General features: G+C 66.2%; 46 protein-coding genes and 5 pseudogenes. 21 read left to right on the forward strand and 30 right to left on the reverse strand.

Features of this window, described 5'->3' with window-relative positions; genetic code table 11:
* Window positions 1-1,071, reverse strand: a 1,071-nt coding sequence (locus tag ACVBEQ_RS07265; protein WP_447156124.1) for a CaiB/BaiF CoA transferase family protein, incomplete at its 3' end; no start/stop codon positions are given.
* Window positions 1,072-1,151: 80 nt separating this feature from the next.
* Window positions 1,152-2,672: an SLC13 family permease gene (locus ACVBEQ_RS07270; protein WP_447156125.1), complete on the reverse strand. Its 1,521-nt coding sequence runs from the start codon at window positions 2,670-2,672 to the stop codon at window positions 1,152-1,154.
* A 275-nt stretch (window positions 2,673-2,947) separates the two neighbouring features.
* Here ACVBEQ_RS07270 and ACVBEQ_RS07275 point away from each other — a divergent pair, with 275 nt between their 5' ends.
* Window positions 2,948-3,544, forward strand: a complete 597-nt coding sequence (locus ACVBEQ_RS07275) for a FadR/GntR family transcriptional regulator (RefSeq protein ID WP_447156126.1) — start codon at window positions 2,948-2,950, stop codon at window positions 3,542-3,544.
* 40 nt (window positions 3,545-3,584) lie between these two features.
* On the opposite strand, the gene ACVBEQ_RS07280 is transcribed toward ACVBEQ_RS07275, so the two are convergent.
* The 5 genes and pseudogenes from ACVBEQ_RS07280 to ACVBEQ_RS07300 all read right to left on the reverse strand — a co-directional run bounded on the left by ACVBEQ_RS07280 (window position 3,585) and on the right by ACVBEQ_RS07300 (window position 7,455).
* Window positions 3,585-4,436, reverse strand: coding sequence for a neutral zinc metallopeptidase (locus tag ACVBEQ_RS07280; protein ID WP_447156127.1), 852 nt, complete (start codon window positions 4,434-4,436; stop codon window positions 3,585-3,587).
* A gap of 284 nt (window positions 4,437-4,720) precedes the next feature.
* Window positions 4,721-5,317, reverse strand: coding sequence for a dihydrofolate reductase family protein (locus ACVBEQ_RS07285; RefSeq protein WP_447156168.1), 597 nt, complete (start codon window positions 5,315-5,317; stop codon window positions 4,721-4,723).
* A gap of 51 nt (window positions 5,318-5,368) precedes the next feature.
* Window positions 5,369-5,992: pseudogene (locus tag ACVBEQ_RS07290) on the reverse strand (Rossmann-fold NAD(P)-binding domain-containing protein); the annotation flags it as partial.
* Between the two features lie 93 nt (window positions 5,993-6,085).
* Entirely contained in the window at window positions 6,086-6,838 is a 753-nt protein-coding gene (locus ACVBEQ_RS07295) for a maleylpyruvate isomerase family mycothiol-dependent enzyme (protein WP_447156128.1), read from the reverse strand.
* Window positions 6,835-7,455 carry a TetR/AcrR family transcriptional regulator gene (locus ACVBEQ_RS07300; protein WP_447156129.1) on the reverse strand — a complete coding sequence of 207 codons (621 nt, stop codon included), beginning with the start codon at window positions 7,453-7,455 and terminating at the stop codon, window positions 6,835-6,837. Before ACVBEQ_RS07300 ends, ACVBEQ_RS07295 begins: the two co-directional genes overlap by 4 nt.
* Window positions 7,456-7,569: 114 nt before the next feature.
* Here ACVBEQ_RS07300 and ACVBEQ_RS07305 point away from each other — a divergent pair, with 114 nt between their 5' ends.
* The 4 genes from ACVBEQ_RS07305 to ACVBEQ_RS07320 are packed head-to-tail and all read left to right on the forward strand — an operon-like array spanning window position 7,570 to window position 11,527.
* Window positions 7,570-9,465 (forward strand): helix-turn-helix domain-containing protein, encoded by a 1,896-nt coding sequence (locus ACVBEQ_RS07305; RefSeq protein ID WP_447156130.1) that lies wholly within the window; start codon window positions 7,570-7,572, stop codon window positions 9,463-9,465.
* A 60-nt stretch (window positions 9,466-9,525) separates the two neighbouring features.
* Window positions 9,526-10,329 carry a mycothiol-dependent nitroreductase Rv2466c family protein gene (locus tag ACVBEQ_RS07310; RefSeq protein WP_447156131.1) on the forward strand — a complete coding sequence of 268 codons (804 nt, stop codon included), beginning with the start codon at window positions 9,526-9,528 and terminating at the stop codon, window positions 10,327-10,329.
* A complete protein-coding gene (locus ACVBEQ_RS07315; protein ID WP_447156132.1) occupies window positions 10,319-11,041 on the forward strand; it encodes a maleylpyruvate isomerase family mycothiol-dependent enzyme in 723 nt (240 codons plus the stop codon). Before ACVBEQ_RS07310 ends, ACVBEQ_RS07315 begins: the two co-directional genes overlap by 11 nt.
* A 39-nt stretch (window positions 11,042-11,080) precedes the next feature.
* The gene (locus tag ACVBEQ_RS07320; protein WP_447156133.1) at window positions 11,081-11,527 is read left to right on the forward strand and encodes a cupin domain-containing protein; all 447 of its coding nucleotides are present in this window, start codon (window positions 11,081-11,083) and stop codon (window positions 11,525-11,527) included.
* A 45-nt stretch (window positions 11,528-11,572) separates the two neighbouring features.
* On the opposite strand, the gene ACVBEQ_RS07325 is transcribed toward ACVBEQ_RS07320, so the two are convergent.
* The 4 genes and pseudogenes from ACVBEQ_RS07325 to ACVBEQ_RS07340 form a co-directional block, all read right to left on the reverse strand.
* Window positions 11,573-12,082, reverse strand: coding sequence for a GNAT family N-acetyltransferase (locus ACVBEQ_RS07325; RefSeq protein WP_447156134.1), 510 nt, complete (start codon window positions 12,080-12,082; stop codon window positions 11,573-11,575).
* A gap of 150 nt (window positions 12,083-12,232) precedes the next feature.
* Window positions 12,233-12,451 (reverse strand): annotated as a pseudogene (locus tag ACVBEQ_RS07330) (MmcQ/YjbR family DNA-binding protein); the annotation flags it as partial.
* 11 nt (window positions 12,452-12,462) lie between these two features.
* The gene (locus ACVBEQ_RS07335) at window positions 12,463-12,957 is read right to left on the reverse strand and encodes a DUF1801 domain-containing protein (protein ID WP_447156135.1); all 495 of its coding nucleotides are present in this window, start codon (window positions 12,955-12,957) and stop codon (window positions 12,463-12,465) included.
* A 153-nt stretch (window positions 12,958-13,110) separates the two neighbouring features.
* Entirely contained in the window at window positions 13,111-14,190 is a 1,080-nt protein-coding gene (locus tag ACVBEQ_RS07340; protein WP_447156136.1) for an alpha/beta fold hydrolase, read from the reverse strand.
* A 221-nt stretch (window positions 14,191-14,411) separates the two neighbouring features.
* Here ACVBEQ_RS07340 and ACVBEQ_RS07345 point away from each other — a divergent pair, with 221 nt between their 5' ends.
* Window positions 14,412-14,984, forward strand: a complete 573-nt coding sequence (locus ACVBEQ_RS07345; RefSeq protein WP_447156137.1) for a DinB family protein — start codon at window positions 14,412-14,414, stop codon at window positions 14,982-14,984.
* A 242-nt stretch (window positions 14,985-15,226) separates the two neighbouring features.
* Window positions 15,227-15,541 carry a TraR/DksA family transcriptional regulator gene (locus ACVBEQ_RS07350; protein ID WP_447156138.1) on the forward strand — a complete coding sequence of 105 codons (315 nt, stop codon included), beginning with the start codon at window positions 15,227-15,229 and terminating at the stop codon, window positions 15,539-15,541.
* Between the two features lie 409 nt (window positions 15,542-15,950).
* Here the strand turns inward: ACVBEQ_RS07350 and ACVBEQ_RS07355 are convergent, their stop codons facing one another.
* Window positions 15,951-16,511, reverse strand: coding sequence for an AAA family ATPase (locus ACVBEQ_RS07355; protein WP_447156139.1), 561 nt, complete (start codon window positions 16,509-16,511; stop codon window positions 15,951-15,953).
* A gap of 226 nt (window positions 16,512-16,737) precedes the next feature.
* On the opposite strand from ACVBEQ_RS07355, the gene ACVBEQ_RS07360 reads away from it, so the two are divergent.
* The 3 genes from ACVBEQ_RS07360 to ACVBEQ_RS07370 all read left to right on the forward strand — a co-directional run bounded on the left by ACVBEQ_RS07360 (window position 16,738) and on the right by ACVBEQ_RS07370 (window position 18,752).
* A complete protein-coding gene (locus tag ACVBEQ_RS07360; protein ID WP_447156140.1) occupies window positions 16,738-17,301 on the forward strand; it encodes a dihydrofolate reductase family protein in 564 nt (187 codons plus the stop codon).
* A 153-nt stretch (window positions 17,302-17,454) separates the two neighbouring features.
* A complete protein-coding gene (locus tag ACVBEQ_RS07365) occupies window positions 17,455-17,955 on the forward strand; it encodes an HD domain-containing protein (protein WP_447156141.1) in 501 nt (166 codons plus the stop codon).
* Window positions 17,956-18,326: 371 nt separating this feature from the next.
* Window positions 18,327-18,752 (forward strand): DUF4234 domain-containing protein, encoded by a 426-nt coding sequence (locus ACVBEQ_RS07370; RefSeq protein WP_447156142.1) that lies wholly within the window; start codon window positions 18,327-18,329, stop codon window positions 18,750-18,752.
* Window positions 18,753-19,318: 566 nt separating this feature from the next.
* On the opposite strand, the gene ACVBEQ_RS07375 is transcribed toward ACVBEQ_RS07370, so the two are convergent.
* The 6 genes and pseudogenes from ACVBEQ_RS07375 to ACVBEQ_RS07400 form a co-directional block, all read right to left on the reverse strand.
* Window positions 19,319-19,588, reverse strand: coding sequence for a hypothetical protein (locus ACVBEQ_RS07375; protein WP_447156143.1), 270 nt, complete (start codon window positions 19,586-19,588; stop codon window positions 19,319-19,321).
* Between the two features lie 503 nt (window positions 19,589-20,091).
* Window positions 20,092-20,706 (reverse strand): annotated as a pseudogene (locus ACVBEQ_RS07380) (NAD(P)/FAD-dependent oxidoreductase); the annotation flags it as partial.
* 279 nt (window positions 20,707-20,985) lie between these two features.
* Window positions 20,986-21,882, reverse strand: coding sequence for an IS3 family transposase (locus tag ACVBEQ_RS07385; protein ID WP_447156144.1), 897 nt, complete (start codon window positions 21,880-21,882; stop codon window positions 20,986-20,988).
* Entirely contained in the window at window positions 21,879-22,184 is a 306-nt protein-coding gene (locus tag ACVBEQ_RS07390; RefSeq protein ID WP_447156145.1) for a transposase, read from the reverse strand. Before ACVBEQ_RS07390 ends, ACVBEQ_RS07385 begins: the two co-directional genes overlap by 4 nt.
* Before the next feature lie 66 nt (window positions 22,185-22,250).
* Window positions 22,251-22,403 (reverse strand): annotated as a pseudogene (locus ACVBEQ_RS07395) (FAD-dependent oxidoreductase); the annotation flags it as partial.
* 251 nt (window positions 22,404-22,654) lie between these two features.
* Window positions 22,655-23,199 (reverse strand): annotated as a pseudogene (locus tag ACVBEQ_RS07400) (SDR family NAD(P)-dependent oxidoreductase); the annotation flags it as partial.
* 336 nt (window positions 23,200-23,535) lie between these two features.
* Between ACVBEQ_RS07400 and ACVBEQ_RS07405 the strand changes: the two are divergent.
* The 4 genes from ACVBEQ_RS07405 (at window position 23,536) to ACVBEQ_RS07420 (ending at window position 27,062) form a co-directional block, all read left to right on the forward strand.
* Window positions 23,536-24,759 carry an IS110 family RNA-guided transposase gene (locus ACVBEQ_RS07405; protein WP_447152790.1) on the forward strand — a complete coding sequence of 408 codons (1,224 nt, stop codon included), beginning with the start codon at window positions 23,536-23,538 and terminating at the stop codon, window positions 24,757-24,759.
* Between the two features lie 87 nt (window positions 24,760-24,846).
* Entirely contained in the window at window positions 24,847-25,725 is an 879-nt protein-coding gene (locus ACVBEQ_RS07410; RefSeq protein WP_447156146.1) for a helix-turn-helix transcriptional regulator, read from the forward strand.
* A 131-nt stretch (window positions 25,726-25,856) separates the two neighbouring features.
* The gene (locus tag ACVBEQ_RS07415; protein WP_447156147.1) at window positions 25,857-26,090 is read left to right on the forward strand and encodes a hypothetical protein; all 234 of its coding nucleotides are present in this window, start codon (window positions 25,857-25,859) and stop codon (window positions 26,088-26,090) included.
* A gap of 354 nt (window positions 26,091-26,444) precedes the next feature.
* Window positions 26,445-27,062: a hypothetical protein gene (locus ACVBEQ_RS07420; protein WP_447156148.1), complete on the forward strand. Its 618-nt coding sequence runs from the start codon at window positions 26,445-26,447 to the stop codon at window positions 27,060-27,062.
* 78 nt (window positions 27,063-27,140) lie between these two features.
* Here the strand turns inward: ACVBEQ_RS07420 and ACVBEQ_RS07425 are convergent, their stop codons facing one another.
* Complete coding sequence (locus ACVBEQ_RS07425; RefSeq protein WP_447156149.1) at window positions 27,141-27,710, reverse strand: cupin domain-containing protein; 570 nt, start codon at window positions 27,708-27,710, stop codon at window positions 27,141-27,143.
* Here ACVBEQ_RS07425 and ACVBEQ_RS07430 point away from each other — a divergent pair.
* Together ACVBEQ_RS07430 and ACVBEQ_RS07435 are read left to right on the forward strand one after the other, a co-directional pair.
* Window positions 27,673-28,596 carry a class I SAM-dependent methyltransferase gene (locus ACVBEQ_RS07430; protein ID WP_447156150.1) on the forward strand — a complete coding sequence of 308 codons (924 nt, stop codon included), beginning with the start codon at window positions 27,673-27,675 and terminating at the stop codon, window positions 28,594-28,596. The two genes, ACVBEQ_RS07425 and ACVBEQ_RS07430, sit on opposite strands and share 38 nt — an antisense overlap.
* Before the next feature lie 23 nt (window positions 28,597-28,619).
* Entirely contained in the window at window positions 28,620-29,549 is a 930-nt protein-coding gene (locus ACVBEQ_RS07435; RefSeq protein ID WP_447156151.1) for an NAD(P)/FAD-dependent oxidoreductase, read from the forward strand.
* 50 nt (window positions 29,550-29,599) lie between these two features.
* On the opposite strand, the gene ACVBEQ_RS07440 is transcribed toward ACVBEQ_RS07435, so the two are convergent.
* The 3 genes from ACVBEQ_RS07440 to ACVBEQ_RS07450 form a co-directional block, all read right to left on the reverse strand.
* Window positions 29,600-30,646, reverse strand: a complete 1,047-nt coding sequence (locus tag ACVBEQ_RS07440; protein ID WP_447156152.1) for a hypothetical protein — start codon at window positions 30,644-30,646, stop codon at window positions 29,600-29,602.
* 352 nt (window positions 30,647-30,998) lie between these two features.
* Complete coding sequence (locus ACVBEQ_RS07445; protein ID WP_447156153.1) at window positions 30,999-33,992, reverse strand: DEAD/DEAH box helicase; 2,994 nt, start codon at window positions 33,990-33,992, stop codon at window positions 30,999-31,001.
* 292 nt (window positions 33,993-34,284) lie between these two features.
* Entirely contained in the window at window positions 34,285-34,593 is a 309-nt protein-coding gene (locus ACVBEQ_RS07450) for a hypothetical protein (RefSeq protein WP_447156154.1), read from the reverse strand.
* A 433-nt stretch (window positions 34,594-35,026) separates the two neighbouring features.
* On the opposite strand from ACVBEQ_RS07450, the gene ACVBEQ_RS07455 reads away from it, so the two are divergent.
* The 4 genes from ACVBEQ_RS07455 (at window position 35,027) to ACVBEQ_RS07470 (ending at window position 38,423) form a co-directional block, all read left to right on the forward strand.
* On the forward strand, window positions 35,027-35,362 hold the full coding sequence (locus ACVBEQ_RS07455) for a phosphatase RsbU N-terminal domain-containing protein (RefSeq protein WP_447156155.1): 336 nt from the start codon (window positions 35,027-35,029) through the stop codon (window positions 35,360-35,362).
* A 669-nt stretch (window positions 35,363-36,031) separates the two neighbouring features.
* On the forward strand, window positions 36,032-36,277 hold the full coding sequence (locus tag ACVBEQ_RS07460; RefSeq protein WP_447156156.1) for a hypothetical protein: 246 nt from the start codon (window positions 36,032-36,034) through the stop codon (window positions 36,275-36,277).
* 449 nt (window positions 36,278-36,726) lie between these two features.
* Complete coding sequence (locus ACVBEQ_RS07465) at window positions 36,727-37,341, forward strand: hypothetical protein (RefSeq protein WP_447156157.1); 615 nt, start codon at window positions 36,727-36,729, stop codon at window positions 37,339-37,341.
* 119 nt (window positions 37,342-37,460) lie between these two features.
* Entirely contained in the window at window positions 37,461-38,423 is a 963-nt protein-coding gene (locus ACVBEQ_RS07470; RefSeq protein ID WP_447156158.1) for a Gfo/Idh/MocA family protein, read from the forward strand.
* A gap of 22 nt (window positions 38,424-38,445) precedes the next feature.
* Here ACVBEQ_RS07470 and ACVBEQ_RS07475 read toward each other — a convergent pair whose 3' ends face one another.
* From ACVBEQ_RS07475 to ACVBEQ_RS07510, 8 genes are all read right to left on the reverse strand, one after another.
* Window positions 38,446-38,709 carry a hypothetical protein gene (locus tag ACVBEQ_RS07475; protein WP_447156159.1) on the reverse strand — a complete coding sequence of 88 codons (264 nt, stop codon included), beginning with the start codon at window positions 38,707-38,709 and terminating at the stop codon, window positions 38,446-38,448.
* A gap of 55 nt (window positions 38,710-38,764) precedes the next feature.
* Window positions 38,765-39,133 carry an LLM class flavin-dependent oxidoreductase gene (locus tag ACVBEQ_RS07480; RefSeq protein WP_447156160.1) on the reverse strand — a complete coding sequence of 123 codons (369 nt, stop codon included), beginning with the start codon at window positions 39,131-39,133 and terminating at the stop codon, window positions 38,765-38,767.
* On the reverse strand, window positions 39,067-39,402 hold the full coding sequence (locus ACVBEQ_RS07485) for a hypothetical protein (RefSeq protein ID WP_447156161.1): 336 nt from the start codon (window positions 39,400-39,402) through the stop codon (window positions 39,067-39,069). Before ACVBEQ_RS07485 ends, ACVBEQ_RS07480 begins: the two co-directional genes overlap by 67 nt.
* A gap of 9 nt (window positions 39,403-39,411) precedes the next feature.
* On the reverse strand, window positions 39,412-39,639 hold the full coding sequence (locus ACVBEQ_RS07490) for a hypothetical protein (protein WP_447156162.1): 228 nt from the start codon (window positions 39,637-39,639) through the stop codon (window positions 39,412-39,414).
* 219 nt (window positions 39,640-39,858) lie between these two features.
* Window positions 39,859-40,557, reverse strand: a complete 699-nt coding sequence (locus tag ACVBEQ_RS07495; protein ID WP_447156163.1) for a DedA family protein — start codon at window positions 40,555-40,557, stop codon at window positions 39,859-39,861.
* A 1,158-nt stretch (window positions 40,558-41,715) separates the two neighbouring features.
* The gene (locus ACVBEQ_RS07500) at window positions 41,716-41,850 is read right to left on the reverse strand and encodes a hypothetical protein (RefSeq protein ID WP_447156164.1); all 135 of its coding nucleotides are present in this window, start codon (window positions 41,848-41,850) and stop codon (window positions 41,716-41,718) included.
* 102 nt (window positions 41,851-41,952) lie between these two features.
* On the reverse strand, window positions 41,953-42,237 hold the full coding sequence (locus ACVBEQ_RS07505; protein ID WP_447156165.1) for a hypothetical protein: 285 nt from the start codon (window positions 42,235-42,237) through the stop codon (window positions 41,953-41,955).
* Window positions 42,238-42,241: 4 nt separating this feature from the next.
* Complete coding sequence (locus ACVBEQ_RS07510) at window positions 42,242-42,469, reverse strand: hypothetical protein (protein WP_447156166.1); 228 nt, start codon at window positions 42,467-42,469, stop codon at window positions 42,242-42,244.
* A 212-nt stretch (window positions 42,470-42,681) separates the two neighbouring features.
* Here ACVBEQ_RS07510 and ACVBEQ_RS07515 point away from each other — a divergent pair, with 212 nt between their 5' ends.
* The gene (locus ACVBEQ_RS07515) at window positions 42,682-42,918 is read left to right on the forward strand and encodes a hypothetical protein (RefSeq protein WP_447156167.1); all 237 of its coding nucleotides are present in this window, start codon (window positions 42,682-42,684) and stop codon (window positions 42,916-42,918) included.
* Window positions 42,919-43,017: the final 99 nt, after the last annotated feature.

Here is a 43,017-nt window from a genome sequence, read left to right on the forward strand (position 1 = left end):
TGTCGTGCCGAGAGTCTCGTGTTCGACGTCGATCAGAAGGTGCTGGGACCTGGTTTGTACCCAGTCGTAGACCTCATCGATGGTCCGCACCTTGCCGGCAGGTATCCCGGCCCCCGCCAGCCGCTTCAACAGCGCCTCGCTATCGGTGTGTGCGAATGCCTTCTCCACCAGCTCGATGACGCGATCCCGGTTGGCAACGCGGTCCGCGTTCGTCGCCAAACCTGATGCGTTGGTGTCGATCTCGAATTCCGCGCAGAACTGACGCCACAACCCCTCACTGCCGACGGCGATCTGTACCGTGCCGTCGGCGCAGCGGAAGAGACCGTAGGGGGCGATCGAAGGGTGGTGGTTGCCCTGGGCGCGGCCGACCTCTCCGGCGACCGTCCACCGGGTGCCCTGAAACGCATGGACCCCGACGATGCTGCCCAGCAGCGACGTGCGGACGAGTTGCCCGCGGCGGGTGGAGGCCCGCTCGACAAGGCCGGCCAGCACGCCGATGACGCCGTACAGGCCCGCGAGCAGGTCACCGATCGGAACTCCGACGCGCTGCGGATCGTCGGGGCCGGATCCGGTCAGCGACATCAATCCCGCCTCGCCCTGGGCGATCTGATCGTAGCCGGCCCGGCCGCCCTCCGGTCCGTCGTGCCCGAATCCGGAGATGGACAGCGTCACCAGGCTCGGGTTGAGCGCGGTGAGTTCGCTGCCACCGAAGCCCAATCTGGCCAGCACACCCGGGCGGAAGTTCTCCACCAGGACGTCGGCCCTGGCGATCAATCTGCGCAGGGTCTGCTTGCCGTGCTCGGACTTCAGATCGAGCGCGATGGATTCCTTGTTGCGGTTGCAGGACAGGAAGTAGCTGGACTCCCGCGACTGCGAAGGATCGTCAGGTGTGATGAACGGTGGTCCCCAGCCGCGTGTGTCGTCGCCGGTCCCGGGGGTTTCCACCTTGATGACCCTGGCTCCCAGGTCACCCAGGATCATCCCGGCGTGCGGTCCGGCGAGTGCCCTGGACAGGTCGATGACAATCAACCCGGCCAACGCGCCGGCTGCCGCGGTGTCCGATCCGCTCATGTGCGGGTCGTCCACATCCGAAGTGCTCAACTCAGATCGACTCATCTCCGATCGACCCGTCTCCGATCGACCCATTGCGATCAGCCCCAGCCCGGCAGAACCAGCAGGCCCCAGCTGACGATGGGCGCGACGATCATGATCGACATACCCCACTGCATGAGCCGCTTGAAGACCATCTCCCGGTCCTTCTCCTCCGCGTTGGCGACGACGAGCGCGCCGTTGGTGGAGAACGGGCTGCAATCCACCACAGAACTCGAGATGGCCAGTGCGGTGATGAGTCCGATCGCTCCGACCTGTCCGGTCATCAGGAACGGGACAGCGAGGGGGATGAGTGCGCCGAGGATGCCGGTGGTGGAAGCGAACGCCGACACGACGGCCCCGATGAGGCAGATCAGGAACGCTGCGAGCAAGGGAACGCCGACGCCTGCGACCTGGTCGCCCAGCCAGGTGACGGTGCCTTGATCCTCGAGCAGCGACACGTAGGTGACGATGCCGCCGATCAGCAGCACGGTGCCCCAACTGATCTTGTCCACGGCACCCTTGGCGGCCTTGGGGAAGATGAGCGTCAGTCCAACGGCGACGCCGAGCGCGGTGAAGCCGACATCGAGATCGAAGACGAACGCCCCCACAGCGAGCCCGACCAGGCCGATCAGGGTCAGGATGCGCTCGGCATTCAACTGATGGTCGTCGTCGACATCGGTGGTGGTCGCGGTGCGAACCTGACCCGTTCCGCCGGTGGAGCCTCGTGTTCCGCCGCCCGAGCCGGATCCGCCCGAGCCGGATCCGCCCGAACCGGATCCGCCCGAACCGGATCCGCCCGACCGGGACCCGGGTCCGCCCCCGAGGCCGGAATGTGCCCCTGCCCGGCCGGTGGACTCGATCGCCGACTGCGGGGTGCCGGTCACCGATGAACGGGTGGCCTCCCTGGCAGCGGAGCCGGTCACCTGATCCATGTAGGCGTTGTTCTCCAACTCGTGCTCCGCAGTGTCCCTGCGGCTCAACAATTCTCGCCCACCGAATGCGAAGAAGACAACCACCGAGATGAGCAGGGCGGCACCGAAACATCCCAGGAACAGGATCAGCGGACTACCGGGCAGATCGCTGTCGGCCACCACGCCGTTGGTGATCGCGCCGAAGATGCCGATCGGCGAGAAGCTGCCGCCGGTGGCACCCATGACCACGAGGATGCCGATCAGCACCGGGTGAATCCTGAAACGTTTGCCGAAGCCGAGTGCCACCGGTGCGACGATGGCGACAGCTGCCGGCGTGATGGCGCCGATGGCAGTGATCGCCGCGCAGACCACGAACATCGCCCACGGGATCAGGGCTACCCGCCCGCCGACGGCCCGAACCGCGGCATGGACGATCCAGTCCACCGTGCCGTTGTTCTTCGCCAACGCGAACAGGTAGGTCACCCCGACGAGGATGACGAAGAGATTGCCGGGAAATCCGGAGAGCACTTCGCTCGGACCAACGTCGTACACCGTGGCGCCAACCACCGCAGCAGCCACCAGGGCCAGTGCGCCCATGTTGACCGAGCGGATGCTGGCTACCACGAAGACCAGCACAAGAACTATCAGTGCTATCACTTCAGCTGACACGACGACTCCCTTGTCGGACGAGCGGACCCTTCAGCGTTCCGGAGTGCAGCGGAACGGTGGCCACGGCGGTGATGAGTGAGTTGTTCGCGGGCCGAAGCGTCCCAAGGTCTGCGAATTGGCCTAGCCTCTCGTCCAGTGGACCACTTGTCAAGAGGTTGTTTCGGCAGAGAAACAGGCCCGTTGCAGGATAGGGGAACCCAGGTGACGCCCGTCCAGAGGCGCCTGCAGTGGCCTAGCCTCTCGACCTTTGAGCCAATCCGACTTACGATGCGGAAATGTCACTAGTCCGGCGCAAGGATGCGGCACCGCGCTTTGCCCGGCCACGGCTGTACCAGCAACTCGCCGTCCACATCACGGACTTCATCGAGGCCCAGGGACTGTCCCCGGGGGACCGGCTGCCGCCGGAACGGGAATTGGCCGTCGAACTCGGAGTCAGCCGAGCGACACTGGCCCAAGCCCTGGTCGCATTGGAGATGCAGGGCAGGGTCGCGGTCCGGCACGGGGACGGGGCGGTTGTCCTGGATCCCGCCGAACGGGTCGCCGCGGTCGTCGCCGCGCTGGTCGGGTACACCGAGGAATCGCTGGAGTCCGCACGACTGCCGGTCATCGCCGGCCTGCTGGCCGCCGCGACCCTGGCACCCATCCACGCGCGCGCAGTGCCCGAACGCATCCTCGACCAGGGCGCACCCATCGACGAGGTGTGGCATGCCGTGCGGGCAGCCGTCGGCGTCAATCCGCTGGTCGATCTGGACATTGCGCTGGAGCAGGCCGGCGCGCCGATCTCATCTCGCGTCACCGACGCGATGCCGGACCTGGTCGCGGCGATCGTGGCCGGCGATACGGCCGGGTCGTCGCTCGTAACGCCGAACTAGATCTCAGCCGGCTCAACGGCTGTGCAGCGGCGGGTTCGGCTCAGCGCTCCCCGAGGCATGACTCGATATCGCCCCGGTATCCGCGCTGGAACCAGGCGTCGCGTTGTTCGGGTGTGCCGTGACTGTCACCGGAGTAGTCGCCCATGGCGCGCGACACCCGGGTCATTTCCTCCAGTTCCCCGGGCCTGACGGCCAGGTAACCGTCCGCCTCCGCTTTGGCGAGGGTAGCTCCGCCGATGCAGTCCGCCTGTAGTTCATAGTCGTCGACCAGCACCGCCGGGGCCTCGCCGTCGTGCTGGAAGCGGGTCTGGGCGGCATGTGCGGTCTCGTGCGCGACGACCATGTAGAACACCGCCGCACCCAAGTAGCTGTACTCGCGGAAGAACTCCATATCCCAAGCCATGTAACCGGTTCCAGTGCCGATGCTCCCGCAGAAGAAGGCGTTGCCGGCCGTGTCGGCGTCATCGCCACAGCGTGGCAGGGCATCGGACGTCGAGTCGAAGAAGCCGTCCCCGTTCAGCAGTTGAGGTTGCCACCACGCCACCGGGTTACCGAAGTCGTCCTCCCAGGTGGCGAACAGGTCCGTCCAATAGGTGTTCACCACCCCGACAGCGGCAGAGACGTTTGCGCGAATCTCGGTGTCCGACGTGGTGGTCGGTGATGTGGGAGGCAGTGACGTCGAGTGACCTGATGGCAGCTCCTGCGTGCTCGGTTGGACCGTGACGGTCCGCGTCTCGGTCACCGTTCCCTGCTCGATGACCGTTCCCGCGCTCTTGGAACCGGCGGTCGTGCTCGGCAGAGTGCCGGATCCGGCGATCATCGGAGCGCAGCCGGCGAGGAGCGCGAACGTGGTCACCATTCCCGCGATAGCCGTCAGGGCGCGTGTTCTCATTGCGAGTCCTCGTCGTGAACCGTTGCCGGCGGGAGTTGGTGATCGCAGCGTTGCCGGGACAGCCGCCGCGCCACGTCTCGGAGGTTCCCGCCGGCGGTCTCCCACCGTCATCGATGCTCGATAGCAGACCGCCGGCCACCCGACGGCGTTGCGAGCACGGCAAGGCGCTGATGAAGGGACGGCCGGGGTCGCCCAGCGTCACGCCGATCAGCGGGTGAGGGTGGTCACGCCCGCCGCGCTCGCCCCCGTTTCGCACACCGGCCCCGTCAGGCAGCACCGGTTGATCAGGCCGGTCCGTAGGCGTGATGCACGACGCCGTTGTCGTACACGTCGTGTGCCTTCAGGACCAACCGGGTGGGCCCGTCGCCCTCGTTCCAGAACCGCTCACCCTTGCCGAGGGCCAGCGGGTAAACGAAGAAGTGCAGCTCGTCCACCAAGCCATCAGACAGTAGCGCCCGCACCAATTGTCCGCTGCCGGAGATGTAGATGACGCCATCCCGCTCACGCTTGAGGCGGCGGATCGCGGCGGGATCGTATGCGCCCAGGGCCGTGGTGTTCGCCCATTCCTCGCCCAGTGGTCGCGCGCCGACGACGAACTTCTGGGTCTCGTTGAAGAACGGTGCTCCGGGGTCATCCTGGGCAGTACGGTCACGCCAAGCGGGGGCGAACATCTCAAAGGTTCGCCGGCCCAACAGGATGGTCGACGACTGTCCGGTGATCGCGTCGATGGTCTCGCCCATTTTCGGGTCGAAGCCGTACTCGAACGTCCAGCTGGGCTCCTCGAAGACTCCGTCGAGGGTGATGAACTCGTGCGCTGCGATGGTGGCCATGGCGATGTTCCTCTCGGGTTGGTGGTTCCTACCTTTCCCACGAACCGGCATTGCGCGATAGGACACCGAGCCGCCGGATCTTGTGTGTGCGGTGAGACCGGCGAACCCCCCAACCCGGTTCCCGAAACCCTGCAGGTCACCTGGGTCGATCGAGGCGACGGGTAGGTCGAGCACGCGGCCGATCGCTTCGGCAATCCGTCGGGATGGGATGCCATCTTCGGCGACGGCGTGAAGCCGGATGCTGGCCCCACCGCTCTCCGTTGCGGCCTTCGCCAATCCAAGGGCTATCAGCCGAGCGGCATCGGAGCGGTGCACCGCGGCCCAGCGATTGGTCGCGTCCGCTGGGTACCCGGACACGCCCCGCTGGCGGGCAACGCCGGAGATGACCGAGATGAAGCCATGTTCACCCATGCCGTGCACGGTCGGTGCGAACCGAAAGCTCACAACAGGAACGCCGCGGTCGGCGAACTCGAACGCGAGGTTCTCGGCCCCGCCACGGGGCGACTCGGGCCCGTGGAACGGGGATGGGTCGTCCTCCGTGACGAGCCTGCCGGGGGTCAGAGCGGCCACTCCCGAAGCCAACAGGAAGGGGCGGTTGCTGCCCGCCAGCGCGTCACCGATCGTCTGAACTGCCGCCCGTTCGGCTGCGTTGGAAGTCGCAGGTCTGGCGAAGTCATGCTTGTTGGCCAGATGCACGACGGCGTCCGCACTTTCGAAGCAAGCTCTCGGCGATCGGGTTGGCTACTCGCGCCCCTGCGCGATGGAAGGGAAAGTCAATTATTCGATGTTCGCGTGACCGCCCCAGGAAGGCCACTGGCCTCAGAAGGGCACGAACTCGGCGAGGAGCCCCTGTCCGGGCTCCCGCTGGGAAAGGACCCGGCAGAACTCGACGGCGTCCATCTGGATGTCCGGCCCACCGGTGCTCTGGACGTAGCTGCCACCTGCTGGACCGGTGAGGCGCAGCGTGAACGGTTGCCCGTGACGGCCGGCCCATTCGGCGACGACGTCGGCGACAATTCGACCGTCATGAGCGGGGGTCAACGCCAGGGGCCGGCCGACGGCCCGGGAGATGTCGACCCTGTGCATCCACGGATCCCGGACCAGGATGATGTCGAGAAGATAACCAAGTCGCCAGGTCTCGGCAGTGCCGTCGGGGAGCGGTTGCTGCAGCGGGATGTGACGCATCAGTCGCCGGCTGGACCGCCAGCGGGCTGCGGCGGCCCCGGCAACCTTGATCTCAGCGATCAGCGTGGATGTGTCGAGACCCGCGTTGCGCTTCACCTGCAGGGCGGTCAGCGAGTCGATGAAGTCGCGCCCATTCCTGGTCCGGGCGGCGGTCGGCATGTAGGACAGGAACTGCCGCAGGGACGAGAAGGTCTGTGCCATGCCGAGAATGTGACCGGCAACGGCCCGAACATCCCAGTCGGGGCAATCGGTGGTGCGCGACCAGTCGGCCCCGTCAAGGGTGTTGAGCAACTGTTCCACCTGGTCGAATTCTTCGATGGCCAGTGCGGTGCACTCTGGGCGTTCGAGTCGACGGATCGCACCAATCGCGGTCGCGGTGGCGTTCATGTGCGTTTCCTTCCCGGTCTTGCGGGCTGGATGTCAACGGCCTGGATGTGACGGACGAACATGAGGGCGGCGTCGTCGACGAGTCGAGTCCACCGATCGCCGCCCGGTTCGTTGGAGTTCTGCTGGGCGGCCAGCCCGGAGCCGAGCGCGGTGAACAGGTCGATGACCTCGGGCCGGTTCAGGCCGTGGTCGTTGAACCAGTCGCGTGTCAGCTGCATGGCGGTCTGTGAGATGGCATATGACTCGGCTGATGGCTCGAATCCGGGAATGGTGCGCTGGAACAGCAATTGATGCCGGACGGGGTCTGCAACGCAGAAGCTGACGAAGTAGCTCAGAATGACCTTGATGCCGTCCAACAGATCGGCGGGGACGTGCATCGGCCGTCCTTCGAGGAATTGCCGGCACCCTTGCGCGAACATTGCGTCGTAGATCGCGTTCTTGGACTCGAAGTAGGAGTACATCGACGGCGCTTTCAACCCGATCTGCTGGGCAAGATCCCGCATTGACAACGAAGAAAGACCGCCGGCCGCGCACAGTCCCCACGCCGCCTCGAGAATCTCCGCCCTCGTTGCCGAGCGACGTTCGGCACGTCGATCCCTGTTCGGAGTGCCTAACATCGTTCGATGTTAGGCCGCCGAATTCACCTGCGTCAAGACTTTCGCGCGTGTTCGTGCAGGGCTACCCAGATGTTCCCGATTGCCGCGGCCCCGCCAGGTGGTCACACTCCGAGCGTGACCAGCGCGTGGGAGGACGATCCGGGCGTGGCCCGGCTGCTGGCAGCGGCCGCCGTGGCGGGCCCACGCTTTCGGCTCGTTGTGATGGCCAAGGTTCTCGGGCTGGATCCGGGTGACTGTGTGGTCGCGGTGGACCGGGCGGTCCGCGCGGGCGTGCTGGTCATCGCGCCCGACGCCGGCGAGGGTTGGTACGCGGATGAGGGCGCTCGCCGCGTCGCCGAAGGGAGTCTCACGTTGGCGGAACGCGTCGGTCTCCACCGGCGGTTCGCCGAGGTGCTGGAGTCCGAACCGGGTCCCGATCACGGGCAGATCGCGCAGCACCTTACGGCAGCTTCCGCGGCCACCTTGGATCCGGTGGATCGAGCTCGGCTCCAAATCCGTTTGGCCGGCAACAGTCTGGCCGCCGGGGAACTCTTGACTGCCCGTGCCGCGGTGCGGGCCGCGGTCGCTGTGGCCCGCCGCTCTGGCTCGGCGCAGCTGTTGGCGGACGCGGCGTCGACCCTGGAGCCCCTGGGTGAGTCCTCATGGGATGGGGATGTCTACCAGTGGTGTGCGGAGGCGCTCGCGGCCGCCGGGCTCGATGACCACACCCGGGTCCGGTTGCTGGCCCGGCAGGCACAGGCGGCGGTGTACTGCGGCCACTGGACCGAGGCGCTCGAGTTGAGCGACGAGGCCCTCCGCGGCGCCGAAGTTCTCGGTGATCGGTCCTTGGTCATCGATGCGCTCACCGCCCGTCAGTTGGCGACGAGCGGGCCGGACGACATCGAGGAGCTGGTACGGCTTGCTGATCGGATGGCGGATCTCGGCACGTCGACGGGTCGCGCGGACGTTGAGATGTGGGGGTGCCTCTGGCGCATTGACGCCCTCGGGTTCGTGGGCGATTTGACGGCGATCGAGGCTGAGACGACCCGGCTGGCGAGCTGCGTCGGACGCATCGACGACAGCTCTAGCCGCTGGCATCTGCTAGGGGCGCAAGCTGCGTTGGCGTTGGCCCGGGCGGAGTTCGCGCGAGCCGAGCGTCTCCAGGGTGAGGCGGTCGAGCTCCTGGAGCAGATTGGTCATCCGGCCGTGCACGGCGCTTCGGTGTCGTTTCAGGTGTGGCTTGGCCACCATGTCGGACACTCCGAGGAGATCCTCGAGCCCGAGGTCTGGGAGTTCGGCACCGACCCGCGCTGGGCGCTGGGTGCACGCCTGTTCCGTGCATTCGTGTTGGTGGACTGCGGCCGCACCGAGGAGGCGGCCGTCCAGTACCAGCGATGCGGTGCTCCACAAGGCTGGGACATTGCGCGCTGGGGAGTGCTGCCGGTGTGGGCGATAGCGGCCAGGGTGGCCGCCGCACTGGGTGCGGACAACGACGCCAGGTATCTCTGCGGCCGGTTGGAGCCCCATCGCGGGCGGTACGTCGTGGGTGGCGGTGGTGCAACGCGTTACCTGGGGCCTGTCGAGCTGACCCTGGGGGCCTGTGCCAGTGCGCTCGGCGACTGGACCGCCGCACGACAGGACCTGCGCCGAGCCGGCACCTTGTGCCGCGAGGCCGGTATGCCGGGCCTTCGGGTGGAAGCCGACTGCCTGCTCGCCGAGGCGCTTGACGCGTCGGGAGACCCGGTCGCCGCCAGGGCCGTTGCGAGGGAGGCGATATCGATCGCCCGCACGCTGGGGATGCCCCCCTGGACCAGGCGGCTGGAGCAGTTCGCGGTCCCGAACCCGCTCAGCCCCCGAGAGCGGCAGATCGCCGCGCTGGTGGCAGATGGCCTCAGCAACCGGGAGATCGCGGCGCGCCTGGTCATCTCTGAACGCACCGCGCAGAACCACGTGCAGCACATCCTGGGCAAACTCGGTTTCGGAAACCGGGCGCTGATCGCCGCCTGGATTGAGCGGAACCGATCCCGATGAGCAGCCGGATGAGTAATTCGAACGATGTGTCTGCTGCCCCTCGACCGCTTTGCTTCCATTGTGGAACGACTCGACTCACCGAACGGCGGGCCTGACCGGGCGCTGTGGGAGTCCGTGGTGACCGCATACCGGAAGAAGGTCGACGGTGATGCGCCGCCGCCCGGTTCGAACCAGCGCACGGAGGCCGCCCGGGCGAGGCTCGCGATCGACCGCGGTGCGAGCACAGTCGTCGACCTGTATGTCGACCCGATCTGCCCGTACACATGGGTCGCCGCCTGCTGGTTACGCGAGGTCGGCCGGCTGCGGCCGGTAGAAGTGCGACACCACGTCATGAGCCTGCACCTCCTGAACGCCGGTGGGGTGCTCGAGAAGCGCTACGCCGGGATGGTCGGTCCTTCTCGCGTGGCGATGGCAGTGGCGCAGCACCACGGTCGTGACGCACTGCGCGCCTGGCATCGCGAGTTCGGTCACAGGATCTTCGACCACTGGAGATACCCGTCGCCCAGGGAGTATCGGGCCGCCACATGTGACGCGCTGGCCGCGACGGGCCTGCCGACCGACCTGGCACACGTCGCGAGGTCGGACGCGTATGACGACGCGCTACGCCGCAGCACCGACGAGGCGATCCTCCCGGTCGGACTCGACGTCGGCACACCGGTCGTTCATGTCAACGGAGTTGCCTTCTTCGGCCCGATCCTTAACGCGGTTCCCCTCGGGGCGGTAGCCCTCCGGCTCTTCGACGGCATTCGGCTGCTGGCCGAGAGCCCCGATTTCTACGAGTTGAAGCGCACCCGGACCGGTCCCCCCGATGTCTGGTACCCGCCGGACGATGTCGTCGACGAAGGGCGCACCCATGAACCATGACCTGCTGTGGACGGCGATCGATACGCAGCGGCTCCGCACCACCGACCTGCTCGGGGAGCTGACACCAGGGGAGTGGGACACTTCCTCGCTGTGCGACGGTTGGACCGTCCGAGACGTGGCCGCACATCTGACCCTGCAACAGATGACCATCGGCTCGGCACTCCTGACTGCTCTGCGGCATCCCGGCAGCCTCAACCACATCATCAACGCATCGGCACGCCGCCGGGCCGAGCAGCCGTCCGACCAGCTCATCGCCCAGATCCGCGGCATGGTCGGCTCTCGCCGGCACAACGTCGGTGTCACGCCCCTGGAGACGCTCATCGACATCGTCGTGCACGGCCAGGACGTCGCTGTCCCGCTCGGACGAAACCTCGCCGTGGACCCGTGGGCCGCCGCGACGACTGCTGACCGGCTGTGGTGGAGCCGATCCACCCGGATCGGCCGCCTGAAAGCGAGGGTGTTCGCGGACCTGGACCACCACGGTCTTCGGTTCGTCGCCACGGACGCGGACTGGTCGGCCGGGGACGGGGAGGAAGTCCGGGGCCCGTTGCTGTCCATCGTGCTCGTGCTCGCCGGCCGCCCGGTCGGTGCGGAACACCTGGAAGGTTCAGGCGTTTCCATTCTCTGCCAACGACTTTCATCGAGCTCCAACACCCTCAACAGCGCAGTGGCAAGGAACCATCATCCATCTTCCGACGACCCGGGCATCTGAAGCACCCAACCCAGACATCGACAACCTGATGGAGGAGCCATGAGCACCATTCACGTCCGACCTGGAGAGGGCCGGCACTTTCCGATGATCGACGGCGACCACATCGCGAAGGCCTCCGTACACGACGCAGGCGGGGCCTTCGAGGTCTTCGAGGTGATCGCGCCCGCCGCACCGATGGCGCCACCGCATGTCTCGCCATGGACCGGCGTGCTGTTCCTGATCCAGGGCCGGATCACCGCACTCGTCGACAACACGTCGTACGACGTGGAGCCCGGTGGGCTGGTCGTATTCCCGGCCGGGACCCCGAGCACCTTCGGAGTCATCGGTGAGTCTGCCCGGTTCGTGGCGATCACCTCCGGCGACGGCGCCGGGCGGTTCTTCGCCGACTTCGCCGGCTCGGTGCCGGTGGACCGGCCGGTCGAGGAGGTGATGCAGGCAATTCTCTCGGTGACCAAGCGCCACGGCGTTGCGCTCGCGAGCACGTGAGCAGCACCGGTCATTTCGCCGCGTGTGGCGATCGGGGTAACTGGACTATCGCCTGTGCTGACCGCCGCGGACCATGCGGATGACCCGCATTCCGCTCTCGACCTGGGCCGCCCCGTCGGCGTCGAAGCCGTGCTTGCGGTAGAAGGCCTGGGCACGCGGGTTGGGGTCGGCCACCCACAGTGCCACCGACTCCCCCGGATCGACGACCGCCTCCAGCAGCGCCGGCCCCGCACCGGTGCCGTGATCGGCGACGTACACGTAGAGCACGTAGAGGTGCCTCGCCCACCCAGCGGCGGGATCCAACGCCGGGCCCGACATGGCGATTCCGATCAACTCGCCGTCCCGCTCGGCGACAGCCACCCGATTGGGTCGATGGCGCTCGTCAGTCAACGCCGCAGTCCAGAACCGCTCCCGAACGGCCAGTAAGCCTGGGTCGTCGAGGTCTGCGTCCGACATGAGTCCCCGGTAAGTCTCCTGCCAGCACCGCACATTCACGCGCGCCATCTGCACGACGTCCTCGATTCGAGCCGGACGGACGGCCAGGGGCGAGCTCATCGCCGAATGGTAGGCCGCCGAACCCGTCTCGCCCCGGCGGTGACAGCAGCCGCCACACGAGATGTCTGCTGCTGTCGTCAATGGGTCGCGCAGCAGTTCTCGAGGAGTTTGATCGGGTCCGCAGAAGGTGGTGGTCGCTGTCAGAGCGGTTCAGCCGGGGCCGTCGGGATGGGCGAGATCGTAGGCACGCGAGAGTTTCTTGGGGACGACCATGCGCCAGGCATCAACGACGAGCTCGCGGACCCCGCTGGGTGCCAGCGCCGCCAGATCGGTGTGGATCCAGTTGCAGCGCAGGTCCGTCGCGGAGGGCAGCTGAAACTTCTGCGGCTCGCCGACGACCAGGGCTGCCCTCTCCTCCTTGGGGAACGCCAAACTCGCGTTCAACGCTTCTTGCCACCCATGCCCGGCACGGACGCGACTTGGTTCATCCACGCCGCGACCTGGGGTGCGTCCAGGTCATCTACGGACGTGAGCTCCACACCTCGTGTCGACTTGCCCATCCCCACCGGCGTCACCGGTGGTACCGGCTCGAGCGCCACGCCATTGACGAACATCAGCTTCACATGGCCCGCGAAGCCGCCACAGCTGAAACACCACCCGTCGCCGACGCCGTAGTACGACATGCCCCACTTCACCGAACGCTGGAGCCCGGGCAGCGTCTTGGCCGCCAGCGCATCGACCGCTTCCGCGATGCCGCGCTGCGGTTGCGGCAGGCTGGCGATATAGGCGAAGACTGGCTTGTCACCGACCGCTGCCTTCGCGGGGCTCGCCCTGCCGGTCATCGCCTCTGGCAGGGTGGTGCCGACGCCAGCTTCTACAGAGGTGCTTCGGGGCGGCTTGTCATGTGCGTTCTTGCCGTGGTGGTCGGAACTCATGGCTTCTCCTGCGTCGGGCGATTGATCCTCTCGCCCCGTAGACCGGCGGAACCACGTGTACTCATCGCTTCCCGCAGGGCGGAGTCACATTTTCTTGTCGAACGGAGTGGGCAAAGGAGTTGATGAGAACGGCGTCATCCGCCGCAGTGGCTCTCAGGGTGGGTCGCTGTCATGGTCGGCCAGGGTTGTTGCCCCGGCGAGCACGTCGTGTTCCAGGATGCGATGGGCCCGCACGGGTTCTTCCAGCAGAGGGCTGTGCGCGGAATTGTCGAAGGTGTAGAAGCCCTTGACCGGTGCCTGCAGCTGATCAAAGTAGTCCCTTGCCAACGAGCTGACACAGGTGTAATCGAACTTGCCTTCCAAGAAGTACACCGGGATCTGCAGCGCGGGAACACTTTTGCGGACGTCAATCCTGATGAATTGATCCCAGAGACCGAAGCTGCGGGAGAATGCCCGCCCGCGCCAGAGGTTGAGCTTCTCCCGCACCGTGTAGCCGCGGAACCGCCAGGATGCCAAGAAGATCCCGGTGATTACTGAGGTCATGTCATGAGTGGTGCCTATCCCGAGCCGGTGCATCGCGGTGTCCCGCAGCTTGAGGTATTCGCCCGACGTCCCGCCGGTCATCGATACCGGTGCAGCCCGAAGTTTTCGCACCATCGCGGTGTCGCCGCGCTCTTGGTAGGTGGCCAGCATGTAGTCGTAGGCCATCTTCTCGGATTCAAGCTGATGCACCATCTGCGCCATTCCGAGGTATGCCTTGTAGCGTTCCGGTGCCCGTGCTGCTGCCTGCAGGGCGATGAAGCTGCCCCAGGAATGACCCAGGAGGTAGATCCGGTCCTGGCGAAACCTATCCCGTAGGTAATCGGTCACTGCGATGGTGTCGGCAATGAACTGTTCGATCGTCATCGTGTCAGGTGCTATGTGAGGGTCGTAGGAAAGGGCGGCACCGCGCTGATCCCACCAGACGAGGGTGAACAGGTCTTCCAGGCCGGTCGGATAGTCCTGGGTGAGGGGGTAATCGGGCATTCCTGGTCCGCCGTGCACCCACAGCAGAATCGGGTTGGCGAAATCCTGACCGCGGATGATCAGGCCCTGCCGAGCGCCGTTGATCAGCACCGAGACCTTCTCCGAGATGCTTTCGGTCAGGGGTCGGCCGTTCGCATCGGTGAACGGCTCTGCGTTTCCACCTTTCCGCCACAGCAGCAACCTGTGCCGGCGCAATGTCGATGCCAACGGTGGTCCCTCCTACCTTCACCCCTCGACCGCACGTTCTTCCGTAGCCTCTGCCGCGGCTGGGTGCGCCGCCAGAGCCGAACGACCCGTGATGGCCTCTCGTTCGCGATGACCGGTCTGACCAGCGCCGCAGGACGCGTTCGGGGTGGTCAGCGAGGCTGAGCCTTTCCTGTTCGGAAACTCGGTCGTCGACCTCGGCGCGGTAGGTCGATACTCCCCGGATGAGCGAACCGGTGAGTCGTTGGTCCAGCGCTGTTTCCGAACCCGAGATGTGGGTCGATCCGGATGACGATCCGCGTGAGAATCAGGCCTCGGGGATTGATGAACGCAGCATCCTGATCGATTACCTGCGCCGTTACCGGCTGACCATGCAGATGAAGTGTGCCGACCTGAACGCCGAGCAGCTCGCGCGCAGATCCGTTCCGCCGTCGACCATGTCGCTGCTCGGAATGGTCCGCCACATGGCGGATGTGGAGCGGAACTGGTTCCGGCGGGTGATGGCGGACGATCATGCCCCGCCCTTGTACTACTCGCCGGAACAGCCGGATGGCGATTGGGCTGGCGCGCGCGCCGATGACGCCCTCGTCACTGAGGCGTTCCAGTCGTGGCGCGACGAGGTCGCGTTCGCGGAGGACTACGTCGACCGGACCGATGACCTCGGGACCCTGGGAACGCATCATGGCGATCCAGTCCCATTGCGGGACGTCCTGGTGCACATGATCGAGGAGTACGCCCGGCATTGTGGTCACGCGGACCTCCTGCGCGAATGCATCGACGGCAGGGTCGGCCAGTAGCAATCGGCCTACCCGGGTCAGGAGGTGGACGCGGTGAGGGCCAGGCGGGCCAGTGCATCCGGGTTGGCGAAGGGAATCATGTGAGCTGCCCGGGGCATGCCTCCTGACGTACGACCCAGGGGCTCGGCCGGGCACTCCCGATGTTGCGGGCTGATGCACGACGGTGCTGAACTGTGGCTGTGACCTCCGGCCGATCGCAACCGCCTGCGGAGTCCGCCGCGGCGGTTCCCGAACCGTTGCTCATGGCTCTTCGGCAGGATCTGACTGCGGAACTCGAAGCAAACCAGGTCGCGTTGGACGATCTCCGGCTGCAACGATCAAGTCGGTTCGACGACGACGAGCACGACCCCGAGGGGTTACCGCTGTCGGGGGAGTATGCGCGTCTCGATGGCCTGCGGCGGGCTACGGAACGCCGCATGGCCGAAGTGAATATGGCACTCACCAACGCCAAGGCCGGCCACTACGGTGTATGCCGTGTCTGCGGCGGCGTCATCCCGGCCGGTCGACTGGAGGTGCGGCCGACGGCCACCGAGTGTGTGACGTGCGCCGCTCGGTGAAAGGCTTGTAGGGGATGCTGCCCGTCTTGGACCAAGGCAAGAGCCCTGTCCTGAACAGCGATCCGGCGCCGACTGCACCGGCACCCACGGGACAGCACAGGATCTCGCCGCGGCAACGACCAGAAGCTCTGCGAGGTAACACAATTCAATTCGTAGGGCAGAACAGAGAGTTACTCAGTGAATGGTAGCCGATCGGGCACGTGCATTCCTGTCCGGACGCCACCTATCCGGCGATCTGGGCCCGCGAGCTGAAGCCCAGTGCGTTCAGCGTCCGGTGATCCGGGCCAGCAGATCAGCTGACTTCGAACGGAATGCGTCCCCGCAACTCCGGCGGAATCACGCTGAGCCGTTCCGTGTGGCTTCGCAGGAAACCCGGCCTCGAGAACCTCCGCCCATCAGTGGAATCGCGTCACGGCACCGGCCCGCGCAGCGCCCGCGTCACCAGCTCCACGGTGCCCTCGACAGCGCCCAGCACACTGGGCACGATCGTCACTCCCGGGCGGCCCGAGACAACGTCCAACAGGTCGTCGTACATCCTTCCCAGGAGGGCCGGGCCGCCTCGCTGACCGACGAGTCGATGGTGGTGGCGGATCCACGGGTCGTCGACGTCGTCGGCGCGACGATCGAATCGTCGGATCGACGCACCCCGATCGTCCAGCAGGAGCACCTCACGGAACTCTGCGCCGTGAGCCGCCGAGAGGTCTGCGAAGGCGGTGATCTCGCTGAGCTTGCCGAGGTACTGGGGCATCACGACGTCGCGGCCGCTGCGCAAATGGCTCGCTGCCATCGCCCGGACGAGCGGCGAGACCACCGGCCAGGTGTCGATCTCCTCGTCCTGCCATCCGCCGACCAACTGATGCACGCGGTCGACGTCGAGGTTCAGGGTGCCCGGATTCCGGTCGGCGTACATCGCGGCCACCGTGGACTTGCCGATGCCCGGTGGCCCGTTGAGATGGACGAGACGCGCCACCGTGCCACGGTAAGGCGGCGCAGCGCGCTTCACACCGGGTTCGCGGTCAGAGGTTCACCGCAACCGGTCATCGCCGCGAGTGGCGGCCCGTTCCTCGGCCCGCGAATCTGATCGCGCGGGCGTGCTGTTGGCTCTGGTGCAAGTACCCCTGCGAAGGCACCGATCAGTTTCGTGACCTGGACCGGTCGGGACCTCTGAGACCGGCTTGAGGAAAGGGCACGGCGCGATGCGGAAGCTTATTTACGGCATGAACCTGACGGTGGACGGCTACATCGCCGCACCCGGCGACGACATCGGGTGGAGCGGCCCCAACGATGAGCTGTTCCAGTGGTGGCTCGAGCAGGAGCAGGCGATCGGCCTGTTGCTGTACGGGCGCAAGCTGTGGGAGGCCATGAGTTCCCACTGGCCGACCGGTGACCAGGACCCCGATGCCACCCCGGCGCAGATCGAGTTCGCGCGGAACTGGCGGGAGACGCCGAAGGTGGTGTTCTCGTCGTCGCCCCTGAAGGTCGACTGGAACACCCGCCTGTTCGCCGGCGACGCGGTCGCTGAGATCACCCGGCTCAAGGCCGAGGACGGCGAGCCGATGAGGGTTGGTGGCGCAACCCTCGCCCGCGCGGCCCTGCGGGCCGGGCTGGTCGACGAGTACACGATCGTGACGCATCCGGTCCTGGTGGGCGGCGGCACGCCGTTCTTCGCCACGTTGGATAGCTGGGTGAACCTGAACCTGGTGGAGACGCGGACCTTTCCCGGCGGGGTGACTCTGGCCAGGTATGACAGGAGCCGTTGAGCGCTCTGCCCACCCGCGGGGCCAGGGGAGCTGGATCGCGCATTCGTCGTCGACCGCGAGTGATTTCAGTTTTCCGGGCGCATATTGGTTTGCGACCCTCAGGACGTGCAACAATCGGTCGACGCCCTTTGGGGGTAAATCAATATGGAATTGATGGCGAAGTCCACGGCGAACCAGCCCGGCCCGATCACCTCGACAGCCGAGCGTGTCGCCCGGTACGCCCACCAGGGTCGGTTCGACCGGATCGGCGCTCCGTATATCGATCATCCGGAACGGGTCTCTCGGCGGCTTACCAGCCGCGGCTACTGCGATGAAGTCGTCGCCGCCGGCTGGCTCCACGGTGTCCTGCAGGACACCAATTGGACAGTCCGATCCCTGCGCGCGGCCGGCATCACGGGTGACACGCTGGCGCTCGTTGAGGTGATGACCCGGCGCCACGGCCAGCGTGACGCGGACTACTACGCGGGACTGGTCGACGCCGGACCTGCGGCGGTCGCGGTCAAACTCGCCGACATCGAAGACAGCGCGGACTCGGATCGTGCTGCCGTGCTCGATCAGGGCGACCGGGAGCGGTTGGCCCGTAGGTACAAGACAGCCCGAAAGCTGCTCTTGGCGCACCAACCGACCGAGTTACCTCTGCACGGCGAAACATGACCACCAAGCTCGGAGCTGGAAGCGTGCCACGGTAGCTACCGCGCGCGTCGTGCCCTCGATTGACCCGGCCGGTCGACTCCGACCGCCACAGCTCGATCACAGCTGGGTACCTGCCCAGGAGGTGAGGCTCGCGTCCATCGCCCGGCCGGGCGGACCGTTTCGCCGCGGAACCCGGGCGCCATTCCACACCTTCCGGGCTCGAATTCTCGTTGGAGGTCGAATTCCGGCACCCGCTGTCCCTTGTGTCAGCCAACTTTTTGCCCGTCAGAGTGATTGTTACCTTTCGGCCCAACGCATTCGAGCAGCCGGGTCATTGTTGCCGGAATCGGCGTTACGGTTTGGTGTCGTCGGCGACAAATGGGGGAACTGACATGACGTCCACTTCTGGCACCTCGAATGACCCGCTCCACCCCGCAGCGCCCAACCCCTGGAACGGGATTTCGCCGGCGGCCCTGGTACCCGCTGATGCTCCAACGCGGCCGGTGCTGCTCGGCGCACAGATGAAGCTGCGCAACCCCCTTCTGGTCTGGTTGGTGTTCCCGGTGATCACTCTGGGGATTTACAGTCTGGTGTGGTACTTCAAGATTCACAACGAGATGTTGCGCTTCGACCCTCGCCAACCGATCAAACCCGCCGGGTCTCTACTGACGGTGATGTTCGGCGGAATCATCATCGTGCCGCCCTTTGTTTCGTACTTCAATACTGGCAACCGAATCGCCACGGCGCAGCGGGCTGCGGGTCTACCGGCAACCTCTAACCCTTGGATAGGATTCGTGCTGATTTCGTCTTCGGCTTGAGCCCGCTGTATTACCAGATGGAATTGAACAAGATCATCAAGCATTATGGCGTGCCGGAACGGACGCCGGTGGCATTGGCCGGCTGATCCGGAACCCCCGGGCTGAATCTGTCCGCCGTCCCGCAGGTCAGCTCGCGCATGAGGCGCACCGACCACACGCAGGTGTGAGAGCGCGGTCGGGTCCTCTGCCCCGGCCACTGGGGCGAACCGCCGGGTGCCAGCAGCTGATGGGCGCTGGGTTCGCCGATGACCAAGCAGTCACCGGCGGTCGTATCGGCGCCGGAGTTGGGGCGAATGCGGCCGGCCCCGCCCACGACAACGCCCAGCAACCACCAGTCGCCGTGCGATGGGCCGGGGCACTTGGTTCGGGTAGGGCCTGCGCAGCAAACTCACTGTTCGTTCCTGGTCGGCTCCACCCGGCTCCGTCCGGCGCCAGAGTGTGCGCGACCATGCGTCGTCAGGACGGCAGAAAGTGGTGGAGGGACGCGCCGCCCGGGACGACGGCCTTAGATCAACAACGAAACCTCGGCCCACATTTTGACGGCGAATCGGGCGTAACGAAGATCCTCAGCCCCCGGGATCCTTGGCCGGGAAGGTCGGATCGGCGCCCAGCAGCCGGGCGGACAGTTGCCCGTTCACGGCGATGAACAGTTCGTACTGCCGATCGTCGTGATTGGTTTGGATCCAAGCCTGAACCTCAGTGAGCGTGGTACCGGTGACCAAGTATTCTTCCGATTCCCAACCGACGTCATCGGGTCGAACACCGGCGGGTAGACCAGTGACGTCCCGGCGCCAGAACACGACGTAGTACTCGATTTGCGTTGCGGCGGTTGGCATCGATCGCGGGTCGACCGGCGCTGCGACTACATCGCCATGGGACGTAGACAAATTGGAGAGCCCCTCCCTCGATGGTTACTGCGCCGTTCTTCATGGTTCCTCCCAGGGCACTGCTGGGCCCTGATGGGCAGAGTGGTATTCGTTCCGCTGGCGGCCATCCGTACAAACTCGTCACCTCGGTCCGCAGATCCAAATGGCGCCCCTGCGGCCGCCGTGATACCGGTAAGCGCCAGCGCGAATCGCGCGCAAAATGATTCGCCCGCAACAGTTCTCCGCCACCACCTGCCCGGCATTTACCGTCTCCTGTCGCAGGACCTGAAGGTTGGACGGATATTCCTAGCACGAGAATCCTCGAGCCCGCTTTGCGTCATTGTGTCGAGGTCGGGTGATCCCGCGCAACGGATTGGTATTGATGCGGACAGGTGGGCACGTTCCGGTTCAGGTGGCCGCCGATCATGACGAAGCGCGCCCCGGCTGCCTGCCCGGTGGGGTTTGAAGGGCATCTAAAAGCGGTCGAGGCGGCAACCCGTCAGTGCTGATTCGACCCTGTTGTGAATCAGCTCCCGCGCGACCAGGCGGCCGACGGCAGGTGCAAGCGTGACCGCGGCGTGCATCACCGCCAGATAGAGACCGGGCATCTCGGCGACCGGGCCGATGATCGGCTCACCGTCCACCGGCATCGGGCGTGCTCCTATTCGGGTGCTGAGCAGGTCGACATTCTCGGCACCACTGAACGTGTGCCGGACGGCGGCAAGGGTCCGTTCGGGGGAGTCTGCAGCGGCGATCAGCCGGTCCGCAGCGACCTGCCGGAGATCGAAGTCGGGGTTGTTGATCACGGTTCGAACGAGACCGGCCGCGGCGCGGAGATGGAACAACGGGCACGGCGATGGTTCGACCGGGATGTCAACACCGAGCGGTTCGGCAAGCGGTGCCGTTGCCACTCCGGCTGTGAGCACCACGGTCCCACCGGCGAGGGTCCCTGCGGTCGTGTCGACTCCGATGACCCGACCCCTGGCATTCCGGCGGATGGCGGTGACCGGGGTGTTCGGATGTACAAGAGCACCATGTGCGCGGGCGCCCGCGACCAGCCGCTTGGTCACGCCCACCGGGTCGACGGCAGCGTCAGAGGGTGCTCACAGGGCCCACTCCGGGGGCTGCCGCAGGTTCGGCTCGAGCCTTGCCACGGTGGCTGCGTCCACGATCTCCTGCCCTGGCCCGGCATTCGGTGTGCCGCCGTCGGGGCCCCAGGTCAGTGAGCCGCACCAGTTCACCGGAAGTCCCGGCAATTCCGCCTGTACTCGGCGGTACTCCTCGATCGCAGTCCTCCGTAGGCCGGCGGCGGATCCGGTACGTACACCGGACGCCCCGTGAGGTTCCCCCGGAATGGTGGACGAGGGTTACGCGGCCCGGTTGACCGCGGTTGACGCTACCTCGTAGTGCACGGGGCTGATCTGGCCGATCGCTGAGTGCCGACGGACCGTGTTGTATCGGTGGACCCAGGCATCGACGGCAGCGATCAGCTCGGTCTTGGTGGTGAAGGTGTGCCGGTAGTAGTACTCGTGCTTGAAGGTCGACCAGAGCGATTCGACGCCGGCGTTGTCCCAGCAGATCCCGGTCGCACCCATCGATCGGAGCAGCCCGTGACCTGCGGCGATGTCCTTGACATGACCGCTGGTGTATTGAGATCCCTTGTCGGAATGCAGGATCGTGCCGGCACAGTGTCCACCACGGGTCGCGACCGCGGCGTTGATGCAATCACCGACCAGTTCGGCTCGCATGTGGTCGGCGACTTTCCATCCGAGAATTCGTTTCGAGTGCTCGTCTTTGACGGCGCAGAAATACAGATCGCCTTCACCGCAGGTGAGATAGGTGATATCCGATGTCCATACTGCGTCGAGGCGGCCCTGGTCGAAGTGGCGGTCAATGAGGTCGGGCGGGAACGACGCGGTCGGGTCGATGATGGTGGTGCGGACCTTGAAGGTGCGCGGGCTGATCCCGGCGATACCGAGTCCGGCCATGATCACCGCGATGGTGTTCTTCGAGACCTTATCGCCGAGTTCCCGCAGGTCAGCGGTGATCCTTGGGGAACCGTAGGTGCCCAGGGAGTCCTTGTGCAGTGAAAGCACCTTCACCTGCCGGTCGCTGCGCAGTTGCGCGGCGGCGCTGGGTGTCTGCACGCCGCGGCGCCGTGCCCGCCAGGCGTGGTACCCGGACTTGGAGACTGGAAGGTTCCTGGCCATGACGGCAACAGAGGTGTTCGCGTATTCCGCGTCCATCAGTTCAAAGCAGGTCACTTTGATTGATTCGCCGCGAAATACGCCGATGCTTTTTTTAGGAACGCGATGTCCTTCTCCTGCTCGGTGACCTGCCGGCGCAGTCGCTGCAGTTCTGCACGTTCGGCACCGGTCAATGGTGCGGTGCCGTTGACGGTGGCGGCCTCGGTCCGGACCCGTTCGTCGCGGACCCATCGGCCCAGCAGTTGCTCGCCCATCCCGAGCTCTCGGGCGACCTCGGCGACGGTGCGACCGGTGTCGATGACCCGGTGCGCTGCCTCGACCTTGTACTCGGTCGTGAAAGACCGACGTGATTTGGACACGGGAACATCCTCCCAGCAGGCCAAACAGGCCCGCTAGATCGATGTCCACTACGCCGGGGGAACCTCACCGATCCAGGCGAACGAGTGCGCCGTCACCCCCGCCCCGGGCCTCACGGCGTCGATGAGGTTCACGACGGCGCCGGCCCGGGCGGCGTGATAGGCCACGGACGCCCCGACGACTCCTGCTCCGACGACCACGAGGTCTGGTGCGGGGCTCACCTGCCAACCCTGTCAAGAACCAGCAGCGTCACCAACTGGTTAAAGGCCAGCAGCTTCCCGCAAGCCGCCCGTGGTGCGCAACGAGTCGGGCGCGGCCAGCGCGGCGGGCCACTTGGCGCTCGTCTCGTCCGGGTTCAGTCGTAAGGCAGGTTTGGAAACGCACACCGACCCGCAACGGCGCGGGCCGGTTGCGCGATTGCGGCTCGGTCGATCCCGAGTCGGACTGTCGTCGCTGATGAACGCTTGCCTGTCAAGGTGACGTTGATGCCCTGGTCGGCGACTTCGGCGGCGAGTGACTCGGTGAGCCCTTCGAGCGCGTACTTGCCGGCGCAATAGAGCCCCCAGCCCGGGAAGGAGGTGAGTCCGAGTATCGAGGAGACGTTGATGATGTGACCGCCGTGCTGTTCGCGGAACCCGGGCAGCACGGCACGCAGGACGTTCCATACTCCAAAGATCTGTAGGTCGAACATCTCTCGCGCCTCGGCGTCGGTGACCTCTTCGACGGCGGCGAGGACGCCATAACCGGCGTTGTTGACGACGACGTCAAGGCCACCGAAACGCCCCTTCGTCGCGGCAACGGCGGCGCGTACCTGCTGCTCGTCGGAGAGATCCACGGCGAGCGGCAGCAGCCGGCTGGTGTCGACTCCGTCGACGCGGTGGTGAGGCGCTCGACCGAGCGGGTGGTGGCAGCGACATTGTCGCCGCGCCGAAGTAGCTGGCTGACCAGGTCGAGGCCGAGACCTCGCGATGCCCCCGTGACGAACCAGGTCGCCGGGCCTGCGGTGGGGTAGGTCATGTTCCTTCTCCTCAAAGTGGTTGACGGGTCGGCTGTTCGAGCCGATAGCTCTACGCTCACACGCGGAGCGGGCCTTTTGGGGCGCATACCTGGCCCGGTGCCTCCTAATGGGAGTACAGCCGACGGTGTGCAAGTCTGCTGTCCGAGCCGCCGGCGCGGTGAACACTTTGCCAAACCCAGGCACGCGATGCCTAGGGCTAGATCGTGTCCCGCGCTGGTTGGTGAGGAGTCTGTAGGGCTGGTGGGATGTCGTGCCGATGTGAGCACTGATCCATTAGGTAGCACCCGGTCTCCTCGTGGCTCGCCGATGTTCCTGCGGCGTGAGGAGGACGCCAGGTGTTGTTCGTGGGTGATGACTGGGCCGAGGACCACCACGACGTCGACCTCGTCGGCGACGACGGCCGCCGGCTGGGTAAGAAGCGGTTCCCGGAGGGTGTGACGGGGCTGGCCGGTTTTCACGCGTTGATCGCTGATCACTTACCGGAGGATGCTGATCCGTCGGACGTGGTGATCGGGATCGAGACCGACCGCGGTCCGTGGGTGCAGGCGTTGATCGCAGCCGGGTACACCGTGTATGCGGTCAACCCGTTGCAGGCAGCCAGGTATCGGGAACGGCACGGCACCTCCGGATCGAAGAGCGACCCGGGCGATGCGCATGTGCTGGCCGAGCTGGTGCGGCTGGACCGGGCGCATCACCGACCCGTGGCCGGTGACAGCGACACCGCCGAACACGTCAAGATCCTGGCCCGCACGCACCAGAGCATGATCTGGTCCCGGCAGCGGCAGGCGAACATGCTGCGCTCGATGCTGCGGGAGTTCTACCCCGCTGCGTTGCTCGCCTTCGGTGACGACCTGACCGGGAGGGACGCACTCGCGGTTCTCGCGGCCGCGCCAAGCCCGGACCAGGGCAAACGGCTGACCACCGCACGGGTGATCACCTTGCTGCGGCGAGCAGGACGGCAACGCAACCATCAGGCCGCGGCGGAGCGGATCGTTGCCGCGTTACACACCGAGCAGCTGACCGCGCGACCCGGCGTGGTCACCGCCTACGCGGCGAGTACCTCGGCGTTGGTCGCGATCCTGTCGGAGCTGTCCCGGCAGGTCGAGGCGCTGGCCGAGCAGGTGGGTGCGGGTTTTGGCCGGCACCCGGACGTTGAGATCTACCTGAGCCAGCCCGGGCTCGGACAGATCCTCGGTGCCCGGGTGCTTGCCGAGTTCGGCGACGACCCCAAGCGTTACGCCGATTCCAGGGCCCGGAAGAACTACTCCGGGATGGCCCCGGTGACCAAGACGTCCGGGAAAAGCCGGGTCGTGCTCGCCCGGCACACCCGAAACCGACGCTTGGCAGATGCGTTGTACCAGCAGGCGTTCAGCGCACTCACCACATCGCCCGGCGCTCGCGCGTACTACGACGCGCACCGAGCCCGCGGCAACACCCACCACCAAGCCCTCCGCGCCCTGGGCAACCGCCTTGTCGGGATCCTCGACGGCTGCCTTCGGCACCACACGAGATACGACGAGCAGATTGCCTGGCGCATCCTGACCGCGGCAGCCGCTTGACAAGTTGCAGCCGTGGGATATCTAGCCCGCAGCTGCCTAGGATTCAGCGACCCAGTCGCGCAGCGAGAGCATCTGGGATCATGAGGAATGCCCTCCCCGCATCAGGAACTCGCCGATTTCTTGCGCCGGACGCGCGCTGCAAGCCATCGGCACCGCCCGGGATTGCCCGCGGATGGCCGGGTTCGACGCGTTCCCGGGCTCAGGCGGGAGGAGGTTGCGCTGCTGGCGGGCGTTTCCACGGATTACTACACCCGGCTGGAGCAGGGCCGCGGTATCGTGCCTTCGGCGCAGGTACTCGACGCGATCGCGCGCGCCCTCGACCTCGACGAGGCCGGCCGCACGCACCTTCATGACCTTGTCGCTGCCGCAGGAGCGCCGCGCGCTCGATCACGTAAGACGGTGCAGCGAGTCCGGCCCGGCCTGCATCAGCTGCTCGACTCTCTTGTTGCGCAACCCGCAATGATTCTCGGGCGCCGCACGGATGTGCTCGCCGCCAACCACCTGGCGCGCGCACTGTTCACCGACTTCGAGCAGATGCGACCACAAGAGCGGAACTACGCCCGCTGGATGCTGCTCTCCGATGAGGCCCGCGCGCTCTTCCTCGACTGGGAACTACAGGCTCGCAATGCCGTCGAGGCGCTTCGGTTGGATGCCGGGCGGACACCGAACGACCCTGAGACACAACAGCTCGTCGGCGAACTCTCGCTCGCGAGCGTCGAATTCCGCCGATGGTGGTCCGAGCACCAGGTTCACCAACGCAGCCACGGCGCCAAGCGGCTGAATCACCCTATCGTCTGCGAGGTCACCGTCGACTTCGAGGCCCTCGTCTTCCCCGCCGATAGCGACCAGACCCTGTACATCTACACCACCGCCGGTGGGTCCCCGTCGCAGCAAGCGCTCAGCCTGCTGGCAAGCTGGACGCGCCCACCCGCCGAGGCCGGGTCGCACCCGATCTCCCGGTCTTGAGCTTGACCCGGATGCACTGTCGTGATGACGTGATCGGCGGGTCGTAGCGCGGAATACCCTTGCCGGGCAGCAGGATCGGACTTCTTCACGGCTCGATCGGCAGTGTCAGGAAGGGCATAACGCGGATGCGAATGTCTCATGAAGTCCCTGTGCGGTCCGCGGTGTTCGACGAGCCGAATCCCGTTTCGCACGCCGGACTGTTCCCGGCGATGGGACTGGCCGCCAAGGCGGGTGTGATCGACCTGACGGACCGGCACCTCACAGTGCCCGGCGGGCCGGGTCACGCGGCTGGTTTGACAGGCCCGGGCAGGCCGGGACGCTACCGGCTGTCCCAGATCTCACTGCCCGCCACCAAGATCAGATAGTCACGGCCAAGATCAACGGCGTTTCGTCGGTCGAATGTGAATGCGACGACTCAGCAGCACCCCATTACGTTCCATGTGGGACTGAATTGTTGACCCTCACGAACAGATGGCGAGCCACATCGTGTCGGGCCCGCCATGCCGTAGCGAGCCAAGCGGCCACGCAAAGTGAATGATGTTGTACAGCGTGGAAGCTGTCACGGCATCGCCGCGCGGCTATGGGGGGACGGAATTGTGACTGATGTCAACGAGGGGCCCGATCCGGCGGGCGATGTCGACGCACCATCCCGGCGAGGTGACGAGCCACTGCCCCGGAGGGCCTCCAACGGCGGCAGGCAAGGGGAGCGGCGCTGGCCGATGGCGGCTGCAGTCGTCAGCGTGGCCGTCCTGCACGAACTGGTGCCGAGTGACTTCCGGATGCTCCCGAGCTTCGTCTATCCGGCTTTCCTCTTCTGCTTCCTGGCCGTCCTGATTGTCGGCGATCCCGGGCGGATCGATCGGGAACGTCCCTGGCTACGAGTGACGACGTTCTTGATGATCGGTCTGATCACCGTTGTGACGGCGGCGTCTGCTGTATTCCTGGTCGTCGGGATCCTCACCAATGCAGCGTTCGATACGGCCGGGCAGCTGCTGGTCATCGGTGCCTGCATCTCGCTGACGAACGTGATCGCGTTTGCCTTGTGGTATTGGGATCTCGATGCAGGTGGGGCTGCGGCTCGGGCTACCGGGTCCACCAAGGTAGGCCCGGCGTTCCTCTTCCCCGAGATGAAACTGCCGGAATACGTTGGAACTGCGTGGTATCCGAAGTTCGCCGACTATCTGGTGCTGTCGTTCAACACGGCACTTGCCTTCAGCCCCACGGATATCTCCGCGATTCGAACATGGGCGAAACTGATGATGATCTCCGAATCCCTTGTGTCGCTGTCCCTTGCAGCGCTCGTCATGGCCCGGGCGATCAACATCCTCGGAACCTGACCGGCCTGAGGACCCTCCGGATTCCGTGCTTGGTCGTGCTTGTTTGTCGGTGCAGGGCTTTCACCAGAAGAAGAAGGGTCACCCGTCGTGCAGGTGCGCCCGTTCCCCGTCGCGGTTGAAGATCGACAGGATTTCCAGGTCTCCGGATCCCGGGACAGCGCCGATCCGGTGCGGCACCATCGTGGAGAACTCCGCGGCCTCACCGGCCTCGACGACGAGGACCCGGCCGCCGAGCTCCAAGCGAGCCCGGCCGGCCAGCACGGTGAACCACTCCCACCCAGGGTGCACCTGGCCTTCAGCCGGCAGGGTCGCCCTGGCGCCAATACGGGTCTTGACCACAACGACACCGGCCGCAGCGCGGTCGCGCGACAGCAGCCAATTGGTCACATGCGCGCGGTGCGCCGGCTGCGGCCGGATGACGACATCCTCGTCCTCCTGGGAACTGACGAGCTCGTCGAGGGTGGTTTCCAGGGCCCGGGCAATCGGCACCAGTTGGTCCAGGGCGATGCGCCGGTCGCCGGTCTCGATGCGGCTGAGCGTCGATGGGCTCAGGAAACAGGCGCCGGCCAGCACATCAAGTGACCATCCGCGGGCCAGTCGAAGAGCGCGGATGCGCTGGCGGATCAAGGTGTCGATATCTTGCTTCATACGCAAGAGACTATGCCGCGAGCGCATTTGTGTCTACGGTGGGGTCATGAGCCACAGCCACCACCGAACGCCAAACCACCAGCACCCCCCACATCATCGACCCGACGGCGGCGGCGGGAGTGGCGGTCTCGATCTCGATGCCGACGTATTCAGCGAAAATCTCGCAGCCGTCATGGATCTCATCGATGTGCCGACGGTGCGCGGCATTGTCGACCTCGGTGCCGGCACGGGTGCGGGCAGCCGACTGCTGCGTAATCGGTACCCCGACGCCACCCTGACCTGCGTCGACAACAACCCCGAGATGCTCAATGTGCTGCGCGAACAGGGCTTCGCAGTGGTTGATTCCGATCTCGACAATGGCTTCCCTGCGCTGATCGCGTCTCCCAGCACAAAGGACGAGGTCGCCACAGCGCCGGTCGACCTGGTGTGGGCATCATCGTCGCTCCACCACCTCGCACACCCCGCCCGGCTGCTGTCGGGGGTGCGCCGATCCCTTGCACCCGACGGGGATCTTGTCGTCGTCGAGCTTGCCGACCTGCCCAGCTTTCTGCGCGATCCGCGTGACGCGTCTCTCGAGCAGCGTTGCCACGCCACCGCTGCAGCCGAGGGGTGGAACTACTATCCCGACTGGACAACGGTTCTCGAGGCAGCTGGGTTCGTCGTCAGTAGGTCCGAGGTGACGACGGTGGCACCCGTGACGTCGGCCGCGCGCGAATACGCCCGGCAGTGGTTCGCACGCTTCGCACAGTTGGAAGCGCTGTCCGAGAACGACCGCGACGCCGTGCAGCACCTGCTGGACCGGCTCTCCGGTGACGTTGAGCTGGAGCCCCGCGCCACCAGGACCGTCTGGTTGGCGACGATCGACCGGGATCCGGAGCAATTGTGAGCCTACAGAACGACGAACCCCGCATGCCCGCCGATACCTACGACGTTGCCGTGATCGGCGGCGGCTCGGCCGGGCTGAGCGCCGCCGTCGCACTCGGCCGGTTTGCGCGATCCGTGGTCGTGATCGACAACTCCGCCCCTCGTAACGCGGTCGCCGGCCATGTCCACAACCTGCTCACCCGTGACGGCACAGATCCGGTCGAGCTCTACCGGCTCGGAAGGATGGAGGTCGAACGCTACGGCGGCCGGCTCGTCACCGGCACCGTGTCGTCAGTACGTGGCTCCGTGGGCGCGTTCATCGTGCAGCTCGACAGCCGGGTGATCCGTGCCGCCCGAATCGTCGTCGCCACCGGCGGCCGGGACGAACTCCCCGACGTGCCCGGCCTCGCCTCGCGGTGGGGCAAAGACGTGGTGCACTGCCCCTTCTGCCACGGCTTCGAGGTGCGCGACCAACGCATCGGCGTTCTCGCCACCGGCCCCATGGCCGTCCACCAGGCCATGATGTTCCGATTGCTGAGTCCGCACGTGACCGTGCTGGCGCACACCGCGCCGCCCCCAGCCGACCAGTGCAAGGACCTTGCTGAGCGCGGAATGACGGTCGTGACCGGGACGGTGGCGGAGGTGCTCAGTCACGATGACCGGCTCACCGGCATCCGCCTCGAGGACGGCAATCACGTGGACCTCGAAGCGCTCGTCGTGGCCACCACGGTGCACACCCGCGCCGACTTCCTGGCCCCTCTCGGGCTGCGCCCCAGCGACTTCGTCGTCAACGGTCATGTGATGGGCACACGCATCGACACCGGGCCCAACGGTTCCACCACCGTGCCGGGTGTGTGGATCGCGGGCAACGCCGGTGAGCCGATGGCTCAGGTCGTCAACGCCGCGGCCGGTGGGTTGGCCGCAGCCTCCGCAATCATCGGCGAGATCGTGTCCGCATCCTCGATGCACCGTTAGCTCAAAGACGTGCTCTGCCCGGCAACGCCGTTCGTCCCGGCACCCCCTGCCTATGAAACCCTGTGCCAGATCAGGTCGGAACCGCTGAAGTCATCGGTGCGGTGCCACCGCTCTGGCCCTGTCGTTGTCTGCGCGAGGACGTCGGTCAGCCACCAGGTCTCGTCGGGGTTCCAGCCGGCCAGCATCGTTGCCGACTTGCCGTGAGCCAGCTGCAGTGCGCGGGTGGCCGTCGTGAGGTAACCGGTCACGGATACATGGACGCCGTCCCAGTCACGGGCAACGGCACTCCAGTCGGGGATGCACCAAGGACCGGGTCGACCAGTCACCCGGGACCAGTCATGGCGACGTTGCTCGGTCACCTCCATCGGGTATGCCTGGACGAGATCGGCCCACGCCTGCGGCCCGCCGATCTCCCACACCCGCGGTGAGTCAATTGTCTGCAATGGCCAGATCAGGGCGTCGCGGAGGCCGAGACTGTCCTCATGCCAGGCCAACTCGATCGAGCCCAGGTCGCCGAGTGGCCGCGCTGTCGTCACCGCGTGAAATGCCGGGGTGGACCACCAGCTGCCGGTGTACTGCAGTTCGGGGGCCCTTGACCCGCCGAACGCGAGGCTCTCTGCCGCTGTGCGCTCGCGCCACTCGAGCAGCCGTTTCGCCGATCCGGTGAGCGCCGGCGGCGCCGGACGGTCCACCGTCCAATGCGTGTAGCGGAGCGCGTTCGGTTCGAGCGGGCTGGACCACCACGCAGTCGCCGACGCGGCAGCTATTGCGGCGGCGAGTGGCCGGAGGGCGGCCTGCACCGGCGGGACCGCGAGGATGGCGTCTTCATCGTGGGGCGGCTGCCAGTACATTGCCTCGCCGATCGACTCCGCAACCGGCTCAACATATGTCGCGGGATCGTCCCAGATCCCATCGAGGTCGGTGGGTACGGCGTCCAGGGCGCCGACCAATGCGTCCAACCGTGCGGCGTCGCCGGGGTTCCACGCAGCGTCCGACCAGGCCGACCAGACCCGCTGGTCGATTCGATGCGCCACCGCGACGCACAGCACGCGTCCCCGTGGGCCCTGCAACAGCTCATCGGCTGTCAGACCACTCATCCTGCGGACGCTACCCGGGCCGACCAAGTGAATTCCTCGTACGGGTTGGCGGCCGGTCGTGCGTGCCACCGCTGCCTCGGCGACCGCACCTCGGGGGCGGGGGAGACAGCAACAGCCAGTTCCATATCGGGGAGGTCAACGAGACCCGTAACCAGCAGGGAGCTTCCATTGGTCACATGGGACTACCGACCGAGCAGGACGGCCAGACCGCCTACCTGCCTGCGTCTTTCGTGCGGGAGTGAACCCAGCCGCCGAAGGCAATCCTGTTGCTGGACGAACTGAATAGCTGCGAGGACCTGACGACAGTGCGACTCGGGCCGCGGTGAGAACCGCGAGATGGCGACGTCAGTTCTCAGGTGAAGAGCTCACGAATGTCCTCAGGACTGAGCGGGTGACCGAACTGGTCGGAGTCGGCGGTGTCCCCGCGAAACAGCACGTCGAAGAGGGTTGCTTTGCGGCGCTGGAGCGCCATGACCTTTTCCTCGATCGTCTCGGCTGCCACCAGCCGGTAGACGATGACGTTGCGGGTCTGTCCGATTCGATGGGTGCGGTCGATGGCCTGCCGCTCCGCCGCCGGATTCCACCAGGGGTCGAGCAGGAAGACGTAGTCGGCTTCGGTCAGGTTCAGACCAAGGCCGCCGGCCTTGAGGCTCATCAGGAAAACGGGTGCCGTTCCCGTGCGGAACTCATCCACGACTCGCTGACGGTTTCGAGTGCTGCCGTCGAGATACGCGTAGCGAATGCCGTCCCGGTCCAATTGCGCGGCGACCTTACCCAGGAAGGAAGTGAACTGGCTGAACACCAGAGCGCGGTGGCCCTCGGCGATGACGCCGGCCAGTCGGTCCCGTAGCGCCGCGAGTTTTGTCGACGGCAGCCCGTCGTAGTCGGTGTCGACCAGGCCGGCGTGCAGGGCCAGCAGACGAAGCAGGGTGAGGGATCGGAACATGATGAATTTGTTGTTCTTCTCCTCATCGCCGAGGAGTTGCAGGACCTTGCGACGCTCGCGCTGCAGGTAGCGGTCGTACACGGCACGGTGTTCCGGGCCGAGGTCAACGCGGAGTACCTGCTCCTGCCGGACCGGCAGTTCGGCGGCCACCCGATCCTTCGTGCGCCGCAGCAGGAACGGCCGGATGCGGCGGCGTAGGGCGGCCAGCCGCTCGCGGCGTACCTGCTCGGCGACCTGCGGGGCAGTGCCCGCGCCGACCCCACCGGTGATACCGGCCATCGGCTGCTCGATCGGTCGGACGTAGCGGCGCTGAAATTTTGGGGCTGACGGGAAAAGACCGGGGGCGACGATCGAGAACAGCGCATGCAGGTCGGTGAGTGAGTTCTCCAGCGGGGTACCGGTGATGGCCAGCTTGAACGGCACGGTCAGCTCGAGTGCGCAATGATGCACCGCGGCTGTGGGGTTCTTGACGAACTGAGCCTCGTCCAGCACCAGACCCGCCCAGCCGGAGGAGGTGGCGACAGCCTGGTAGGCATCGAAGTCGAGACGGAGCAGGGCATAACTGGTCACCAGAATGTCCGCGTCGGCGGCGAGCTCGGCTATTGCGACGGACCCGGTGGACTCGGTACCCGTCATCGTCCGCAGCTTCAGACCGGGGGTGAACCGCGCGGCTTCGGCGGCCCAGTTCCATACGACTGAGGTTGGCGCGACAATCAGGAAAGGGCCCCGGACTCTGTCGTGCTGCTTGGCGTGTTGGATCAACGCGAGCGTTTGCAGCGTCTTGCCCAGACCCATGTCGTCAGCGAGGATTCCGCCGAGGCGATGCCGCCATAAGTGGGCAAGCCACGAAAAGCCGGTCTGTTGATACGGGCGCAGGATGGCCCGCAGACCGTCAGGCGGCGCAGTCTCGAGCGCGGTATCCGGATCGAGGTCGGCCAGCAGCGCTCGCCATCCGGCCGCCGCCGCGGACTCGTCGGCCACGTCCTCGAAGTCCGGCCAGATGGTGACCACCTGGTGCCGGCTGAGAGTTGGAAGTGGCTCCCACTCCTCGAGGTCCAGCGATTCGGCAATGAGGTCACTCAGTTCCCGCAGGGCGGGATGCCGGAGGGCGAGATAGCTACCGTCGACGAGCAGGAGCGTGCGTCGGCCCCGGGCCAGGGCAGTGAACAACGGGGTGAACGGGATGACCCGACCGTCGATGGTGACGGTGACGCCGAGGGAGAACCAGTCGGGTTTCTCGGCGGGCACGACGGAGATTGCCAGCTGCGGCGTTCCGGTCAGTTCCCGGTAATGTGGTGCCTGGCCGTGGATCTCGACCCGGACTCCGGAAAGCCGAGCCAACGTGGGCAGCACGGTCGTGACGAATTCGGCCGCGTCGACATCCTGGAGCAGGACGGGTCGTCCCGGCTCTGCCTCCGGTCCGGTCAGGGCGTCCGGCAGCAGACCTGAGACACCGAGCTCGGCCAGCGACGGTCGTCGGCCACCGCCCCGGTCATCCCATTCCGTCGTCACCTCGACGACGTGGTGCGGCGCGTGAGTGACGCTGACCAGCAGGACGGCGGGCGGGGGCTCCGGAAGGACAACCGACCCGTCGGCGCTGGTCACCTCCAGGCCGCGGCGAAGGCCCGGCAGGTACGTGCCGAAGAATTCATCGACCCCCGAACCGGGAATGCCGACGGTCGGTACCGCGTCCTTGCCGAGCAGTCCCACCTGTTCGGCGGTGAGGGTGACGGAGGCGGGCGCGACGGTGATCGTGTTGTCACCGTCGACGGCATACACACCGTGCCGGCCGATGGGCCGAGCGCCCGACGCGGCAATCACGACGTCCCCGACGACCAGCCGCGGAGCCAACGTGATCCCGCCATCGGCATCGGTTGCATTCAGCGTCACGGCGGCACTGCTCGACCGCCGCAGGAGACCCGTCGGACCGGACCCCAACAGTGCCACGCCCAGCGCGGCGGCTTGATCCAGCAACGTCCACAGCGCGGGGTTATCGAAGTCGTCCAGAAAGACCCAATCGGCGTCCCGGGTGGGGTCCGTCGGGGCCACCGCCCGGTACAGGGCGCCGAACTCGCAGCACCAGCGATGGTGAATCGGGTCGAGCTGCAGTCGATTCTGCTGATGCGGGAGATTCGCCCAGGTCAAGGAGCCTCTAGCCCATCCACGGCCGGTCCGAGCCACCGGTCGCCCGGCCAAGCGATGCTGGCGGCCCAGTCCGCCGACCGGCACAGTCTTGACCGCCATCGTCAGCGGTCCGTTCCAACGGTGCCGGTTCCGCGGAACGAACTCCCGCAGCTCGAACCGGACGGCCAGCGGCGTGTACGCGCTGCCGTCAGTCGTGGAATCAGCCAGGTACCGGCCGACCGTGCGGCGCCAGTCGTCCGTCTCGGTGCTGTCCACCCCATGATTCTGCAAGCCCGGACCGACAACCCACCCTCCGGCTCCGCGCACCCCTCGGCAACACCCCCTACCCTCGGCGTTCGCGGCAGAACCATTCCCGGGGCGTTGGCGCACTCATAGGCGGGGCCGCGTCTCCGGCCGCCCCAACCTTCAGGCACAGTGGTCTCAGCGTCGGTTCCAGGGTCGGAGTGGGGCACTGACGTCACACCCGAGCAGTGGGTCAGTTCTCCGGAAGAGCCTTGAAATCCTTCTTCACCTGCCGGTACCAACCCATACCGGCGAACGGATTCTTTCAGCGGCTCTTCATGTTTTGCAGGGCGCTCTCATGTTCGGTGTTGCCGGCTGCGACAACTTGCTTCAGGTGTCCGTCCTGCGCCTTGATGATGTCGTCGCCCGTGTCCGCACTGAACGCGAAATCGCACGGTCCACCGAGTTGCTTGCACGTCATGGTTTCATGAGAACTCCTTGTATCGAATTCGCGCCATTCGCGCCCTGACGCGCGAAGGCGGTGTGCCGGTGCATGATCAGACATTAGATTGCGTGCGGCTGCGCCTGCTTCTCCAATACTGACCGCTTCCCAGGGTGCCGAGCGCGCCTCCATGGCCAAACCGCTGGTTGCGGGTCATCGTGGCAGCGCGAGGAAACCGGGAGCGTGTCGGCCCGAAAAGCACGCTGTTTGTGCCGCGGATTCGCAGGCCGGAGAGCGTCACGGTCATGACTCTGTCGGACCAGGACGGGCACCCAGCGCGGCGAGTTCATCGGTATCCCGCCGACCGGCCGCAGTGTTTGCGTCGAGGCGGGACGATCGGCCGGTACCGTGACGGTCGGCTCGCGGAAAGCCAGCTCATCATGGAGGTCGGTAGGCAGGAGCGGGGTGCGATCCGTGCTGTGGCGATCTGTCGGTATCGTTCCCGAAGTGGCACTTGCTGTGGGTGGCACTCGGCGTCGGGTAGTTCGCGCCGCTGCTCTGCACCGGGAAGCGATACTTGTTGTGTTCCAGCTAGTGCGCGTGCCGACTGTGCTGACGCTGTCAGATGCTCGGGGACGGCGGCGACATCAGTAGCCCACTCGACCGGTTGACGGCAAACTATGTCCCGGCACTTCTGGCTTATCTGAACAATCCAGATGAACGACGACGAAATGTGGCGTACGAGCTCGGGCGGGGCGCGCTGACAGACGGAATCACTCTGCTCGATCTCATCGGGGCACACCATGCCGCCCTCGCCCACGTGGTCGGCGGTCTCGACGCCGAGACCCAAAGACGCATGCACGACGACGCGGCGACCTTTCTGAGCGAGGCACTCGCACCGTACGAGATGGCTCGCCGCGGGTTCCTAGATCGAACACACGAGGATCCCGAGCCCTCGTGAATTGCCCTGACGTCGACCGCGAGGGTCGGGAAAGACGGACAATGCTGATGGCCGGCATCGTCCGGTGGGTGCAATGAGGTCCAGCTCATCCGTTCCGGGGACTACGATGCCTCGATCAGCCATTTGCTCCGAGAGGCGGACGCGGACGATCGGAGCTCCTTCATGGGCCAGCTGATTCGGAAACATTCTTGGAACCCGGCGTCCTGGCAACGACTAGAGATCGGGATGAGGGAGGCGCTGCCGCAGTTACGACGGCAGCGCCACGGTTCCGCGCGACCTGACAGCAGCATTCCATTCGGTCATGGTCGGGACGCCGAACCTCATCGCACAGAGAGCAATCACCTCGATGGAACCGGCCGCCCTCGAAGTCAGGCTGCAACGCATCAGGGATTTGAGTGCATGGTTCCTCCGCGGCTGGACCACCGACCCCATTGACGCACCCATCCCTGGCGAGTACGACCCTCACCGCGATCATTAGCCCGATGCGACCGGTCCAACCACCAATTTGCCTCCCGGACAGCCGCCAACCAGGACGGTAGGCGTCTGAAGTAACTTCACTCGCTGGAGTCGGTCCCCAGAGGATGCATCCTGCAGGCGTTGATGGCCAGGGCACGTGGGCTGCAGTACTCGAAGTACAACCACGCGTTCTCAGTAATCATGATGATCTTGGTGGTCGCTTTCGTCATCTGGGCGGTCGTTCGGGCCATCATCACTGATAAGGTCGGACCCAATCCGTTCGGCCTCATCGGGGTTGGTGTGTTCCTTTTGATTGTCTTCGCGGTGATTTTCCACTACAGCGGCAAACCTGAAGACAGCCCCTTAAGTTCGCGGTGGGGTCACCAAACAGACATTCCTGCAAAGGGCGAATCGCATTTCGCATCGGTCGTCATCGCACCGAGGACCCAGCGCACGTGACAGCACGGGGGACGTTGTGACGTGGCGGATGATCGTCCGTTGTGAACGCAGGAAATGCTGAGCGAGCTGGAAGCATTGGTGCGGGATAAGTCGTCCGGTGAGGGAGCCGCACTGTCGAATGGGTTGGCGGGCACGCCTGGCCGGGTCCCGATCCGCCGGCGTCGCCGGCCGCCGGCGGTTGATCATGCTTCGTCCATCCCGCTCCCGATGGATGTGGGTGGGCGAAGCCCGCCGCATTCCCGTTGGAATGACACGAGCGCGCCATGAAATGTGGGGGACCGCCCGAGGCGACAAGAAGCCCGGTGGCCTGCGAAAGGGTCAGCATAGGTATCACGACCGTCGGTCGGGACTCCTGACGTCAGCGGGCAGCGATCCGCCGAGCGACCGACAAAAGACAGCAATGTGCAGTAGGCCGTCACCCGGGCCTGCCCCACCTGAGGAAAAGCGACATGAGTGTCATGGACAAGGCCCCAACGGCCGGTGCGCCGGCAGTTTCGCATCGAGAATTGCTGGGATGGTTGGCAATCAACGTTTCTCCGTTGTGGATGGTGTGTGCCGTCGCCGTGTGGCCGACCTTCGTCGAAGCGGAGGTGGAACAGCCGTTCTTCTGGGCCGGCGTCGCAGTGTGTGTGGCGACGACGATCGCCGTGCTGCTGGCGGCGCCGCGTCGAGTGACGCAAGCGGGTGGCCGACTGACCGTTCAGTACGGCAGTCGCTACACACGCAGCATCGAGATCGGGCCATTCGCCACAGCCGTGTGGATGCCGCAGTTCCGCACCATTCATCATCGTTACGGTCTGCTCGTGCTGCTTGATGCCGGCAATCGTCGGGTGCGGCTCGATACCCGGCTGTTCTCGGCCGACCAACTGATGGACCTCGCCGCTCACGCCGGCCGGCGAGAACACATCTCGGACGAGGTCACCGGACGTTGGATGCGGCGCAGGCGCCCGGGTGTCCTGCCCTGGCGTGACGCCCGTCCGGTATTCTTCTCGCTCGCCGGATGGGCTCTGCTGCTGGTTGCCGTGTTCGGCATCCCGATCCTGATCGGCCTGGTGCCGATCTAGCGGAGCGAGGTCCCCGCCAGTGGGTCGCAGCGGTTCCGGGGCACCGCCGATGTTAGCGTCGGGGGCAACGACGTGCCGCATCCGGCAACGTGTCTCGCCTGTGCAGAGTCAGGAATTCCATGTCATCGAGTCCCTTCCGCTGGGCCGTCCTCGGCACCGCCAACATCACCGCCAAGGCCTTCCTGCCCGCGATGCGCGCGGCCGGTGGGCGGGCGGTGGTCGTCGGTAGCCGGGATCCCGACCGTGCCCGGGAATGGGCCGGGCAGCACCAGGTCGACTCCACTGCTGATTACGCCGGGGCGATCAACCACCCCGATGTGGACGCGATCTACATCGCGCTGCCGAACGACCAGCACGTCCAGTGGGCGAAGGCGGCTGTGGCCACCGGCCGGCCGGTCGTCTGCGAGAAGCCGCTCGGACTGGACTCCCAGCAGGTCGGCGACCTGCTGGCCGGCATCCCGTCCGATGCGCCGCTGTGGGAGTCGTTCGCGTTCCCTTTCCATCCGCAGACCGCGAGGATCCGTCAGCTCGTTGACGACGGCGAACTCGGCGAGGTACGGGAGGTCGTGTCCGAGTTCCACTTCACCGTGACCGCACCGACCAATATCCGACTGAACCCCGAGCTCGGCGGCGGCGCCCTGTACGACGTCGGCTGCTATCCGGTCCGGCTGGCGCGCCTGCTGTTCGGTTCCGAGGTGGTCGCGGCGGCGGCCGCCAGCTTCGCCGCCGAGTCCGGGGTGGACATCGAGACGGCGGCCGTCGCCGACTTCGCGTCAGGGCAGCGGCTGATCCTGTCGGCGGGGATGCGGCGGTCGCCCTCGACCTTCACCCGCATCGTGGGAACGAACGCGGAACTTCGGGTCAGCAACCCCTTCCACCCGACACCGACTGACAGCGTGGAACTCTGGCGGAACGGGGTACCGCAGAACAGCTGGGCGGCGGACCCGAGGCCGGCGTTCCAGCACATGATCGAGCATGTGCAGTCGGTCGGCCGGGGGAGTGGGGCGTCGTTGCTGGCCGCGCAGACCTCGCTGGGCAATGCGCGGGCGCTTGACCTGATCCGGGCAGCGGCATCCCAGTAGCCGAGCTGGAGCCGGCGGGCGGTCAGACTCCCCGGGCGATTCTTCCGCTCAGCCCCTGCCACCACCCGACGCCCGGTTTGGCGGTCTCGATCCACCAGGTCGCCCCGACCGCGGCATATGCCGCAAGCGTCGCACCCATCGTCGCCGGGTCAGTAGAAACCTCTGCCCATACAGGGATGTCGTAGCCCTGCAGAGAGCCGCGCGCCGCCAGGACGAGGTCCCGGACACCGGCGATGTCATCCACGCCTGGGGCGCGCCAGTTCCGGGTCGGCGAAGCGGATGGCACCGCGCCGTCCCAGCGCGCCGCCGTCGCATCGGCCGCCGGGCCGGGAGGACGCCGCCTACCCAGACCGGGATCCGCGGTCGCTGGACCGGAGTCGAGCGGAACCCACCGGCGCGACCGTGAAGTGCCGCCCGCGGTACTCGAACCAGTTCCCGGACCACAGCCCCGCCACGATGTCGAGCCCCTCGTCGAGGAGTTTCGCGCGCACCACTGGATTAGTGACGTTACCGAAAATGCCGAAATCGCCCTGGGCCGGCGAGCCCAGCCCGACACCCAGTACTGTCCGACCACCGCTGAGTACGTCCAGCGTCGCGGTCTGCCGGGCCAGCACCCATGGGCGGCGACGGGAGACCGGGGTGATCATCGTGCCCAGCCTGATGGTGCTGGTGCGGGCGACGAGTACTGCCAGCACCAACCATGGATCCACGATGGGTGGCCGTCACCGTCATCGGTGAACACCAGGTGATCCCAGAGGAAGAACCCCTCGAAGCCGGCCTCCTCGGCGCAGATCCCGAGCTCGATGAGCTCCTGCGGGTCCTCGGCGAAGCACGGTGCCGCGAGGGCGCGCCGGAGGTCCGTCACGTCCGCGCCGTCCGGACCGACACCGGCCGAGAAGAGGATCGGGTCGTCGACACTGGGGAAGTGACAACGGGTCTGGTGGCCGTCCGGCCCGACCGGCCGCAGCTGCGGCGCCACCCGGGACCGTCAGCACAGCCCGGGGACCGGTGTGTTCCGTGTGGCTGGCAGCGTCGGCGACAGGCCGGGGATCACCGCAGTCACTTCGTCGCGACCAGTGGCGTACGCCATCGCGACCGCCTGGTCGAGTTCGGTCCGTGCCTGGTCAATAGCTACGCGGTGACCGGCTTCCAACTTGATAGAACGATCCTCGGAATCTGCAGCCTTCTCCGTGGCATCGGCGACCGTCCGCTGCATTGCGGCGATCCGCTCCTCGGTCGTGCGGCGGATCTCGGCCAGCTCATCGCGCAGTGGACAACCTCAGCACGAGGCGGGCGCTACGACGCTGACCGGGCCGGCGGGATTCCGGCACTGAGTTGCGGCGGCGCGCCCCGCTGCGCTGACGCCCGGCAGGCTGGCCGGGGCCGTCGTGCCAGCCGAGCCGCCGGGCACCGTCCGCCAGGCCGCCGGGCCGCGTCAGCCGGGCCGTCGGCCTTCGGCCAGTGCGCGGCGGTTCCTCCGCACCCGTTTGACGACGAACCAGGCGAGCGCACCCGCCACCGCGACGATCATCCCGTACTGGAACACCGCGGCGGACTCCTCCACGATGTGCCACTGCTCACCGAGCCAGAACCCGGCGAGGATGAAGACGGTGTTCCAGATGGCGCTGCCGGCGGTCGTCAGCAGCAGGAACTGCCCGAAATGCATCCGTTCGATGCCCGCGGGAACCGAGACCAGACTGCGGAACAGCGGGATCATCCGACCGAAGAACACCGCTGCGGGGCCATGCCGCCGAAACCACTCCTCGGCCTTGTCGATGTCCTCCACGTCGACGAGTGGCAGCGCGCGAACGACGGCCCGCATGCGTGCCGGACCCAGCCAAGCGCCGATCCCGTAGAGAGCCGATGCACCCACCACTGACCCGACGATCGTCCACAGGATCGCCTCGACCAGGACGATCTCGCCCCTGCTCGCCGCGAAGCCGGCGAGCGGGAGGATCACCTCGCTCGGGATGGGCGGGAACAAGCTTTCCAATGCCACCGCGACGGCGGCCCCGGGAGCGCCGATCAGCTCCATCAGGCCGAGCACCCAGTCGGCGACCGCTCCGAGCCCGAAGGCCGGTTCGGATGCCGTCGCTGCAGCTGTGGCCATGTACGTCGTGCTCAGCTCACTCATCTCCGCATCGCAGTTGTTGTCGACATGCAGGCGGGCACTCCGCTGCGCACCTGATCGGTTGAACCGCCGGCTGGCAGAAGTGCCCACAAGAGGACGGTTCTGCCAGACGAAGGTTCACCGGACGGCGTAGCAGTTGGTTGTGGACCCACGCACAGGGGTGTTCCCACTCTGTGCGCGGCGCTACTTCGCGGTACCGCGAAGTGGCGCCACCGGGACGACGATTGCCAGGGTCGGGGATCGGCATCTCAGAGCAACGAGTTCTTACCGTCCGCGCACCTGGAGTTCGCCTTGATCGTCATCGACCACATCAGCAAGCGTCACGGCGGGCAGGTTGCCGTCGACGACATGTACCGACGCGCTCCGGTCTCCGAGTCGAACGGCACGGATACCTGTGAACGGGTCTTGGGGTCCATCGAGCGGACCTCAAAGTTGGTGGATCAGTCCGATCGAGACGCTTCCGCAGGGTGGCCACAGGTCCAATCTAGGAACCCGTGTCTACAGCAACGGCGCCAACCCCCACTTCGACGTTTCTGCAAGTCACAGGGTGTCGGTCGTCTTGACTTTGATTTGGGTAAAAACTGCGCTCAGGTGCTTTCATCGAGCGCGGGACGCATAACGGCCACTCGAGCGGCCCCTCGCGCCGGTGTAATGACTGCCCGCGACTGCGAGTAATGCCGTGTGATGACGGAGGATTATTCCAACGCCCCGCATCCCCGAGTTGCCTCACCCAGCGCTTCGGGGAGCTGCGTCAATGCTTGCTTCGCGATTTCCGGCGCGCCGACAAGTTTGGTCCCCAGGTCGAGAACGGTCATCCAGCGGGCGTAGACGGCTGGTGCGGTCAATTGCATGGCCAACGGCCTCAGCTGATCAGCCAGGTCAAGCGCGTCCTGCGGCCCGGGAGTGGTCAGCGCGAGGTACCGATTCGAGATCCCTGTCAACTCCGAGCACAACGGAAGATCAGTCGGCGAAGCGGTCAAAGGGACCCCGTCATCTGTGTGGGCCGGCGAGCACCCGCTGGTGATAACGGTCGCGACCACTGCGATAACTAGTCCCTTCGCAACGGAGCCGCCTCTCATCGAACCATTGTGGCGCACAGCGCGACGTCCACCCGCCCTGACAGCCGTCACCAACCAACGGGGATCGTCCGGTTCGTTGCGCTCAGTCCTCGAATTCGCGGGGATCGAACTCGTACTCGGTGACAAAATCGCCGTCGGCGTACCCGACCTCGATCGTGAACGCCTCCAGGCCGGTGCGGCCAAGGAGATTCGCGATGGTGTCCACCGCGCTCGTCACGGCGTCGATGACACCCGTCGGGGGATGCGGTGGTGGTGATCGGCACCGCGAAGCGGTGCTCGGCGCTGCTCATGGCTCGTACCTGGTCACTCCTGGTGTTGCTCATTCAGATCGACTCCCAGTCGGTCGGCACCGGCCCCTTGCGGAAGTTAGGTGATACCCGTGCGCCTCGGCGTACTCGATGGCCTGTTCCGGGATGTCGAATCGGGCGGGCACGTTCTCGAAACCGGAGTACCGGAAAACCCTGTATTCGATGGTGTACGGGAACGCGTCGTCCCCGAAAATGCCTTTCCCGGGTTCGATGTACTCAGGTTCGGCAGGCATTGCTGGCGCCTGTCCCGGGGTCACGGAGGTCGGCGTGCCGGCCGCGGGCTCGACGCTGCTCATGAGGTCATCGCGTGAGAGTGCGTAGTGCAGTCGTCAGGTTCTGACCGGCTTCGCCGGTGAGGATGCAGGTGAATTCGCCCGAGTCGTCGTCGGCCTCGTCGAAGAAGGGCCCGTCGTTGCCGATGCGGACCAATTCGGTTTGCACTTCTTCGGCCGGAACAACTTCGCTGGGACAGCTCTTCGACGTTGCCGATGAAGCACCCACCACCCAACGCCGCCGGGTCGCCGCCATCGACCACCACCACACCACCAGCGGCTACCAGCGGCCGGGGCACTCCGCCGTGGTTCGGGCGGCGCTCGGCCGACCGGCCCCGGACCATGGTGCAGCGCGCGGGATGTCGGAGGACCTGAAACCGCGCTGCGCGGCCTGCCGTCCCACGGGTGGACCCGGGGTATGTTCGGTCGCCGGGACCGCTGCCTACTTGTGCTGTCCCAGTTGCGGGGGTGCGGCTGGCCGGCAGCTGGGACACCGGCAACCACGATGCCGCGCTGGCGGTGCTCGGTGACGCCGTCGCGGCCGGGGGTCGGGATCTGGATGTGGCCTCGTTGCGGTCCATCACCCCGGCCGGTTTGCAGGTCCTGCTGACCGGCCTTAGCCGGGTCTGGTTACGCCGACCCAACGACCTGGTCCAACGACTCGCGCAGTTCCTCGGCGGTCAACGGCCACCCGGAACCGACTAGCCGCGCGGCAGGGCGTTCGACAGCGATGCCGCGGAGCCCGGCTCACCCGGTAGTTCCCGCACACTCTGCACAGGTAACTCCATCTCAGCGGCGTCCTCG

The organism is Nakamurella sp. GG22 (assembly GCF_052976845.2).

Coding starts and splice junctions, on each gene's coding strand:
- ACVBEQ_RS07280 (WP_447156127.1), bottom strand. CDS start 4,436: ATGAGAACACGCGCCCTGACGGCTATCGCGGGAATGGTGACCACGTTC.
- ACVBEQ_RS07315 (WP_447156132.1), top strand. CDS start 10,319: ATGAACCATGACCTGCTGTGGACGGCGATCGATACGCAGCGGCTCCGC.
- ACVBEQ_RS07325 (WP_447156134.1), bottom strand. CDS start 12,082: ATGAGCTCGCCCCTGGCCGTCCGTCCGGCTCGAATCGAGGACGTCGTG.
- ACVBEQ_RS07350 (WP_447156138.1), top strand. CDS start 15,227: ATGGCTCTTCGGCAGGATCTGACTGCGGAACTCGAAGCAAACCAGGTC.
- ACVBEQ_RS07345 (WP_447156137.1), top strand. CDS start 14,412: ATGAGCGAACCGGTGAGTCGTTGGTCCAGCGCTGTTTCCGAACCCGAG.
- ACVBEQ_RS07455 (WP_447156155.1), top strand. CDS start 35,027: ATGCTCGGGGACGGCGGCGACATCAGTAGCCCACTCGACCGGTTGACG.
- ACVBEQ_RS07370 (WP_447156142.1), top strand. CDS start 18,327: ATGACGTCCACTTCTGGCACCTCGAATGACCCGCTCCACCCCGCAGCG.
- ACVBEQ_RS07420 (WP_447156148.1), top strand. CDS start 26,445: ATGGCGGCTGCAGTCGTCAGCGTGGCCGTCCTGCACGAACTGGTGCCG.
- ACVBEQ_RS07425 (WP_447156149.1), bottom strand. CDS start 27,710: ATGAAGCAAGATATCGACACCTTGATCCGCCAGCGCATCCGCGCTCTT.
- ACVBEQ_RS07295 (WP_447156128.1), bottom strand. CDS start 6,838: ATGAACGCCACCGCGACCGCGATTGGTGCGATCCGTCGACTCGAACGC.
- ACVBEQ_RS07435 (WP_447156151.1), top strand. CDS start 28,620: ATGCCCGCCGATACCTACGACGTTGCCGTGATCGGCGGCGGCTCGGCC.
- ACVBEQ_RS07505 (WP_447156165.1), bottom strand. CDS start 42,237: ATGAGCAGCGTCGAGCCCGCGGCCGGCACGCCGACCTCCGTGACCCCG.
- ACVBEQ_RS07360 (WP_447156140.1), top strand. CDS start 16,738: ATGCGGAAGCTTATTTACGGCATGAACCTGACGGTGGACGGCTACATC.
- ACVBEQ_RS07275 (WP_447156126.1), top strand. CDS start 2,948: ATGTCACTAGTCCGGCGCAAGGATGCGGCACCGCGCTTTGCCCGGCCA.
- ACVBEQ_RS07440 (WP_447156152.1), bottom strand. CDS start 30,646: ATGAGTGGTCTGACAGCCGATGAGCTGTTGCAGGGCCCACGGGGACGC.
- ACVBEQ_RS07300 (WP_447156129.1), bottom strand. CDS start 7,455: ATGTTAGGCACTCCGAACAGGGATCGACGTGCCGAACGTCGCTCGGCA.
- ACVBEQ_RS07415 (WP_447156147.1), top strand. CDS start 25,857: ATGTCTCATGAAGTCCCTGTGCGGTCCGCGGTGTTCGACGAGCCGAAT.
- ACVBEQ_RS07285 (WP_447156168.1), bottom strand. CDS start 5,317: ATGCCGGTTCGTGGGAAAGGTAGGAACCACCAACCCGAGAGGAACATC.
- ACVBEQ_RS07410 (WP_447156146.1), top strand. CDS start 24,847: ATGCCCTCCCCGCATCAGGAACTCGCCGATTTCTTGCGCCGGACGCGC.
- ACVBEQ_RS07335 (WP_447156135.1), bottom strand. CDS start 12,957: ATGAGTTCCGACCACCACGGCAAGAACGCACATGACAAGCCGCCCCGA.
- ACVBEQ_RS07470 (WP_447156158.1), top strand. CDS start 37,461: ATGTCATCGAGTCCCTTCCGCTGGGCCGTCCTCGGCACCGCCAACATC.
- ACVBEQ_RS07495 (WP_447156163.1), bottom strand. CDS start 40,557: ATGAGTGAGCTGAGCACGACGTACATGGCCACAGCTGCAGCGACGGCA.
- ACVBEQ_RS07490 (WP_447156162.1), bottom strand. CDS start 39,639: ATGCAGCGGACGGTCGCCGATGCCACGGAGAAGGCTGCAGATTCCGAG.
- ACVBEQ_RS07365 (WP_447156141.1), top strand. CDS start 17,455: ATGGCGAAGTCCACGGCGAACCAGCCCGGCCCGATCACCTCGACAGCC.
- ACVBEQ_RS07375 (WP_447156143.1), bottom strand. CDS start 19,588: ATGCCAACCGCCGCAACGCAAATCGAGTACTACGTCGTGTTCTGGCGC.
- ACVBEQ_RS07450 (WP_447156154.1), bottom strand. CDS start 34,593: ATGGAGGCGCGCTCGGCACCCTGGGAAGCGGTCAGTATTGGAGAAGCA.
- ACVBEQ_RS07510 (WP_447156166.1), bottom strand. CDS start 42,469: ATGGCGGCGACCCGGCGGCGTTGGGTGGTGGGTGCTTCATCGGCAACG.
- ACVBEQ_RS07320 (WP_447156133.1), top strand. CDS start 11,081: ATGAGCACCATTCACGTCCGACCTGGAGAGGGCCGGCACTTTCCGATG.
- ACVBEQ_RS07430 (WP_447156150.1), top strand. CDS start 27,673: ATGCGCTGGCGGATCAAGGTGTCGATATCTTGCTTCATACGCAAGAGA.
- ACVBEQ_RS07465 (WP_447156157.1), top strand. CDS start 36,727: ATGAGTGTCATGGACAAGGCCCCAACGGCCGGTGCGCCGGCAGTTTCG.